This window comes from Paenibacillus sp. BK720 (genome assembly GCF_011761545.1).
GTDB lineage: Bacteria > Bacillota > Bacilli > Paenibacillales > Paenibacillaceae > Pristimantibacillus.
This window is the reverse complement of record NZ_JAASRQ010000007.1, coordinates 346,030-403,700: the sequence shown is the minus strand read 5'-3', so window position 1 is coordinate 403,700 and position 57,671 is coordinate 346,030. Positions and strand designations below refer to the sequence as shown.

51 protein-coding genes (2 of these 51 only partly in view) are annotated in these 57,671 nt (G+C 50.9%); 10 read left to right on the top strand and 41 right to left on the bottom strand.

Features of this window, described 5'->3' with window-relative positions; translation table 11 throughout:
- The 5 genes in view from FHT67_RS26225 to FHT67_RS26205 are tightly spaced (at most 32 nt apart) and all read right to left on the bottom strand, a layout consistent with a single transcriptional unit that may run on beyond the window.
- Window positions 1-1,042: the 5' portion of a polysaccharide pyruvyl transferase family protein gene (locus FHT67_RS26225; RefSeq protein WP_132309660.1), read on the bottom strand. Its footprint begins 32 nt before the window's first position; the window shows 1,042 of its 1,074 coding nt (coding positions 1-1,042); the start codon lies at window positions 1,040-1,042; its stop codon lies off the left edge, out of view.
- 23 nt (window positions 1,043-1,065) lie between these two features.
- The gene (locus FHT67_RS26220) at window positions 1,066-2,196 is read right to left on the bottom strand and encodes a glycosyltransferase (protein WP_167201819.1); all 1,131 of its coding nucleotides are present in this window, start codon (window positions 2,194-2,196) and stop codon (window positions 1,066-1,068) included.
- Window positions 2,186-2,914 carry a glycosyltransferase family 2 protein gene (locus tag FHT67_RS26215; protein WP_132309656.1) on the bottom strand — a complete coding sequence of 243 codons (729 nt, stop codon included), beginning with the start codon at window positions 2,912-2,914 and terminating at the stop codon, window positions 2,186-2,188. The genes FHT67_RS26220 and FHT67_RS26215 overlap by 11 nt, the downstream gene beginning before the upstream one ends.
- Window positions 2,915-2,946: 32 nt before the next feature.
- Complete coding sequence (locus tag FHT67_RS26210) at window positions 2,947-3,138, bottom strand: hypothetical protein (RefSeq protein WP_167201818.1); 192 nt, start codon at window positions 3,136-3,138, stop codon at window positions 2,947-2,949.
- Window positions 3,135-3,536, bottom strand: a complete 402-nt coding sequence (locus tag FHT67_RS26205) for a hypothetical protein (RefSeq protein WP_167201817.1) — start codon at window positions 3,534-3,536, stop codon at window positions 3,135-3,137. The genes FHT67_RS26210 and FHT67_RS26205 overlap by 4 nt, the downstream gene beginning before the upstream one ends.
- A 425-nt stretch (window positions 3,537-3,961) precedes the next feature.
- Between FHT67_RS26205 and FHT67_RS26200 the strand changes: the two genes are divergently transcribed.
- The 6 genes from FHT67_RS26200 to FHT67_RS26175 all read left to right on the top strand — a co-directional run bounded on the left by FHT67_RS26200 (window position 3,962) and on the right by FHT67_RS26175 (window position 10,463).
- Window positions 3,962-4,939 (top strand): ABC transporter ATP-binding protein, encoded by a 978-nt coding sequence (locus FHT67_RS26200; protein WP_132309650.1) that lies wholly within the window; start codon window positions 3,962-3,964, stop codon window positions 4,937-4,939.
- Complete coding sequence (locus FHT67_RS26195) at window positions 4,936-5,739, top strand: ABC transporter permease (RefSeq protein WP_167201816.1); 804 nt, start codon at window positions 4,936-4,938, stop codon at window positions 5,737-5,739. Before FHT67_RS26200 ends, FHT67_RS26195 begins: the two co-directional genes overlap by 4 nt.
- Before the next feature lie 5 nt (window positions 5,740-5,744).
- Window positions 5,745-6,527, top strand: a complete 783-nt coding sequence (locus tag FHT67_RS26190; RefSeq protein WP_167201815.1) for an ABC transporter permease — start codon at window positions 5,745-5,747, stop codon at window positions 6,525-6,527.
- A gap of 198 nt (window positions 6,528-6,725) precedes the next feature.
- Window positions 6,726-8,186, top strand: coding sequence for a spore germination protein (locus FHT67_RS26185; protein ID WP_167201814.1), 1,461 nt, complete (start codon window positions 6,726-6,728; stop codon window positions 8,184-8,186).
- Window positions 8,187-8,212: 26 nt separating this feature from the next.
- The gene (locus FHT67_RS26180) at window positions 8,213-9,340 is read left to right on the top strand and encodes a Ger(x)C family spore germination protein (RefSeq protein ID WP_208403553.1); all 1,128 of its coding nucleotides are present in this window, start codon (window positions 8,213-8,215) and stop codon (window positions 9,338-9,340) included.
- A 34-nt stretch (window positions 9,341-9,374) separates the two neighbouring features.
- Complete coding sequence (locus FHT67_RS26175; protein ID WP_132309640.1) at window positions 9,375-10,463, top strand: GerAB/ArcD/ProY family transporter; 1,089 nt, start codon at window positions 9,375-9,377, stop codon at window positions 10,461-10,463.
- Window positions 10,464-10,534: 71 nt separating this feature from the next.
- On the opposite strand, the gene FHT67_RS26170 is transcribed toward FHT67_RS26175, so the two are convergent.
- From FHT67_RS26170 to splB, 10 genes are all read right to left on the bottom strand, one after another.
- Entirely contained in the window at window positions 10,535-12,214 is a 1,680-nt protein-coding gene (locus FHT67_RS26170; RefSeq protein ID WP_132309849.1) for an extracellular solute-binding protein, read from the bottom strand.
- A gap of 129 nt (window positions 12,215-12,343) precedes the next feature.
- On the bottom strand, window positions 12,344-13,252 hold the full coding sequence (locus FHT67_RS26165; protein ID WP_132309638.1) for a carbohydrate ABC transporter permease: 909 nt from the start codon (window positions 13,250-13,252) through the stop codon (window positions 12,344-12,346).
- A gap of 15 nt (window positions 13,253-13,267) precedes the next feature.
- Window positions 13,268-14,191, bottom strand: a complete 924-nt coding sequence (locus FHT67_RS26160; protein ID WP_132309636.1) for an ABC transporter permease — start codon at window positions 14,189-14,191, stop codon at window positions 13,268-13,270.
- A gap of 234 nt (window positions 14,192-14,425) precedes the next feature.
- Window positions 14,426-16,075: an extracellular solute-binding protein gene (locus FHT67_RS26155; protein WP_167201812.1), complete on the bottom strand. Its 1,650-nt coding sequence runs from the start codon at window positions 16,073-16,075 to the stop codon at window positions 14,426-14,428.
- A 13-nt stretch (window positions 16,076-16,088) separates the two neighbouring features.
- Complete coding sequence (locus FHT67_RS26150; RefSeq protein WP_167201811.1) at window positions 16,089-18,386, bottom strand: helix-turn-helix domain-containing protein; 2,298 nt, start codon at window positions 18,384-18,386, stop codon at window positions 16,089-16,091.
- Between the two features lie 236 nt (window positions 18,387-18,622).
- Window positions 18,623-21,823: a fibronectin type III domain-containing protein gene (locus tag FHT67_RS30565; RefSeq protein WP_208403551.1), complete on the bottom strand. Its 3,201-nt coding sequence runs from the start codon at window positions 21,821-21,823 to the stop codon at window positions 18,623-18,625.
- A gap of 178 nt (window positions 21,824-22,001) precedes the next feature.
- On the bottom strand, window positions 22,002-24,659 hold the full coding sequence (locus FHT67_RS26130; protein WP_167201810.1) for an NPCBM/NEW2 domain-containing protein: 2,658 nt from the start codon (window positions 24,657-24,659) through the stop codon (window positions 22,002-22,004).
- Between the two features lie 298 nt (window positions 24,660-24,957).
- Window positions 24,958-26,169, bottom strand: coding sequence for a beta-N-acetylhexosaminidase (gene nagZ / locus FHT67_RS26125; RefSeq protein ID WP_167201809.1), 1,212 nt, complete (start codon window positions 26,167-26,169; stop codon window positions 24,958-24,960).
- A gap of 113 nt (window positions 26,170-26,282) precedes the next feature.
- A complete protein-coding gene (locus FHT67_RS26120) occupies window positions 26,283-26,597 on the bottom strand; it encodes a metal-sulfur cluster assembly factor (protein ID WP_132309626.1) in 315 nt (104 codons plus the stop codon).
- 20 nt (window positions 26,598-26,617) lie between these two features.
- Window positions 26,618-27,685, bottom strand: a complete 1,068-nt coding sequence (gene splB / locus FHT67_RS26115) for a spore photoproduct lyase (RefSeq protein WP_167201808.1) — start codon at window positions 27,683-27,685, stop codon at window positions 26,618-26,620.
- Between the two features lie 174 nt (window positions 27,686-27,859).
- Between splB and FHT67_RS26110 the strand changes: the two genes are divergently transcribed.
- Entirely contained in the window at window positions 27,860-28,234 is a 375-nt protein-coding gene (locus tag FHT67_RS26110; RefSeq protein ID WP_132309622.1) for a hypothetical protein, read from the top strand.
- 48 nt (window positions 28,235-28,282) lie between these two features.
- Here FHT67_RS26110 and FHT67_RS26105 read toward each other — a convergent pair whose 3' ends face one another.
- The 7 genes from FHT67_RS26105 to FHT67_RS26075 form a co-directional block, all read right to left on the bottom strand.
- Window positions 28,283-29,542 carry an erythromycin esterase family protein gene (locus FHT67_RS26105; protein WP_167201807.1) on the bottom strand — a complete coding sequence of 420 codons (1,260 nt, stop codon included), beginning with the start codon at window positions 29,540-29,542 and terminating at the stop codon, window positions 28,283-28,285.
- Window positions 29,543-29,735: 193 nt separating this feature from the next.
- Complete coding sequence (locus FHT67_RS26100) at window positions 29,736-30,140, bottom strand: cupredoxin domain-containing protein (protein WP_165930737.1); 405 nt, start codon at window positions 30,138-30,140, stop codon at window positions 29,736-29,738.
- Between the two features lie 137 nt (window positions 30,141-30,277).
- Window positions 30,278-30,931, bottom strand: coding sequence for a molybdate ABC transporter permease subunit (modB, locus tag FHT67_RS26095; RefSeq protein ID WP_167201806.1), 654 nt, complete (start codon window positions 30,929-30,931; stop codon window positions 30,278-30,280).
- Between the two features lie 217 nt (window positions 30,932-31,148).
- Window positions 31,149-31,628 carry a carboxymuconolactone decarboxylase family protein gene (locus FHT67_RS26090; RefSeq protein ID WP_167201805.1) on the bottom strand — a complete coding sequence of 160 codons (480 nt, stop codon included), beginning with the start codon at window positions 31,626-31,628 and terminating at the stop codon, window positions 31,149-31,151.
- Between the two features lie 82 nt (window positions 31,629-31,710).
- Window positions 31,711-32,457 carry an SDR family NAD(P)-dependent oxidoreductase gene (locus FHT67_RS26085; protein ID WP_167201804.1) on the bottom strand — a complete coding sequence of 249 codons (747 nt, stop codon included), beginning with the start codon at window positions 32,455-32,457 and terminating at the stop codon, window positions 31,711-31,713.
- A 106-nt stretch (window positions 32,458-32,563) separates the two neighbouring features.
- Window positions 32,564-32,884: a transcriptional regulator gene (locus FHT67_RS30720; RefSeq protein ID WP_165930736.1), complete on the bottom strand. Its 321-nt coding sequence runs from the start codon at window positions 32,882-32,884 to the stop codon at window positions 32,564-32,566.
- A gap of 255 nt (window positions 32,885-33,139) precedes the next feature.
- Complete coding sequence (locus FHT67_RS26075; RefSeq protein WP_132309602.1) at window positions 33,140-33,880, bottom strand: SDR family oxidoreductase; 741 nt, start codon at window positions 33,878-33,880, stop codon at window positions 33,140-33,142.
- A 184-nt stretch (window positions 33,881-34,064) separates the two neighbouring features.
- Here FHT67_RS26075 and FHT67_RS26070 point away from each other — a divergent pair, with 184 nt between their 5' ends.
- A complete protein-coding gene (locus FHT67_RS26070) occupies window positions 34,065-34,628 on the top strand; it encodes a TetR/AcrR family transcriptional regulator (protein ID WP_167201803.1) in 564 nt (187 codons plus the stop codon).
- A 56-nt stretch (window positions 34,629-34,684) separates the two neighbouring features.
- On the opposite strand, the gene FHT67_RS26065 is transcribed toward FHT67_RS26070, so the two are convergent.
- The 7 genes from FHT67_RS26065 to metG form a co-directional block, all read right to left on the bottom strand.
- Window positions 34,685-35,122 carry a DUF6376 family protein gene (locus FHT67_RS26065; protein ID WP_132309598.1) on the bottom strand — a complete coding sequence of 146 codons (438 nt, stop codon included), beginning with the start codon at window positions 35,120-35,122 and terminating at the stop codon, window positions 34,685-34,687.
- A 112-nt stretch (window positions 35,123-35,234) separates the two neighbouring features.
- Window positions 35,235-35,438 carry a CLC_0170 family protein gene (locus tag FHT67_RS26060; RefSeq protein WP_167201802.1) on the bottom strand — a complete coding sequence of 68 codons (204 nt, stop codon included), beginning with the start codon at window positions 35,436-35,438 and terminating at the stop codon, window positions 35,235-35,237.
- A gap of 29 nt (window positions 35,439-35,467) precedes the next feature.
- Complete coding sequence (locus FHT67_RS26055) at window positions 35,468-36,715, bottom strand: Ger(x)C family spore germination protein (protein WP_167201801.1); 1,248 nt, start codon at window positions 36,713-36,715, stop codon at window positions 35,468-35,470.
- A complete protein-coding gene (locus tag FHT67_RS26050) occupies window positions 36,681-37,802 on the bottom strand; it encodes a GerAB/ArcD/ProY family transporter (protein ID WP_167201800.1) in 1,122 nt (373 codons plus the stop codon). The genes FHT67_RS26055 and FHT67_RS26050 overlap by 35 nt, the downstream gene beginning before the upstream one ends.
- Before the next feature lie 13 nt (window positions 37,803-37,815).
- Window positions 37,816-39,435: a spore germination protein gene (locus FHT67_RS26045; RefSeq protein ID WP_167201799.1), complete on the bottom strand. Its 1,620-nt coding sequence runs from the start codon at window positions 39,433-39,435 to the stop codon at window positions 37,816-37,818.
- A 154-nt stretch (window positions 39,436-39,589) separates the two neighbouring features.
- Window positions 39,590-40,111 carry a hypothetical protein gene (locus FHT67_RS26040; protein WP_167201878.1) on the bottom strand — a complete coding sequence of 174 codons (522 nt, stop codon included), beginning with the start codon at window positions 40,109-40,111 and terminating at the stop codon, window positions 39,590-39,592.
- Window positions 40,112-40,151: 40 nt separating this feature from the next.
- Window positions 40,152-41,807, bottom strand: a complete 1,656-nt coding sequence (gene metG / locus FHT67_RS26035; RefSeq protein WP_167201798.1) for a methionine--tRNA ligase — start codon at window positions 41,805-41,807, stop codon at window positions 40,152-40,154.
- 251 nt (window positions 41,808-42,058) lie between these two features.
- Between metG and FHT67_RS26030 the strand changes: the two genes are divergently transcribed.
- Window positions 42,059-43,831, top strand: coding sequence for a glycerophosphodiester phosphodiesterase (locus tag FHT67_RS26030; protein WP_243867469.1), 1,773 nt, complete (start codon window positions 42,059-42,061; stop codon window positions 43,829-43,831).
- Window positions 43,832-44,097: 266 nt separating this feature from the next.
- Here FHT67_RS26030 and FHT67_RS26025 read toward each other — a convergent pair whose 3' ends face one another.
- From FHT67_RS26025 to FHT67_RS25990, 8 genes are all read right to left on the bottom strand, one after another.
- Complete coding sequence (locus FHT67_RS26025) at window positions 44,098-45,240, bottom strand: efflux RND transporter periplasmic adaptor subunit (RefSeq protein WP_167201796.1); 1,143 nt, start codon at window positions 45,238-45,240, stop codon at window positions 44,098-44,100.
- A 17-nt stretch (window positions 45,241-45,257) separates the two neighbouring features.
- Window positions 45,258-46,130, bottom strand: a complete 873-nt coding sequence (locus FHT67_RS26020; RefSeq protein WP_167201795.1) for a carbohydrate ABC transporter permease — start codon at window positions 46,128-46,130, stop codon at window positions 45,258-45,260.
- An 11-nt stretch (window positions 46,131-46,141) separates the two neighbouring features.
- Window positions 46,142-47,020: a carbohydrate ABC transporter permease gene (locus FHT67_RS26015; RefSeq protein ID WP_481856731.1), complete on the bottom strand. Its 879-nt coding sequence runs from the start codon at window positions 47,018-47,020 to the stop codon at window positions 46,142-46,144.
- Window positions 47,013-48,419 carry an ABC transporter substrate-binding protein gene (locus FHT67_RS26010; RefSeq protein ID WP_167201793.1) on the bottom strand — a complete coding sequence of 469 codons (1,407 nt, stop codon included), beginning with the start codon at window positions 48,417-48,419 and terminating at the stop codon, window positions 47,013-47,015. Before FHT67_RS26010 ends, FHT67_RS26015 begins: the two co-directional genes overlap by 8 nt.
- 204 nt (window positions 48,420-48,623) lie before the next feature.
- Window positions 48,624-49,799 (bottom strand): TolB-like translocation protein, encoded by a 1,176-nt coding sequence (locus tag FHT67_RS26005; RefSeq protein WP_167201792.1) that lies wholly within the window; start codon window positions 49,797-49,799, stop codon window positions 48,624-48,626.
- A complete protein-coding gene (locus FHT67_RS26000) occupies window positions 49,783-51,264 on the bottom strand; it encodes an ATP-binding protein (RefSeq protein ID WP_167201791.1) in 1,482 nt (493 codons plus the stop codon). The genes FHT67_RS26005 and FHT67_RS26000 overlap by 17 nt, the downstream gene beginning before the upstream one ends.
- A 4-nt stretch (window positions 51,265-51,268) precedes the next feature.
- Complete coding sequence (locus FHT67_RS25995; protein ID WP_167201790.1) at window positions 51,269-51,964, bottom strand: response regulator transcription factor; 696 nt, start codon at window positions 51,962-51,964, stop codon at window positions 51,269-51,271.
- 142 nt (window positions 51,965-52,106) lie between these two features.
- Window positions 52,107-53,318 (bottom strand): DNA glycosylase AlkZ-like family protein, encoded by a 1,212-nt coding sequence (locus tag FHT67_RS25990; RefSeq protein WP_167201789.1) that lies wholly within the window; start codon window positions 53,316-53,318, stop codon window positions 52,107-52,109.
- Between the two features lie 85 nt (window positions 53,319-53,403).
- On the opposite strand from FHT67_RS25990, the gene FHT67_RS25985 reads away from it, so the two are divergent.
- Window positions 53,404-54,504, top strand: a complete 1,101-nt coding sequence (locus tag FHT67_RS25985) for a GerAB/ArcD/ProY family transporter (protein ID WP_132309568.1) — start codon at window positions 53,404-53,406, stop codon at window positions 54,502-54,504.
- Here the strand turns inward: FHT67_RS25985 and FHT67_RS25980 are convergent.
- The 4 genes from FHT67_RS25980 to FHT67_RS25965 all read right to left on the bottom strand — a co-directional run.
- Window positions 54,501-54,725: a hypothetical protein gene (locus FHT67_RS25980; RefSeq protein ID WP_132309566.1), complete on the bottom strand. Its 225-nt coding sequence runs from the start codon at window positions 54,723-54,725 to the stop codon at window positions 54,501-54,503. The two genes, FHT67_RS25985 and FHT67_RS25980, sit on opposite strands and share 4 nt — an antisense overlap.
- 11 nt (window positions 54,726-54,736) lie before the next feature.
- Window positions 54,737-55,891, bottom strand: coding sequence for a Ger(x)C family spore germination protein (locus FHT67_RS25975; protein WP_167201788.1), 1,155 nt, complete (start codon window positions 55,889-55,891; stop codon window positions 54,737-54,739).
- Complete coding sequence (locus tag FHT67_RS25970; RefSeq protein WP_167201787.1) at window positions 55,888-57,414, bottom strand: spore germination protein; 1,527 nt, start codon at window positions 57,412-57,414, stop codon at window positions 55,888-55,890. Before FHT67_RS25970 ends, FHT67_RS25975 begins: the two co-directional genes overlap by 4 nt.
- Window positions 57,415-57,558: 144 nt before the next feature.
- Window positions 57,559-57,671, bottom strand: partial view of a YbfB/YjiJ family MFS transporter gene (locus FHT67_RS25965; RefSeq protein WP_167201786.1) — the 3' portion only. 1,069 nt of this gene lie beyond the right edge of the window; only the last 113 of its 1,182 coding nucleotides appear in the window; the start codon falls outside the window, past its right edge; the stop codon is at window positions 57,559-57,561.

The following is a 57,671-nucleotide window of genomic DNA, read 5'->3' as shown; positions in this document are numbered from 1 at the left end:
GTGACTGATAAGCCGCTTGGCGCCCCTTTTCCAGCTTGCTGGCATACCCTTCCCGCCAAGCCATGGCGGCTTGAGCCTTCTGCGTCAGCTTGGAGGCCAATTGCGGGTCATCCGAGGCAACGATCCAATCGGACAAATCTAGGCCATTCATCAGATCGAAGCTTTTGAAGCGGTAACCGATGCACACGAAAGGGACGTTCGCTGCCGCAGATAACAAATTGGCATGCAGCTTGAGATTGATCGTCGCTTCGAACCCCGACAGCAGCCGCACATAATCCGCAGCCGAATAGACTTTGGAATCAAACGTAATGCGTTCGTCTTGGCCAAGCTTTCGGTACAGGCTTGCGAGCGCCTTTTCGTCCGGTCCCCATACCGAGTACAAATGAAGCTTGTATCCCAGCGCAAGAAGTGAACGGCCCGTTTCCGCTAGCTGATCCTCTGCCTTTCCCTCGTTGCCTCCGTATATCCGGTTATATGAGGTTCCCCAGTTGATGCCTATCGTGCGAATGTCCCCTCGCGGTCCTTCGGATAGTCGCTTATCGGTTAGGGGCTTCAGCGCATTCATCAACATGGCGGAATCGCCGCTGATTTCCAGATGCTTCGGCCGAGCGCCAAGCGATTCAATATAATCCCGAGTCCAGGGTCCCCGAACGCCGCAATAGACGCTATGCTCCAGGATTTCTTTGAGCTTTTGGCGATACGTCTCGCTTTCCATGGCTGCCTCCGGCTTCGGCCTCTCGTCCAACGTCGGGATCCATTTATGAAGACGATCATGGCCGCTCCCCCAGATGACAATCGTTTTGCCGAGCTCGAACGCCTCATGCACCAATTCGACATAACCGGGTACAAGGAGCGAGCCTCCGCCGAGAACGATCGTATCGTATTGGCTTACCTTCTTCCATTCCACGGCCGGAAGCGAAGGGATAACTTGATACTCCTCCTCCTTCAGATGGGTGTCCGCCAATGTCTTAAACATCTCCCACATCCACTCATCCCCAAGATTATTAAAGCCAATCCATCCTAAATATAATACCTTGCGCATTTGTGGCTATCACTCCATTCCTATCAGGTACTTGCCAGCAAGGAGCCGTACAGCTGTTTCATCTGAAGCGCTTTGCTTTGAATGTCAAAATTCGCCCTCGCCCACTCTTGCCCCTGGCGGCCTATACTCACCAGATTGCCGTCTGATGCGAGCGCTCCGCGGATGGCCTCCGCGATCAACTGCTCGGTTGGCCGTTCCTTGGAGTTATGGTCACCGAAATAATACTGCCATGCCTCGTCGTAAACTGGCCGATCCACAAGGCCAAAATATCCGTGATTGCCAATAGCAAGAACGGGTTTGCCGCATGCCATTGCTTCAAGAGCAACCCGGCCCGTTCCGACAACCAGATCGCCGAGATTATAATAATCGCCGATCTGCATCTGATTTCCCACCGGATGGACGAACGGCGCATGGCATTCCTGGTTTACGGCCTCCGCCAGCTCGGCGATAGCAGCAGCCTGATTCCCCGTACCCGCGATAACCAATTGCAGAGGCAGCTTCCCGTGAAGGCGAAGGGTACGCGCCGCTCGCACAAGCATGGCGCAAACCGCCGCCTTGTCCCATGCCAGGCGGGAAGCATACACGACGATCTTGTCGCCGTCCGGTATGCGAAGACTGGCGCGCAAGGCCGCAGACGAAGCGGGACGATAACGCTCGAAGTCAATGCCATTGGCAATCAAATAGGACGGAATTCCCAGATAATCCAAATAACCGCGCACGGGTGGACTAACGCTGATGAAGGTGCAGGCAGCATCCTTCAATAATTGTAGCTGTTCGGGCGGATAATAAGAGCCATGCACGGTGAATACGACCGGAATTCCCAGCTTTCGCGCCGCTTTCGCTGCGTGCAAGCCGGATGGCAGCTGGTGAATATGCACGAGATTAATCTTGCGGCTTCTCATAATCTGCGTAAGCGCGGCTTCCGCCTGCAGCTGGTGTTCCGGGTCCATCAGCTGCTCTGCCGCCAGGTCCACGCGGTGAATCGGACAGCCTGCGCGGGCAAAGGCTTCGTACATCACGCCTGTCCCCCCTGCATAGACAGGCATGACGCCAAGCGCGGGAAATGCTTTCACAAGACTCAGCACGTAAGTTTCCGTTCCGCCGACAGCCAGGCTATCCATCACCATCAGCAGCCGAATCCGATTACGTGTCATATCCCTGCTCCTTGTGCGATTTGCCGAAATAGGCGCGTGAACGCTGCTTCTGATGCTTGCGGTAGTAATACAGCACATCGCGCAAATTATCCACGTTCCTGGCTCCCGGCTTGATAATCTTCGCTATAAATTCGTAATCCTCTGCTCCCTCGATACGCCTTGTATGTCCGCCGATGCGGTCGAACACCGCTCCTCGGAACATAGCCGTCCCGTGGCAAATGCAATGACCGCCTTTCGCATACACTTTGCCGATCTGCTCTCCGTATTTAAGCCAATACACGGGCGTTCGGCTGTCCGGTTGGCCATCTTCGAATACCTCGTAATTCGTGCCAAGCAGATCAATATGGGGATTTTCGTTCAAATAACGGACCTGCTTGGCCAGCCTCTCCGGATGGGATAGATCATCCGCATCCTGAATGGCGATATACTCGCCTTTGGCCAAGTACATCCCGGCCGTTATGGCGCCGGCGTAACCGGCATTGCGCGGCAGCCGAAGCGTATATATCCCTTTTCCGTCCTGCAATAATGGCTCGTTGTCGTTAAGCCATGTTACGGCATATTCGTATGACCCGTCCGTGGACAAATCATCGATAAGAATAAGCTCCCAGTTCGTGTAGGTCTGATTGAGCAAGCTTGTCAAGCAATCCGACAGATAGGGAAGCTTGTTGTAGACGGTGACAACAATGCTGACTAGTCCAGGCACTCGCAGAAACGACAAAATGCCTCACCTCCCTTTTTTATTCGCAATCGTCATAACAGCCGGATATAAGAAATGAAGCGTAATTGAATAATGGAATAGCTGCCGTTCTCGTATCCGAATACCTCCGAGGTGCGGACCGTTAGCGCCGTGCCGTCTACCGACACGAGCGTTCCGCAAATCGTTTCCAGGGCACTTGCAATCTGCACCTCTTTGTTCACGAAAGACAATAATTCTTCAATCATCGTTCCACCTTCTTTCCTGTCAATTGAAAGGAGACCAGCTGTTCCAGCGCAACCATGACCATAGTCCCTCCAGGCTCGCGCACGATTAGAAAATCGGAACCTACCTTAGTGATTGTCCCTTCGACCGTACCCGCTGCAGTTAATAACTCGGCTGGCTTGCTTGTGTAAGGCTCGAAAACCTGCTTGAGCTTATTCAAGCCGGACATGCGGGCATCGCGCTGCCCCTCCAATCCAAACGAAGCCAATTCCTCCCGAATCGTTTGACGTAGCTCCGCCAGGAGTGCCGTCGCGTCAAGCGAATCCGAGCGTTGCGGCTGTGCCGCATTCAAACTCGGCAGCAGACGGGCAAGCCCGTCAAAATATTCCTTCAGCTCCTTCTCGTTTACGATAATTTTCATCGCTCCATCCTCCTTTTCCCACTCTCGGAAACTACCAATCTCCATACTTACTAGCGTATACAGGCGGCGGGAAGAAGGATTGAGTCAAATCACTAGTTAAATTGAAAATTTTTTCATAGAAAGGCAAAAAAAGGACACCTTCCACGTTTAAGAAGGTGTCCTTTTATGTAGTAAACGCAATAAAAAAGCCCGCAAATGCACGAGGCAATATGCAAAGACTTAAGTGCGGTCTATGTAATTAAATTAAGAAACAAAACAATTTTCGTCCTTAAAAAAATAAAAATCAACATTTTCCAAATCAGAGATATCCTCGATCTCTATAATAGTATTATAACCTGGATTTTATTATAAGTCTATACTTTATTAGAAAATCCCGGTATATTTCTTTTCTGGACTAAAAACCACTTATAAGGAGGCTTCAATCCATGATTGCGCTGCAAGGTATTAATAAGTCATTTAAGGTTGCGCGGAGAACAGCCGGCGTCCGGCAAGCCGTTAAAGCCCTATTCGCCCGGGAGCATACAATTGTCGAGGCGCTCCACAATATCTCGTTTCATATCTCCCCCGGTGAAATCGTGGGTTATATCGGCCCAAACGGAGCCGGTAAGTCAACCACCATTAAGGTCATGAGCGGTATTCTCGTGCCGGACAATGGAACATGCAAAATTCTAGGCTACACGCCTTGGCAAGACCGCGCGGCGTATGTCAAGAATATCGGCGTTGTCTTCGGCCAGCGAACCCAGCTGTGGTGGGATGTCCCCGTCATTGATTCCTTTGGGCTCCTTCGCGATATTTACAAGATTCCCGGCGATGTCTACCGTACCAACCTTGCGATGCTGACCGAATCGCTTGCGCTAACGGATATTCTGCAGACGCCTGTCAGACAGCTTAGTCTTGGTCAGCGCATGCGATGCGAAATCGCCGCTTCCCTTCTCCACGATCCTAAGATTTTATTCCTCGACGAACCGACAATCGGTCTTGACGCCGCCAGCAAAATCGCAGTCCGCCAGTTCATCAAACGAATCAATAAGGAACGCGGCGTGACGGTCATCTTGACCACGCATGACATGAACGATATTGAAGCGTTGGCGGACAGGATCCTGATGATCGGCAAAGGCACCCTGCTCTATGACGGCACGCTGAACGATCTGCGCGGCCGGTTCGGATCGAAGCGAACGGTTACGGTCGATTACCGCGAACATAATGAGCCGGTGCATATCGACGGTGTTCGTTGTCAATCGTGGACGCCGGAGCGTGCCGTTTACAGCATGGATATCGAAGTCACGCCGGTTGCCAGCGTTATTGCCAGGCTGTCCGAGCAGGTTGAGATCGTTGACCTCGAGGTTGGCACAACGCCTGTTGAGGAGCTTGTGCTGGAGCTCTATAAGGAGCACCGGATATGAATACGTACCTGTCCGTCTGGAAGCTGCGATTTGTCAGCGGGCTGCAATATCGGACAGCCGCCATCGCCGGCATGGCTACCCAGTTGTTTTTCGGCTTTATTTTTATCATGGTGTATGTCGCTTTCTATGCCCACAGCACGGCGGAGCCCTCGATGTCGCTCGAGCAGTTGGCTTCGTATATATGGCTGCAGCAAATTTTCCTTGCCTTTGTGATGCTCTGGTTCAGGGACAACGAAATCTTTACCCTCATCACAAGCGGCAATATCGCTTATGAATTATGCAGACCATGCGGGATTTACTCCTTCTGGTACGCCAAACTGCTTGCCCAGCGTTTATCAAGCGCAATCCTGCGGTGCATACCCATTCTTCTGGTCGCGCTCCTGCTGCCGAAACCCTATAACTTATCCTTTCCGCCTTCGGGCACAACCTTTGCGCTGTTTGCGGTGACGTTGCTGCTAGGACTTGCCGTTAATATCGCCATCTCCATGTTTATCTACATTTCCGTCTTTTGGACGATGTCCCCCGTCGGCTCTACCCTGGTGATCGCGGTGCTCGGAGAGTTTCTGGCCGGCATGATTATTCCGGTTCCCTTGATGCCGAATTGGATGCAGGCCGTTACTTATGCGCTTCCATTCCGCTGGACCGCCGATTTTCCGTTTCGCGTCTATTCCGGGCAAATTCCGCAATCCGAGGCGGTCTGGGGAATCCTGATTCAATTCATATGGCTGGCTGCGTTGATCCTGCTTGGCCGGTGGTGCTTAAAGCGGGCGCTTCGCCAGATTGTTATACAAGGAGGTTGACCCGCATGTATCTGTATCTGAAATATATATCCATCCTGTTCAAATCGCAGGCGCAGTATCGTCTCTCCTTCTGGCTGCTGACTGTGGGGCAAGCCCTTACTCCGCTAACCGTTCTCGCCGGTTTATATTTTATGTTCGCGCAGTTTGGGCAGGTAAAAGGCTGGACTTTCTACGAAGCGGCCTTATGTTACGCGATTATCGGACTTAGCTATGCTCTTAGCGAGACGTTCGCCCGCGGTTTCGATATGTTCTCAAGCCTGGTTGGCAGCGGAGATTTCGACCGCCTGCTTGTCCGGCCGAGAAGCACCGTTCTGCAGGTGCTTGGTTCCAAATTCGAATTCGCAAGGCTAGGCCGCATGCTGCAGAGCTTGATCGTATTGGTCTGGTCGCTGAGTAAACTGCCGGTTGAGCTTACGCTCCCGAAGCTTGGCACGCTTATGCTGATGATTGTTTGCGGCATGCTGATCTTCTCGGGGTTATTCATCGCCACCGCCTCGCTTAGCTTCTGGACCATTCAAGGTCTTGAGGTAGCCAACGTCTTTACTGACGGCGGCCGGGAAATGGCGAAATACCCACTTTCGATTTACGAGAAATGGGTAACGAATTTCTTCACCTTCGTCATCCCGCTAGGCTGCGTCAACTATTTGCCGCTTCTCTACGTGCTTGGCCGAACGGATGGACATCAAATTCTCTATATGCTGTCTCCGCTCGCGGGCGTAATTTTTATCCTCCCTTGCCTGATGCTGTGGCATATCGGGGTCCGGCATTACCGCTCGACGGGGTCGTAACCTCGGGAGCTCTCCTCCACTCTCCACCTGGATGAACGGCCTCCGCGCAACATACGACGGAGGCTGTTTGTCGATCTTTTCCGAACGTGAATATACCCGCAGGAAGAAACAAGTTTGAGATAAAGTGTAGTGAGCAGATGGTTTGGGTATAGTATCTAGATACACAAAACTTTTCCAGTGGCAGGTGCATGAACTCCAATGTCTTCAAACGAACGCACCATTTCACAAATGAGCATGGCCATGACTGTTCATTCTTCCCTTTCCGATAATGAGCGAGCATTCCGGTCCATATTCGCGAACTGTTCCGATGTGGTCTTCCGCCGCCTAACCTTGCAAGGCAATACCATCCTTCTATTGGTGTACGTCGACGGCATGATCGATAAGGATCTTGTTCAGAACGCAATCCTTAAACCTTTGCTGTATGAAGGAGTTCCCCAGGGGCTCGGGACACTCGGAAGCCTGGCCCAAATGCTGGATATGGAGCTTATTGCGGCTTTGCAGACCCAGAGGGTAACCCGATTCGAAGAAGCCTCAGACCTTATTTTAAAAGGAAATGTAGCGTTCCTAGCAGATGGCGATCCATTCGTTCTTCTTGCGGATGTTTCCCAATTCGAAACGCGGTCGATTGAAGAGCCTTCCACCGAAGCGGCCCTGCGCGGAACCCGTGAAAGCTTCACGGAGCTGCTTCGAACGAATACAACGCTGCTCAGGCGGATTATCGTGACGCCGGATCTAAAGATGGAAGCATTTCAAATCGGCAAATTGACGAAAACCGAGGTCGTTCTTGCCTATATCGAAGGTCTTTCCTCCCCTGCTTTGGTCAATGAAGTAAGGACTAGAATCGACGCGATCGATATTCAGAGCGTTCTGGAATCCGGCTATATCGAAGAATATATCGAAGACACCGGCTATTCACCGTTTCCGCAAATGCAAAGCACCGAGCGTGCCGATGTCGTGTCCGCTGGTCTGCTGGAAGGGAGAATAGCCGTCTTCGTAAATGGTTCTCCGATCGTTCTGGTCGTTCCGATGACGTTCTGGGACGGTCTACAGGCACCGGACGATTATTACGAACGTTTCTTGTATGTAACCATGAACCGGTGGATCCGCTATTCGTTCGCTCTTTTTTCGCTCCTCTTCCCGTCTATTTATATCGCGTTGACTACGTATCATCCCGAGATGATGCCTCCAAAGCTGATGCTCAGCATTACGGGGCTTAGAGAACAATCCCCTTTTCCAACGGTGATCGAGGTGTTTCTGATGGAATTTATGTTTGAAGGATTAAGGGAAGCCGGAATTCGATTGCCGCAGCAAATCGGTCCGCTGGTCAGTATCGTGGGAGCGTTGGTCATCGGCCAAGCCGCTGTGCAAGCGGGAATTATTTCGGCTCCCATTGTCATCGTCGTATCGGCAGCCGGTATCTCGTCCTTTGTTATTCCGCGTTACCGGTTCGGTTATCCCTTTAGAATGCTGAGATTCCCGCTGCTGGTTCTGTCCGGATTATTTGGTCTGTTTGGCGTGGCGCTTGGATTGATCATGATTCTATCCCATCTGATTCAACTAAGTCCGCTTGGCACGCCGTATCTTGAACCGATCGCACCGGCCAGCAAAAGCAAGCTGAAAAATGTTTTTTTGAGAAGGCCCAGAAAGCGTATGAGTTAAGGCGGGATCCATTGTTGAAAAAATCGATGACAACCATTTGCATCTTACTGATTCTGTCGACTGTAACGGCCGGCTGCTGGAATCTTAAGGAGCCCAACCAGCTGGCGATTGTTATTGGCGGTGGGCTGGATATGAATGCGGACGGCAGGCTGGAGGTCAGCTCCCAGATTGCCGTTCCGGCTGGTCTAGGCGGTCCGGATACCGGACCTAGCAAGAAAAGAAGCTTTGTAGTGGTCAGCGCCTCCGGCAAGGACTTTATGGATGCGGGTCAAAATCTTCAGACGCAGCTCTCCCGTACCTTGTTCTATGCGCATCGCCAGACGATTCTGATTGGCCAGCGTATGGCCGAGCAAGGAATGGACAAATATTTGGATATGGTCGTGCGCAACCCGAAATCGGAAATGAGATCCGTCATTTTTGTGGTGAAAGACGGTACGGCCAAGGAGATTCTAGCCACGGAGCCGGTCTTTGATCCGTTGATCAGCACAGCCTTGGGCAGCGTTCAGTCAGCACTGGGGATGAAGCCTTATTACTATCGGGAATTTCTGTGCGAATCGCGGCCAAAAGGCGGGACCGTCTTGTTGCCGGCCGTTAGCTACCATTCGACCACAAAAAGGTTCATCTACTCGGGAGCAGCGATTCTGAATAAGGAAAATTCGCATAAGCTGACCGGATTTTTGAAGCCCGACGAATCGTATTACGCGAATTGGATTAAGGGAAGACAAAGATCGCTTACCGTCTCAACCTCGGGAAGCCAATCGAGCGGCAGTATCAGCTTAAGGGCGCAAGCTCTCAAGAGTCGAATCCGCGTGGCCAAAGACTCGAACGGAATGCGCGTGCATATTCATTTAAGCGGTAAAGGCAGCCTTGTGGAAAACAATTCCATGAGGGATCCTTCCCAAGAAAAGCAACTCCGCAAAATCGAGGAAATCCTAAGCCGGGAAGTTGAACGGGCCGTGAACAAGCTTGTCTTCAAAGCCCAAAAGCAATATAAAGCGGATATTTTCGGAATCGGCAGGCATGTTCACAACAAATACCCCGGTGAATGGAAACAGTTGCAAAATAACTGGAACGAGACGTTCAGCAGAATTCCGGTTACCGTAGAGGTACAGCTTCGGTACGAGGATCCGGGACAAACCAATTCTTCGATATGATGGTTCTGCAGCCGGGCAGGAAAGGACGAAGGCAATGAAAATTACGGGGTGGCAATTATTCTGGATTATGGCGACTGTGGAAGTAGTGATGGCGGTCTGGCTTCGCATCTCGCCTGCCGTGGAGATGGCCGGGCAAGACGCCTGGATGTCCATGCTGCTTGCTTGTCTGCTAGGCGGGGCAATCACGTTGCTGGTCGTCAAAGTTGGCATGCTGCATCCCGGCCAAAGTCTGGCCCAATTCAGCAGAGAGCTCTTTGGCCCATGGCTGGGCAAAATCGTCACCCTTCCCTATTTTGCGGCCTGGTTTATTTTATCAGGTGATGTGCTGCGTTCCTTCGCGGATTTCCTTCATCTCATCCTGCTGGACAAAACGCCGGTATGGGTGCTGATGGCGATGATTCTGACGGCTGCCATTTATTTGACGGGTACAAGCGGGATTACGGGAATCGGCCGCTTTTGCGGAATCGCGGGACCTCTGACGATTCTGACGCTGCTGGTGAGTTTTTTGCTGAATGCAACCAACGCGAGATGGGTTAATTTGCTGCCGGTCTTGGGTGATTCTAGCCTGACGGAAATCGTACGCGCCTCCTTCGCACCGGCTTCGTTTCTGGCCGAATCCTTTATGGCGCTTGTCCTGTTGTCGTTTGTTTCCAATCCCAAGCATATTTTGAAGAAGTCCTTGGCGAGCGTGTGGTTGACGGGCGTAATGCTTGTCCTGTCCACGCTGATGGTTCTGATGGTGTTTGGTCCGACGGTGGCTCAGGAGCTTCGATTCCCCTATTTCATGCTGGTGCGGTCGATCAACATTTTGAATTTCATTCAGAACATGGATATTCTAGTCATCTTTATTTGGATATTCGGAGTGTTTGCGAAAATATCGCTGTACCTGTTCATTACCAGCTATGAAATAGCCCAGTGCTTCCGGATCAAGTCCTGGAAACGCCCTTTCTGGCTCACTGCTCCACTAATCTATCTTATCGCGATGATAATCCCAAATGAATCGGCCATCATGATGCTCCAAAGATTATGGGAGATGATTGTTATTCCCGTCTGCGCGATTGGCATTCCGATAGGCCTATGGATCATGACATCCGTTAGAAGAAGGTTGGTTAAAACGGAGTGATAAGCCCGCGAAGCTATTCCGATTAATAATAGCGGCTCCCCGTAAAATCACGTGGAGCCGCTATTTCATGATTATTTTTTGAACGTGGAGGCGTCATAGGCTTTTTGCAAAATTTCCAGGTAACGGTCGAGCTTCAAGTCTTTAAGTCCCTTCAAGTAGCTGTCCCAGTCCTTGTCGAGACTCTTGTGACCGGTAATGAATTGCAGCTCGTTCTCGTCAATGTACGTTTTGATGTTGGTTTGAAGCATGGTTGCTTCGTCCACTTCGGCTGGATCGAGCCAAATCGCCCAAAGCGGGAACAATTCTTTTGGCTCATGGCCTTGGTAGAGCAGCGTTGCTTGATACAGACGGCGTTCATAGTTCGCGGAATCGTAAATGTCTGTGCCTTGTACCCAGCTGTCGCGGTATTCTTTCGGCATATAGAAGTGAGCCATGCCGCTCCAGCCGGCGTTGCGCGGTGCTTCGCCTTCCGTCGTAGGAATCGGCGCTACCATAGGCTTCACGTTCTCTCCAAGCGCAAGATCGCCTTCCTTCGGATCCGTCCAGTCAATGCCTTTCATACCGGACGCGCCGTTGGTTTGGCCTTCCGGAGTAAACATGTAGTCAACCAATTTAATGAGAGCGATTTGCTTTTCTTCGCTTGCTTTGCTTGTGATCGCAAACTTGGCTCCAGGAGATACGCCGCCGCCGTCATGCGTTGCGAGAGATACGCCTCCGGGGCCTGTAAGCGGCGGAAGCGGATTGTAATCCTTCGAGTTTTTGTTACCATGGTCAATGTTAAGGAAAATGGCAGGGTGCATGCCGGCGCCGGCGCCAAGAATTTGCGCATCGCCGTTTTCGCCGATTTTTTTGAACGCTTCGGCATTTTGCGTAAACGCGCCCGGATCAATCAAGCCTTCGTCATACAACGATTTAATGTACGCCAGGCCTTGCTTCCATTCGTCCGTAACCGCGGCGGAGCCTACCTTGCCGTCTTGCAGCATCAGATGGTTGCGGTCGTCGTCGTAGACGAAAGCATTCATCAGGTAAGGAACAACGTGTACGCCGAACTCTTCCGTCGAACCGCTCAGCGGTACCTCGTCTTTCTTGCCGTTTCCGTTTGGATCTTGGTTTTTAAACGCTTCAAGCACCTTTTTGAAGTCTTCGGTTGTTTTTGGCATTTCCAGGTTCAGCTTTTCCAGCCAGCTCGTATTCAGCCACAACTTGTTCGGATACGAACAGTGGAAGCATTGCGAGTATGCAGGAAGACCGTAGATGTTGCCGTCCGGCGCAACGCTGAACGCTTTGAAGTCCGCATTGCTCTCAAGCGCTTGCTTGATGTTCGGCGCGTATTTATCGATCAGATCGTTCAGCGGAATAAGCACGCCTTGCTTGCCGTATTTGATCAAGTCAGCTTGCGAGAATTGATCGATATAGGCCGTTAGCATGTAGGCATCCGGGAAATCGCCGCTCGCCAGGGAAATTTGGCGTTTCTCCTTGGCACCGTCAGAAGGGATGGCTTCGAAATTGAATTTGATGTTGAATTTCTCTTCCACGAATTTCGTGAACTTGTTGGTTGCCAGGTCGATATTAGGCTCTTGCACCGCGAACAGCTTTATATCTACCGGTGCGGACGGTTTTTCGGTTTCGGTGTTTGTTGAAGCGCTGTTAGCGGGTTTGTTGCTGGCCGGCGCATTGTTGCCTGCGTTGTTTTTCGAGCAAGCCGACATGACCAGGGTGACCATTAAGACTGTCACGAGCAGAATAACCATTCTCTGTTTTAACACGTGCAATCGCTCCCTTTTAATGAATTCCGTTAGGTGTTGCTAATTTTGTATTGAGTTCGTGCTTCTCGCTGCGCTTTTGAACGGCATTCCCCCTTTCACCTTATCTCCGCCGGATTAGCCCTTGACGGAGCCGACAAGCATCCCCTGCACGAAATAACGCTGCACAAACGGATAGATAATGAGCACGGGAAGCGTTGCCACCACAATCAGCGAATATTTGAGAAGCTCCGCCAGCTGCTGGCGTTCAACCTGCTTCAAGGCGTCCATGTTGGCGCTGCCGCTGTTGTTTTGGATGATGATGCTTCGCAAAATGAGCTGCAGCGGATACTTGCTGTCCGATTTCAAATAAATCAAGGCATCGAAGTAGGCGTTCCACTGCCCTACCGCATACATGATGATCAGTACCGCGATTATCGGCTTGGATAACGACAGCACGACGCTGCGCATGAAGCGCAAATCGCTGCAGCCGTCGATTTCGCTTGCCTCGACAAGCTCGGACGGAATCGATTGCTGGAAGAACGACCTTGCGATAATAACCTGCCATACCCAGACCGCGTTCGGAATAATGAGCGCCCATCTGGTATCAATAAGGCCGAGGCTCTTCACAACCATGTAGGTTGGAATCAAACCGCCGCTGAACAGCATCGTAAACGTGATAATCATCATGATGACGTTGCGTCCAAAGAAGGTGGAACGCGACAGCGGATACGCCAGCATGATAGTCAATGTGACGCTGACGAGCGTTCCCGATACCGTATACAGCAGCGAATTGCCGTAACCGGTCAGCACCTGCGAGTTTTTGAATAGCGCTTCATAACCCTTAAGCGAGACATCCACCGGCCACAACCAGACCTTGCCTGCAGAGACGGCGGACGGACTGCTGAACGAGCTGCTTAAGATATAAATCAGCGGATAGAGTACGGCGACAAGCACAAGCCCAAGAATGATGTATACGGTGATTAGAAATGCCTTATCGCCCGATGATTCTCTGATTTTGTTCCTTACCTTTGCCACATTAGCCATGCAAACACCTCTTCGTTACCAGATGCTGGATTTCAAAAACCGACGTGCCAGTGCGTTAACCGTAAACAGCAGAACAAGATTGATAACCGAGTTGAACAAGCCGACAGCCGTCGCGAAGCTGTAGTTCGCGTTCAGCAAGCCGATCTTGTACACGTATGTTGCGATGATCTCGGAGTTGGCGATATTCAGCTTGTTCTGGAGCAAGTACACTTTCTCGAAGCCAATCGCCATGACGTTCCCGACATTCAGAATAAGAATGATGGAGATCGTTGGCAGAATGCCCGGCAGATCGACGTTCCAAATCTTCTGAAAGCGCGATGCGCCGTCCACCCTTGCGGCTTCATACAGGGTTGGGTCAATTCCCGATAACGCGGCTAGATAGATCACGGCAGAATAGCCGGCCGTTTGCCAAATGTCTGACCAGACATAGATCGATGAGAACATGCCGGGACTGCCTAGAAAATTAACCGATTCCATGCCCAGGTGATTCATTAGCACATTCACGAAACCAAGCCTTGGCGCCAGGAACAGCATGATAATCGATACCATGACTACCGTAGAGATAAAGTACGGCGCGAAGGTCACGAGCTGCACGAAGCGTTTGAATTTCTGAGCCCGTACCTCGTTCAGCATCAAAGCCAGCAGAATCGGAATCGGGAATCCGGCAAGCAGCAAATAGAAGCTGAGCATAAGCGTGTTTTTCACAAGCGAGCCGAATATCGGATTCTCAAAGAACAATCTGAAGTTGTGGAACCCAACCCAAGGGCTTCCCCATATGCCTTTCGTGACGTAATAGTCTTTGAAGGCCAGCACCGCGTTCAGCATCGGATAGTATTTGAAAACGATAAAGAACAACAGCGGCGGTGCAACGATAAGATACAATTGCCAGTGTCTAGCGAAGCTCTTTCTTGCGCTGAGACGTTTGCCGGCGGCTTCCAAACGAATCCCCCCTAATTAATTGAGTAAACCGCGTCTTGATGGATGACAGCGCTTTCTACAGGTTCGATCATAGGTGATTTTTAGGGTCCCGGAATAGGTACAATTGCGTCATTCAGCGTACAAATCTCCCGAAAATATAGGGACATTTCCGCATAGTGCGGCCATTTTGCTCCTGCGATACCGTACATCTCAAGCAAAAAGGCCGGCCGCGTATGCCGCGGCCGGCCTAAAGCATTATTTTGTGTTTTTCTCCTGCAGCCATCTATCGTACGCTTGCTGCATAATCTCGACGTAACGGTCCGAACCGAGAGATTCCAGTCTGGTTACATAGGACGTCCAGTCCTTGTCCGGATCCATTTGGCCGGTGATAAACTCCATCGCGCTCTCATCGATCTCGTTCTTGAGGTTGGATTGCAAGAGACTTGCTTCGTCCGCGCTGTCAGGGTTGATCCAGACGGACCACATCGGGAAATATTCCTTGGGCTCATGCCCTTCGTATAATTCGGTAGCTTGAAACAGCCTTCTCTCGTATCCGCCCGGAGCGTAAATATCCATATCCTGAACCCAGCTGTTCCGATAGGACTTGGGCATATAGAAATGCCCCATTCCACTCCACCTCGTATTGTGCGGAGGATCCCCCTCTTTGGGCGCAATGCTGGCGAACGCAGCCGGGATATCCGGATCCAGCGCCTGCTCCCCTTGCACGGGTTTTCTCCAATCCACGCCTTCCTTGCCGATTTCCGCATTGGCCTGACCTTCCGGCGTGAAGAGATAATCAGCGATTCGGATGAGCGCAATCCGCGCTTCAGGGCTTGCTTTGTCCGTAATCACGAATTTGGCGCCAGGCATGATACCGGACGGATAATATACAGCATAAGAGGCATGCGGTCCCTCAAGAGGCGGAACCGGCACGTAATCGCTCCCCCTCTTGTTGCCTGGCCCGGTATTTACAAAGATTGCAGGATGCATGGCCGTGCCCGCTCCCAAAATCTGCGCATCGGCATTCTCTCCCAGCTTGTAGAAGGCGTCGGAGTTTTGCGTAAAGGCGCCTATATCGATAAGCCCTTGATCATACAAGGACCTCACGTACTTCAATCCTTCCCGCCATTCGGGCTTGACTGCGGCCAGGCTGACTTTACCCTCCGCCACATTCAAGTAGGTCCGGTCGTCATCGTACACGAATCCGTTCATCAAATACGGAAGCACGCGTACGCCGAACTCCTCGGTCGAACCGCTGAGCGGAATTTCATCCGGCAAGCCGTTGCCATTCGGATCTCCATCCTTGAATGCCTGAAGCACCTCGCGTAATTGCTCCGTTGTTTTTGGCATCTGGAGTCCAAGCTTCTTCAGCCATTTATCGTTTAACCATAGCTTATACGGATACGAACAATGGAAGCAATCGCTATAGGCGCCAAGACCGTATATATTACCGTCCGGAGCCGTATTCAACGCCCGAAGTCCAGGCTCTTGTTCGAAAGCTGCCTTTATATGAGGCGCATACTGTTCAATGAGATCGTTCAGCGGATAAAGGATCCCCTGCTTGCCATAGCGGATGACGTCTGCTTGCGAGAACTGGTCAATATAGCTTGTCAGAATATAAGCATCGGGATAATGGCCGTTCGCGAGCGAAATTTGGCGTTTCTCCTTGGCCCCTTCGTACGGAATGGTCTGCCAGTTAAAGCTTACCTTAAATTTCTGTTCCAGCAGCCGGGAGAAATCGTTAGTCTTCAGGTTCTGGCCAGCGTCCTGCTGGGCGAAAACGCTGATCCGTAGCGGTTTATCCGCTTCGGATCCAGTTTGCTCCGCCGAACTGCATGAGGAGAGTCCCAGAAGGACGGAGCAGACGGAGAGAACGGTGCAGGCCAGACGAATAAGCTTGTTCAAACCATCTCCCCCTTCACCCTTCCACCGTTTGCCTGTACGAGCTTGGCGAGACGCCAGTGACCCGCTTAAATGCTCTTCGGAACGAATGGGAGCTGTTGTAGCCGACACGGGATGATATTTCGTCAACCGTGTACCGGTTTTCGCGCAGCAGCGCGATGGCGTTCTCCATCCGTACCTGCTCCAGATAATCGGACAGATTCGAGCCCGTCACTTCCTTGAATAACTGGGAAATATATTTCTCGGGTCTCTCCACGGCCTCGGCAACCCGGTACAGGGTCAAGTCGGAGTCCGAGAAACGACTAGCTATATAAGCTTTAATCGCCTCGATAATTCTTGTATGCCCGTCGTTCTTGCGGCTTACGACGATCGAGCACATCACGCCGGTGATATCTTCGATTTCGGCTTGGAAGGACCGCTTGTCGGAAGCGTGCAGCGCAATGATCCGGTCTTTAAGCTGCTCGAACATGCCGGATTCCATAAAGGATTTCTGATCGAGCAGCTTAAGCAGGGTTCCTTTCATTTCTCCGGCCAGCTGCTGCCACATTTCCACGGACAGCTCCCGCTGCTCGGTATTAAGAGACATTACTGTGCGGACGATTTTACTTGTTTCCTCCGACTCCCCTGCCCGGATCGTGCCGATCAGACGCAGCTCCATCTCAAGCGGATAATAATAAGTCGCGCTCTCGAGTCGGGTTTCCTCAAACCAGACGATTCCTTTCCGTTCGGCATGAAGCGCTTGATCCATTGTCTGCTTCGCCTGCTCATAGGAGACGCTGACTTCGGTTTCCGAAGCAAATGCTTCGCCAAGCGCGGCAATAAACGTAATGCGGTATTGGTCGAACGCATGCTTGGACAGCTGCTCGAGCAGGCTGGCAATCTCGCCTTGTCCAATCGCGTTGCCGGTCTCGGCTTCCATGGACGCGAACACGATCACTATCCGGTCGGAGCCCCAATCGGTGGTCAACGTAAAGCCGGCAATGTCGAGGAGCGCTTGCTTCAGCAGCAGCCTTGCGGCATGAAGCTCATTCAGAACCTCCACGCTGTCCATTCCCGTATAGCCTTGCACCTGTAAAATGCAGACGTATCCGGAATGCCCGTAAATGCCCGTATTCGCTTGGGAAGCGGCCGCGAATATTTCTTCCCGCGTCTGCAGTTCCCCGGATAAGAGCCGCTTCAGGAAAGCATCGCGAATGAGCGGTAGCTGTCTCCTCAATTCGGATTCCAGCTGATTGCTGCTGCGGATCATCTCCGCAATGTTCCCGTGCAGGAAGTCGTATTCGTTCCTTTCCGTCGTGTCGTCTTTTCCGAACTGCTCCTTTACCACGGAAACCAGCTTATGGATCGGCATGCTGTTGCGGTAGGCCAGCATTAATCCAACGAACAAACCAACGGCGATGGCAATGCCTGTAATCGTCCAAGTGATGAACTTGATCTGATTCGCATACTCGAGCAAGGCATGTCTCGGAATACCGGAGCGGTAAACCCAGCCGTTTGTATTCGAATGTATGGTAATCACGAGATCGTCTTTGTAGAATTGGCTGGTTTTGTCCGCGTCAAAGCTTGCATCCTTGGCTAACGCCTGCATGTCGGGCACGCCGGTACCCAGCGAAGCGATGGTTCGGCCGCTGGCATCGCTGATATGCGTCCAGCCGCCGTATTTGTCCGTGATGCCCGTCAATAGATTGGTAATCGTCTTCTCGTCGATCGTAACCACCACAACAGCCGGAGAAGAACCGCTGAAGCTGTCCAGCGGGAAAGACTGCATGTAAGTGACGACCGATGTTATCGTTCCCCTATTATTGTAAGGGCGAAGCGGGATAATCTCGCTCCTATGCGTCTGCCCGAGAATGGACTGTCTCCATTCGGCTAACGATTGGTCCTCATACCGGAAGCTTTCGTAGAAATGCTCGGGTCTTACGTATGCGGAGCCTGGCGTCAGAATAACGTTGTAATTGCCCAGATAAATATAGAACTGCTGAAGAAAATCATTGGTCTGCCCAAACGTTAACACGCTGCGCAGGATCCGCCAGATGCCGTATACATTCGTCTGCTCCCCGCTGCTCTTCTCGTTCATCAGCATGTTCAAATCCGGATTGATCGCAAGCTGTCTCGTAAATCCTTCAACCTCTGCCATTCTGCGCTCCAGCAGCTCTTTGCTCTTCTGCAGCTGCATGACGCTGTTCTCGATGGACAGCTTCTCCGTCACCGATATGGAAGTATGATAGGATAGGAAGCCGGCAATGCTTGGAATGATCAGGATAACGATGTACGATACGAGGAATCTCCTAAAAACGCTGTTAAACTTCTTCATCCGCCACCCCCTCCCTTATAGTCTGGCAGCGCTTACACGCCTCTTTCTCTATTATCCTATAAAATACGTTTTCCCGCACTTTATTTTCCCGACATACGCAGCCCTTTCATTTATCGTACCACTGAAGAATTCATACGTATTTGCATAAGCGTCCATTAATTTGACGATTACTCCGGTTGAAAAAAGAAGAACCGCAGGCAGCGCCAAGGCTGCTTGCGGTTCATTCTATGATTGATTTACTGAATTGGGGCAAGGTTGACCCCGTCGATTACGGAATAAGAAGAGCTGCCCGGCGTCTTCCAGCCTACCGCGACATGATCGTCTCCTCCTTCTTCCTTATGCAAAACTTCAACATAGTAACGCTGACCGGCCGTCAGCGAGATTTGCCCGGACTGCTGGCTTGCGTATTGCGTGAAGTTCAGCGGATACACCCAGTCGACAACTTCTCCGATCTGAGCCTTATTGGCAGGATTCGCATCCGTACTGAGGTACATTACGCTATTATTATCTCCCGCGATAGAGAATTGGTAGATCCCCGTTACGGAAGGCACTATATAGCCCCGGATCCGCGTGCCGTAATTATCGCCCCAGTTGGATGGCGCCTGGAAGCTGGTTAACGTGCTGGTTCCGGATGGTGCCGTGCCGGTAGGAATGCTGGCAATCGTGCTGCCCGTAATATTCGTCCAGTACTCGCGCGTAATAGTGCCCGCAGGCGTCTGGCCGCCGGATGCGTTAGTCGTAACGTTAAGCGCAGCGCTGGCTGCCGACACGTTGCCGGCCCCATCTTTCGCCTTCACGGTAAAACTGTAAGCGGTGCTTGGAGACAAGCCGGTTACATTAAGCGATGTCGCTCCCGCTGTTGTGCCTGCAAGCGTTGCTCCGTTATATACTTCATATCCGGTCACGCCTACATTGTCCGTCGATGCCGACCAAGACAGGCTTACGCTTGTGGACGTCTTCGATGGCGAGGTTAGCCCTGTCGGCGTCGTTGGAGCTTGCGTATCGCCTGCCGCGGCATTTGTGGTTACGCTCAGCGCGGTGCTTGCGGCAGACAAATTGCCGGCGGCATCCTTCGCCTTCACCGTGAAGGTGTAGGTTGTGCTTGGAGAAAGCGCGGTTACGTTAAAGGAAGTGGCGCCCGTGGTCGAGCCGGCCAGCGTGCTTCCGTTATAAATGTCATAACCGGTTACTCCTACATTGTCCGTCGATGCGGACCAAGTCAGATTCACGCTGCTCGACGTCTTCGAAGGAGAGGACAATCCGGTTGGAGCCGTAGGCGCCTGCGTATCGCTTCCGCCACCGCCAACAGCCATGTTGACGTCGCAGGTTTTGTATTGACCCGGAGCAGGATCGCCGAATACGTTGTTGGCGCACATGACGCCGTTTGTATAGGTACCGTAATTGTAAAGACCTGCTGCGCCGTAGCGGACTTCCTTCGTTCCCGTAAAGCTGCACATATTGTTTTCGCCCGCGCACGCGACCCATACAGGCGTAGGAATCGAGCTGGTCGTGACGCTGATTGCGCTGCTAAGCGAGGAAGTATTGCCGGAGGCGTCCTTCGCTCTGACGGCAAAGCTGTAAGCCGTGTTGGAGGTCAATCCGTTTACCGTAAAGGAGGTTGTAGCCGGGCCTACCGTCGAACCCGCCAGTACGCCGTCTTTATAGATGTCGTACCCGGCAATTCCGATATTGTCCGTTGATGCAGTCCAAGTCAGCGTAACGCTTGCGTCGGTCTTCGACGGAGACGTCAAATTGGTTGGCGTTGTTGGAGCCGTTGTATCCGGCGGTCCCGCTATAACGGTAACGGTCTGCTCCTTCACGCTGGCGCGTCCGCCGTTATCCCAAACGCCAAGAATTACTTGATAAGTACCGGGCTTCTGATAAGTATACGTTGGGCTGGCGGTCGTAACCGGCAGTCCTTCGCCGAGATCCCACAGATTCTCCACAATGGTACCGTTGTCGGTTGATGTATTCGTGAAGGTCACGGATTGGCCAAGCTGCACGGTCAGCGGAGCTGTGAAGTTCGCTACCGGCTTCGGATCGCTGAAGCCCCTGCTTGCGAGCTGCGTGTTATTGCCGTTGCCGCTTACCGTATTGTTGCTCCACTCGAGATCCGCTGCCGAGGATGGATATTGGTCAATCGAAGGACCGGCGTTGTTCGTAATAATGTTATTAATGAAGCTCAGGCGGTCGGTACCGCCCGCGGTTGTAATTTCGATCGCTTTGCGCCCGTTATTCGTAATCGTATTGCTGTCGAACGTCACGTTTTTCGTATTGCCATGAATGCGGACCGCGTTGCCGTCGTAACCCGGATAAGCGGCTTTCGGATTGCCGGCGGCTCCGTCTTTGAACGTGTTTTTGTAAAAATATTGGTACTGCTCCGTTTGTCCCGTGCCTTCTCCTTGCAGCTGCATGCCCCACATTACCATGTTTTGCACCGTGTTGTAGTTCCAAAGCTGGTAGCCGGTGCCCGGGGACTGCTGAATGCCGACCTGCTGGCCGCCGTCAACCATGTTGCCGGAAGTGACGCCGTGGTCAACCATCACCTCAAGCCCCATGTTGCCTACCGTTGTGCTGGAGCCGACATAGTTGTTGCGGACCGCGATATAGGCGGAACGGACCGTGCTGATCCAGTGATCGACGGTATTGTTCTCAACCAGGGAATAGTTTACGTTGGTATGAAGCTCGATGCCCAGCCCTTCCATTTTCTTGCCGGTGCCGGTAACCGTATTTCCCCGAACGATCGCGTAAGGGCTGTCGTCGTTAATAAAGATGCCGCCGCGTCCGGTTTCCGCAACATAGTTATTCTCGACGAGGGCATGATCCGAGCCCCAGCCTACGCGCACGCCGCCGCCCCAGTCCGAATTAACCCCGATATTGGTTACCACGCTGTCCGCGATTGTCAGATTATCCGTGTTGACGCCGTACAATGCAAACGGACCGAATCCGGACGACATGCCGAAATCCTTAACCTTCAGATTCAGCATTTTATTGCCGCTGCCGTTTTCCGATACAACCGCGGATTGGGGTACAGTGCTGTTGCTGGCATCGAGCGTCATCGAAGACACTTCGGCGCCTGAGAGATTATAGAGCGAGAAGAAGGTATTGGCCGAAGTCGAATTGTATTTGATAATCGTATTATCCCGGCTTTGACCCGTAATTTTGACGCCCGATTTCCCGCTGACCGCGGTTCCGAGATAATACGTGCCGTCGGGAATAAATACCGTATCCCCGCTGGCTGCAGCGTTAACGGCCGCTTGAATAGCCGCACTGTCGTCGCCCGTGTCCGTGCCGTTCGCGCCATATGAAGTGACATTCAAGGTTGCGGCGTAAGCAGGCATCGCGGGGATGACGGGAAGCAATAAGGCTGTCGCGCATAAGAGGCTTGCAATTTTTTTGTTCGTCTTGGAGACCCGCAGTGACTTGGCTAATCTCATAAGTTCACTCTCTCTTTCGTTACTGGGATAATGGCATACAGATGCTTCCGGCTTCTTCTCCCCTGTTATGATCCCAAGAAGTTCCTCTCTCTGTAGCTAACTGCCCTGAACCGGGCTTCACCTCCCTTCGTGAAAGTGCAACAGCGGCAAGGGCCGACGGCCTTTTTTTCGTGCATTGCTAGCCGTTACTCGTACTGCCGTATACGATAACTGCATTTCCCCAGTCCGCATGATCCCAGTCGTTTCCGTTGCCGCCGTTTGTGACGACCAGCTTTAGCGCTTGCGCGCCGCTGATGTCCAGATCGATCAAAGCGGTCTCCGATTCCGCGGTCAATACGCCGCTGTCGTAGGCCAGCTCTCCGTCGAGCCACACTTGGAAGCTGACCGCGCCATTGCCGTACGTCTCGTCATCCACGCCAACCTCAGCAAGGAAACGGTTGTACGCACCGCCTACCGCGTAGATGATTTCCGAATCCGCATGCGTGCCGAGACCTTTGGCGTACTCGGTTCCGTTTAGCGTAATTACCCGGCCGTCGGAAGATTTATCGCGCATAACGCTGCCCCAGCCCGCCGTTCCGATGTCCCACCCATAATCACTCAAATACACGTCGCCTATTGGAGCAGGCTGAACGGCTGTTGCTGGATCGCTGGCTTCCGAAGCATTGCCCGCCGCATCCTTCGCCTTTACCGTAAAACGATTCGAAGTACCCGGCAGCAATCCGGTTGCTTCATAGTGAGTCGTCGCCCCGTTTGTCGTGCCGATCAGGATACCTCCCCGGTATACCTCATACCCCGTAACCTCCTTATTGTCCGATGACGCTGTCCAGTTGAGACTAACATTCGTCTCGCCGATTGCCGCTGCGGTCAGGCCGTTAGGCTTTGTTGGAGGCGTGGCATCGGGAGCTTCCGTCGTAACCGAAAGCGTTGCGCTTGGCGAGGATACGTTACCGGCAGCATCTCTTGCACGAAGCACGATTAGATACGCCGTTGACGGAGACAACCCCGTTGCGAGATAAGTCGTTTCTCCCGGGGCAGTTGATCCGGCCAATGTTTCGTTGACATACACGTCGTAACTTACGACGCCAACGTTATCCGATGCCGGACTCCAGCTGAGAGCAACGGTTTCATCGGTCTGCAGCGGCGAGACGAGATCGCCCGGAGCCGCAGGGGACTGTGTATCCGGTTTGCCCGGGCGCACGACTACGGTTCGTTCCTTAAGGCTGGCGCGTCCTTCGTTATCCCAGACAACCAAGGTTACCCGATAAGCGCCAAGCCGGTCGTATACAAAAGTCGGCTGCACGCTTGAACTTGGAAGACCCTCGCCAAAATCCCAGAGCTGATGCGAGATCGAGCCATCATCCTTTGATTTGTTCACGAACGCGACAGGCTCGCCGACGCGCACGATCATTGGCGCATCAAAGTCTGCCGTTGGTTTTGCATTCTCGAAGCCGCGCGAAGCAGGCTGCGCATTGCTGCCATTGCGGAGCACGGTATTCCCTTGCCATTCCAAATGGCCGGCAGCGGCAGGATACGGATCGACTGCAGCAGCCTTGTTTCCCGTTATTAGATTATTGGTAAAGCTCAGCCGGTCAACGCCTGCCGCCCCCGTAAACTCGATCCCTTTTCGTCCGTTGCCCGAGATGAGGTTGCTGTCGAACGTCAGATTCTGCGAGCTGCCGTGAATGCGTACGCCGTTCCCGTCGTAGCCCGGATACGCCGCGGCAGGGTTGCCTTCCTGCGTATCCATGAAGCTGTTTCTGTAAAAATACTGGAACTGCTCCGTTTGCCCCGTGCCTTCGCCCTGGAGCTGCATTCCCCACATCACCATGTTTTTCACTACGTTGTAGCCCCACAACTGATACCCCGTGCCGGGCGATTGCTGTATGCCAACCTGCTGGCCTCCGTCCACGATATTGTCCGTTGTGACGGCGTTATCCGCCATGACCTCGAGGCCAATGCTGCCTACTCTTCCGTCTTTGGGTTTCACGATGTTACGTCGTACCGCAATCGTATCGGAGCGAACCGCGCTGATCCAGAAGTCGACCTCATTGTCTTCAATGACGGAATGATTCACGTTCGTGTGCAATTCAATGGACAATCCATGCTCCTTCAGACCGGATCCGGTTATTTTGTTGGAGCGTATGACGGCTCCAGGACTATCGTCATTGATCAGAATGCCGCCGCGTCCCGTATTTGAAATTTCGTTATTCTCGACCAGCACGTTGGAAGAACCCCAGCCCGCGCGGATGCCAGCGCCCCATATGGAAGCGGTTCCGATATTGGATATCCTATTGTTGGTAATACTGGCGTCGGTGGAGCCTATCACATAGAGAGCATGCGGGCCAAAGCCTTCGGCTGCTTCAAAGTTTTGAACCCTGAGATTGTTCATTCTGTTATGGCTGCCGCCTTCGGATACAACGGCGGACATCGCGATTTGGCTTCCGCCGGCGTCTAGCGTGAGGTCCGATACCGATGCATTCGTAACGTTGTGCAAATAGAACATATATGTATCCGAACCCGATGTGAATTGAATGATCGTCTTATCCCTTTTCTCGCCCCTGATCGTTACGCCGGATTTGCCCGATAAGGTGCCGGACAGCTGGTAAGTACCCTTCGGAATCATTACGGTATCGCCCGCATTTGCCGCATCTATGGCGGCTTGAATGGCTGCCCGGTCATCCAGTCCATCCTGGCCGTTTGCGCCATAATCCGCAGCCGAAATGATGATGTTCCTATGGGCTGGTGATGCCCCGGCGGCTGCACCAGGCAGCGGGAATGCCGTGACCAACAGGGCCAGCGACAGGAACAAGCCGGTCACCAATCGTTTGGATTTCATTAAGGTCATCTCTCCTTCGCGCTTGGTATAAGGCGGAACCGGATCTCCCTTCTCCGCTCCTCCATCGTGCCCGATCCCGGGTCATATGGAAACTGTTCAATTCTCGAATAACAGCACTATCAGGCTGTATTTCGGGTTAAATACTGTATTAAACGCTTCGCATAAAACTGTACAAAAACAAAAAGCCCGCAGGTTTCCCGCGGGCCAGCTCCATTTTCGATATTAATGAGCTTCATATACATAGCGAAAACCATCAGATGGATGATATATCCCATCGATGGTATTCGCGTACAGCATCTTATTTTTCCAGTGCGGCTTGAATGTGTTTGTTCAGCGTTGTTACATCGATAGGCGAAGTCGGCTTGTCCGATAATTGGAAGCTTTGCTTTAGCTTGATTATACGGTAAACGCTCGCATCCAGAACAGACGGAGGGATTTCGCCGCTTTGCGCAGCTGCCGTCAGGGCGTCAATCACGGTTTGCTGCTGCACCGGGTCATGACCGACCAGGATAATATCCGCTCCTGCTAATACCGATTGCACCGATGCTGGCCCGACGGCCTTCACCTTCCCCACAGCCCCCATTGTCATATCGTCCGTAATAACAACTCCTCCGAACTTAAGCTCCCCTCTCAAATAATCCTGGATGACTTTCTTTGACATGGAAGCCGGCGTATCCGGATCAAGCTTCGTCATCAAGATATGCGCGACCATCACCATAGGCGCTCCTTGCTTAATTGCGGAGCCGAAGGGGACAAATTCGATGGAGCGCAGCCGCTCGAGATCATGATCGACCACCGGCAGCCCCAGGTGGGAATCGACGGAGGTATCGCCGTGCCCGGGAAAATGCTTGACTACCGGAATGACTCCCTGCGATTGGATGCCAAGCATCTCCTGCACGCCCATGCTGCTGACCAACTCTGCCGTGGTACCAAAAGCACGGTTTCCGATGACCGGGTTTTTGGGGTTTGTATTGACATCGAGAACGGGTGCGAAATCGGTATTCATTCCAATCGCTTTCACCGCTTCGCCCAATGCCGCGCCTACCCGATTGGCATATTGGGGATCATTGGTCTTCCCTACCGTCCTGCTGGCCGGAAATGCCTGGATTGGCTTGGGCAATCGGGAGACCCGGCCCCCCTCCTGGTCCGTGCTCAAGAGAAGCGGAAGCTTCGCGCCATTGTTTCGGTTGATTTGCTTGAGATCGTTAACCAGCTTAATTGTCTGCGACGGAGACTCGATATTATTGCTATAGAGAATAATCCCGCCAATGTGGTTGTCTTTGATAAGCTTGCTTATTTCAGGCTGTATTTCCGTGCCGTCCATTCCCACCAATACCATTTGACCTATCTTCTCGGTTAAGCTCATGGATGCTGCAAGCTCGGCTATCGGATCGGCAGGCGTTGGCGTCTCGCTGTTCACGGGTTGCTCCGGCTCAGCCGTTCCGCAACCGGTCAGAATAAGGAGTGCAAGAATGATCGCGTACAAAGAACAGATTCGAAGATATCGCATAGGACCCTCCTTATGTAATTCTTAAACGGATGTCTTGAAAACCATCAAATATGTACGGTACAGCCCGGAAGAAAAGCTAAGTTGACCGATACCCGCAACTTAGCTTAACCCGATTATAACATAGCCGATTGCCGGGCACGAATCTGTTCTCTGGCCTCATCGTTCATCCTGGCCGGCGTCCATTTCGGTTCAAAGACGAGCTGGACTTCGGCTTGCTTTACGCCGTCAACCGATCCGGCTGCTTTTTTTACATCCGCAATAATGCGATCCGCCAAAGGGCATTCGGGAATAGTCAAGGTCATTTCGATAACTGCCTTCCCGTTTTCTTCTTCCTTAATACCGTATACAAGTCCGAGATCCACGATATTTACGCCTACTTCGGGATCCATCACGTTTTCGAGCGCCTCCATAATCCGATCTTCATTCATCGCTGCACCTCCCTCGCATACTAAGTAAAATATTCGATCTTGGCTTCGGGAAAATGATCGTGAATCTGTTTATAAATAAATTCCTTCAGTGCGTTAGCCTGCTCGTCAGGGTAAACGTATTTTCCTTGGCCCCAACGCCCCCATTTGTATTTCCGGCTTTCTTCGTCCATCTCCAGCTTGGATTTGGGGTAGCGCTGCTGGATCACATTTTTCGCCGTTTTTGTGAAACGATGCTGGATCAGCTCGAAAGTCAGGTCGGTGCATGCTTCGGGCGGAAGCGCAGTTTTTAATAGACTGATGAGTTCGGCATAACCGTCTTCCCAGCCTTGATGCCAAATGATTGGAGCAATAATAAATCCTAGCGGATATCCTGCGTGGGCAACCTTTCCGGCCGCTGTAATTCGTTCGTAAAATTTCGAAGTGCCCGGCTCGAAATGTTTAATGACATAATCGGCGTTCACGCTAAAACGAAACCGGGTATGCTTGTTATGCTTGGCATCGAGGAGCGGCTCGACATGGTGATACTTCGTGACGAAGCGGAGCCGTCCAAGAGGCTGCTGCCCCATAAATTCGATGTATTCCTTGAGTGAGCCGGAAATATGCTCAAGGCCAACCGGATCGGAGGTACAGGCTGCCTCGAAGCGGGTAATCTCCGGCGCGCGCTCGTCGATATATTTTTTAGCCTGAGCAAGGATATCGTCGGTGTTGACGTAGACGCGGATATACGGCTTAGCTCCAAGCGTGGTCTGCAAATAGCAATAATGGCAATGCCCCATGCAACCCGTGGCAATGGGAATGGCGTATTCAGCCGAAGGCTTTGACTGGTCGAATTTTAACGTTTTCCGAATGCCTACGACAAGCGTTCGTTTGGCAATCCGGTATTTCTCCAAATCGCTTTCCCCGGGTAAATTGGTGATCCGGTTATGCGAAGTGGTCATTTGAATCGGTAGTCCTTGCTTCTTGGCCCATTCATGGATTCGTTGGCCTTTCGGATAGTTCAGCGCATCGGGCTCGAAATACACAAGCTCCGGAACGAATACCTGCGTATCGCGTGCCGGCGGAGTCAATAACCCGCTTGAATTTGACACATCGGCTCACCTCACTGTTACATTCGTTTCGCAATCAACCTTAGGGTGGACGAAATTATCGATTTCATACGAAACAGCTCTTAACGGTTAATCGCAGTGCATAGTTTCCAGACGATACGCGCAACATACACCATGAATCCTGAATAATGACGATCGTAGAACCGGGGGATGGCCATGGCGGAAAAAAATATTCTCGCTTATTTCAAAAGTCCCGAGCAAGCGGAGAAAGCACTCGAGCAATTAATGCCGTTAAAGGTTATAGACAGCTCCATTAACCGGTTTGACGGGTATCCGGGCGACGGATCGGATCGGATTCGCAATCCGATTACGGGCGATTTCCCGGGACTTGGCTACCTAACCCTGGGCGGAGATTTCTCGGACCGGGATGCCGCCATCCTGGCGGCGGCACACGTTAGCGCGAGCGGTATGAGCAGTGGTGGACAAGATGATGAAACGGCCGGGCGAGACATTCTTCTGACCGTTATTGTTGAAGAAGAGGATTATGAACAAGCGGTAGCCATCGTGGAGAAAGCCGGCGCGCTTGTCTAAGGAATAAGAAAGGGATGTTCCCATTTGGGAATATCCCTTTCTTCCTGTTTATATGTGCAATACTTCCTGTTTAAGCGGTGACAGCGCATGCGATTCATCGATGTGAATAAACGCGTCGTATCTTTGCGGCAAAATTGTTGGAACGTAGTTCCCTCTCTCTCGACGGGGGTTATAAACGACGCCAATCGCCCGATGGCCAATCGGTTCGGTAAAATCTTGCCGGTCGAGCATCAGGATCTTATCGAAAGCCCCGGCGCGATGCACGAGATCTTCCCAGCTGTCTTTCAAGGCTTCCGGCACGGTCATTGTTTTTATCTCGCCGCCCCATTGATCCGAAGCAATAACGGTGCCCCTATGCGTTCCGAAACCAACGGCATATACCCGGTCTTCCCCATACTTCTCCCGCACCAGCTGGCCGACGTTTACCATTCCGTCCTCAAGCATATCCGTTGCCCGGGCGTCCCCGATATGCGTGTTATGCTCCCACACAATAGCCTTGGCCCCTTGACCGTAAAAGGTCTTGATTCGGTCCAGCGCTTCAACCATGTGTTGATCCCGTATATTCCAGGATTCGGGTCCTCCGCGCACCATCGATTGATAGTACCGTTCTGCGTTTACGGCCACGAGGGCGTTCAGCTCATCGCTGAGGAGCGCTTCATCGCGGTTATCGCCTTGCTGTCTTTTGCTTTGAAGCTCTTTCAATAACCGTACAACCTCTTGTTCGCAGCTTTCGGATAGAAAAGCAGCCGAGACCCCGTAGTTTTGCGCTTCGCGGTTATAGGGATCGAAGCAGGCAAACGCCTTGCGAGCGATGTCCAGCTCCGGAGAACCCGTCTTCTCCAGATGCTTCAAAATCTCATCCATGGATTCCCACAAGCTGTAAACGTCAAGGCCGTAAAATCCGATCCTCGTATCCGGCATTTGAGATCGATTGTAGTCATATAGCCATCCCGCAAATTGCAAAATTTCTTCATTCGCCCACATCCAGGTTGGCCACCGGTTATAGTCGCGCAGCGCTTCTCTCGAATTGGGAGCAGCGCCGTTATACTGTTTTACATAGCGATTCAGGGTATAACAGGATGGCCAATCCCCTTCGACCGCAATAAAAGAGAAGCCTTTGTCGGCAATCAGCCTTTTGGATAACTCCGCTCTCCAAGTGTAAAACTCGGACGTGCCGTGGGAGGCTTCGCCCAATAATACGATATCCGCATCCCCAATGGCATGAATTAACGGGTCAAGATCTGCCGGGCTTTTTAATGGGAACGCGCAATCTTTTATTTTTTCCACTATGCTTTCCCTGTTGGTCATGTTTATTCTCCTACCCCTAGATGTCGCGATGCCGTGCCATCGTGCCATCTTATAGCGTTACCCGAAATAAAGCCATTATGTAATCCCGGATGCAGGCTGCTAATCAAACCAAGCTGCTAAGCTTGCTTATCCGAAAATTGATGTAACGCAAAAAGCCGCAGATCGTGAATCTGCAGCCATTCGAATCGGTCAATCAAGCAACTACCGTAATGGTGCCGTGGTACATGTACATTCCGCAATCAAATGGATACGACCCGGGCTTTAAATGGTCCAAAGTCGTCACATTCTCCCCTTTTTTCAAATAAAGATCAAATCCGAGCTCATCCGAATCGACGCTTGTAATGCAGGTAAAAGAAGTATTCTTGACAAAATTCAGCTTTACGGGAACTCCTGCCTTAATTTCAATATCGGAAGGGTAAAAACCGTCTTTCTTGGCTTGGATCGTCACCACCTGATAGCCGTCCTGCATCGTCACGGCGGGCGTTTCCGCAGCGGTCTTCGAGTTGGATGAGGAGAAGAAAACAAAAAATAATGTGCATATAACAACGATAGCTAGAATAAGCCACATGGCCGGGGATTTGAATAGGCTGGTTTTCATCGCATACACTCCTTTCCTAGGTCGATTATACATCTTCGACTCGGATGAATATGGCCGGCCATGTGGCCGTTCCTTGAAGGAATAGTGAATATTTCAGTACAAAAAAACAGCTGCCGAATCTCGGAAGCTGCTTTGCGTTAACGCCGGCTTAGGAAAAGCAAAATAAATGAGATCACGATGATAGAGCCTGTCCATGCCCAAGCCAGCGTTGTATGGCCGGAATCAACGGCTACATAGATGGCGGTGGGCAACGTTTGAGTCTTGCCCGGAATGTTTCCCGCTATCATCAGCGTGGCGCCGAATTCTCCTAGACCTCGTGCAAAGCCAAGAATATAAGCCGAAATAAGCGATCGGAATGCCAGCGGCAGCGTAATGTGCCAGAATACCTGCCGTTCGTTCGCTCCGATTGACCGCCCCGCCTCTTCTAATCTTTTATCAACGGATTGAAAGCCAACCTTCATCGTCTGATACACCAGCGGAAAAGAAACGACGACTGCAGCTATAACGGCAGCCCACCAGGTAAAGATAACGGGAGCCGAGAACAGCCATTCGATAGCCCGCCCCAGCCAGCTTCTCCTTCCCAATAAGACAAGCAATAAAAAACCGACGACAGTCGGCGGAAGGACTAGCGGCAGCATAAATACGGTTTCGATAAAAATCTTGCTTTTTAGTTTAGTGCGGGAGATCCACCACGCTGCAGCTATTCCAAGAAACAGCACAAAAAAGCTTGAACACAGGGCTACCAATAAGGATAACCGTATAGGAAGCCAAAAATCATGAGCGCTAATCAACTTCTCCCCCACTTCTTTTATGTCTAATTATAACGAAATGCATTTAAATAGAACATTCACCTAATATAAACGGTACCACCGTAGATATCAACAAAACAGTGTGATGAGAAGAACACTAAGCATTACCGGCAAAATTGGAGCAAGTAAAAAAGAAAGGAGACCCGCTGCCGGGTCTCCTGCCTCCTATGATGATTTCAATTCCGTTATTAAGCCCGAATTAGTTCAGACCGGCTTTTGACAAGCCAAAAGCTGCATCCGCGGAGCCAGGCTCGGTTCTAAAAGCAACGTTTGCGCGGTTCCAAGCATTGATCGCCATGATCGAGTAGGTCAGGTCGGAGATTTCCTTCTCCGTGAATTGTTCACGGACAAGGTTGTAGATTTCGTCGGAAACGCCATGCTCCGGCAGTTTAGTCAAAACCTCAGTCCAAGCGAGCGCTGCTCTTTCCCGGGCGTCGAACAAGGTGGATTCTCTCCAGACCGCGAGATGGTAAAGACGCAGTTCTCTCTCTCCGTGAATCTTAGCTTCCTTCACATGCATATCCAGACAGAACCCGCAGCCGTTCATTTGGGAAGCCCGGATGTGAACGAGATGAATAATCTTCGTATCAATGGAACTGGATTTCTCCGCATAGCTCAGCTCCATCATTTTTTTCGTAAACTCAGGCGATTGCTGCATATAATTTACACGTTGTGTCATTTCGTATTCCTCCTCAAATTTGTTGTGACGTTATTAAGACAATTGACGATTTCGTCTTGTGACAGCCTTAGCGAAAAAGTTTTTAAGTGACGTTCAGGCCGCCGTCTATCGCGATAACCTGACCCGTTATCCAATCCATACCCGGTTCGGCGAGAGTCACAATCCATGCGGCAACGTCTTTAGGCTCTCCGCGGCGGCCAAGAGGTATGCTATTGCGTTCATGCTCCTTCACCGCTTCAGCCTGTTCCGGAGTAAGCCCCATCCGTTCCTGAAGGAATGAAGTCTCGACAGGTCCGGACGCTATGGCATTTACGCGAATGCCCTTCGGAGCGAGCTCAAGCGCCCAGCTTCGCGTCATGTACTCCATTGCAGCTTTGCTCGAACCGTATAGCGACAAATTGGCTCCCGCTTTACTGCCATAAGTGCTCGACATATTGAGGATTAGTCCGTTTGTTTTCTCCAGATAAGGAATAGCAGCAGCTGCAAGCAGCGTTGGACCTACGACATTTACCGCGAAGATGTCTGTTATGGCTTGGGCATTCACATGCTCTAGCGGCATAATACCGCCTGCTCCCGCATTATTCACAATGATATCCAACCGTCCCCATAGCCCTATTGCTGCCGCAACCGTACCGGCAGCCGAATCGGGATCGCTTGAATCAGCAACAAAACCTCTGATATTCGGATGCTTTGCCGTAATTTCTTCCAATACTTCCGCCCGACGTCCTGTAATGAGCACCTTGGCTCCCTTGGCCGCAAACATTTGTGCGGCGGCAAATCCGATACCGGATCCTCCTCCGGTTATAATAACAACCTTATTGTCTAACATAAGCTCGGTCTCCTTTTAAACTATCACGGATTTATATTAAACTGCTAATAATTAATTAATTAACTATTGGACGAAAGCCGTCCTTTTCCAGGACGGAAATCGTGATTTAGAATAAAATGCTCAATAATTCTTTCAGCCTAGACTGATTTTCCATCGATAGCTTTCCAATATGCTCTTTGATGGTATCCTCGTAGACGGGCCACACCGTTTCAATCAGAGCCTCGCCTTGCGATGTTAATCGCACAAGGACTCGTCTTCGGTTAGAGGGATCAAAATCTCTTTGAATCCTTCCCGCCTTTTCCAACGTGTTCAGCAAGTTGCTGATATTCGCCCTTGTCACGGCGAGATCATCGCTTAATTCGGACGGAAGCATCGGCTTTCCGCCTCTTTTCAAGGCGACGAGCAAGCACCAGCGGCCAAGCGTCAAATCAAACTTCCCAAGATGCTCTTCCAGCTTCTGTACCAGATGATGACTGGTTTTATAAATCGTTAGAAAAACATCGATTTGGAGAAGAGGCTTCTCAAACGGGTCCCATTTCTCTATACGGTTAGCCTCCTTTATAATTAATCAATTAACTATTTGCAAGTTAACAATACAGCGAATTTATTCGCGTGTCAAGTCAATGCTCCATGCAAAGACTGCCGATAGGTTATTATCGGCAGTCCCCTATACCGGTATGCCTTAAGCTAATGCGGTTGGTCTTACCATAATTTCGCTAATGAGAGCGTCGTCAGGTTCACTGATTGCATAAGCGATAGCTTTCGCGATTCGGGACGGAGCAATTCCCATATCGCGTATCTGGCTGGCGACGGCTTGCACCTCGGGACTTGTGATGCTGCCGAAGAGCTCCGTACTTGTCAAGCCTGGAGCTACGACGGTGGATCGAATACCCGATGAAGCGGATTCCTCCAGGCGCAGCCCTTCCGAGATCGCCCTTACGGCAAATTTGGTAGCCGCGTATATGGCGGAAGTGGCGGATACGTGATAGCCCGAGGTGGAAGACAAATTAATGACATGACCGGACTTTTGCTCGCGCATAATCGGTAACACCGCTGCGATTGCGTACAACACGCCTTTGATATTCACATCAATCATTTGCTCCCACTCTTCCACCCGCAGCTCGTTCATTCTGGAGCTTGGCATAATGCCGGCGTTGTTTACCAAGACATCGATACGGCCATACTTATCCAATGCGAATTGTGCCAGGCTCTTCATATCATCGGCAGACACGACATTTGCTTTAACGGATACCGCTTCTCCTCCGTTTTGCTTAATGTCATTAACGATTGCGTGAAGACGATCCTCTCTCCTCGCTGCCAGCACAACCTTCGCTCCGTTTTCAGCTAGCAGCCTTGCCGTTGCCTCCCCTATTCCACTTGATGCTCCCGTAATAATAACGACTTTACCTTTTATATTTTCCATGGCGGTTATCTCCTTTGTTTGCTGAATTTGTGTCGGATATATAACGCGAGTTGAATATTTAACGGCCGTTGATTTACATTATAGACAGATATCGCAACCTCTCAATGGTTGATTGCAGCGCTTTTGTTTTATATCCGACACTCACTTCGCAATTGTTGATTAACTTAAGGAGGAATCCTTTGGCATGGAAAATGTGGCAAAGACGGATCGCCGTATTCTTAGGACGAAACAGGCGATCAAGAAGTCATTTCTTGAGCTTTTTACGGAAAAAGAGTTTGAACAGATTACGATTAACGAGATCGCGGACCGGGCCAATGTAAACCGCGGAACCGTTTATTTGCATTACAGCGACAAATACGATCTTCTGGACAAATGTATCGAAGAGCATATCAACGAAATCATCTCTTTATGTAAAGATCGCGGGTCGGGTCAAGGCAATCCCCAGCAGGTGTTTGATTATTTTCGCGAGCATTTCCCTTTTTTCTCGGCTATGTTTTCCAATGAACGAGTTTTTCTATTCCGGGATCAATTGCTTCATTTTTTCTCCGTCAATATGATGATGAAAATGGAACAGGCGAACGACAGGCCAATTATCGATCAGGAGATTAAGGCCCAATTTATGGCTTCCGCCTTTATCGGCATCCTGGAATGGTGGATTCGCAACCGGATGCCGCATTCCACTCTGTTTATGGCGGATCAGGTGCGGAATTTATTCGAAAATAACCAGGTCTACCCGATGTTTCGGTAAAACGAAAAACCATCCGATCCCGGAGTTTATGCTCCTAATCAGATGGTTTTTGACTTTTACAAACCTAAATTTTCAATGCGGTTAAGCAAGCTGGTTATATCTGAAATCGTTTGGATGATCGGCGAGTTTTGTATACGGTCCAAAGCGAGATGGCCGTTCGCCAAGGCGTCATTAATCTCCTGAAGCAAGACTTGATTTTTCTCGATCAATTGTTGATGCAGATCCTGTGCAATCGCGGGGGCTTCCAGCAGGTTAAACTGCATAATGTCTTCTTTTAACGCAACTAACCGGTCCTCCAGCTGCTGCTTGGTTTCGGGGTCGGTCGCGGCGTCCCGAATCATTTGCGGTGCCTGCTCCGCAAAATCGGACAATCTATTCATATGCTCCTGTGCTTGATCCGCGTATTTCACGGTTTGATTGGCGCTCTCGAACAATGAACACGCGCTTAACATCATCGCGGAAACGACGAGCAAGAGAATCATAAGTTTCCTCATTCCGCACCTCTTCCTTCCTTAGGGGCTAATTTTTACTTTTTACGCATTCGGAGGAAAAGGGTTTCATGAAACAGCCTCAAGGTGCGGCTTGAGGCTGTTTCTCTGCGTTTGATTAATCTACAATCATGTCGCCAACCCACAAAAGGATGCCGGTGGCGATATTGAACCAACCGATAAATTTGGAAATTTTCCATTCCTTTTTCTTCTTTTTATCCTTGCCCAGATCTCTCACGTCAATGTAAATGATAAGCAGCCCGCTTACGATATACAATGTAATTGCGTAATACAGATAGCCTATGGTGTAACCGCCAAGCATCCGTAATCCCTTCCTCGCCAAACAGGATATTAAACGCCTTTCATTCCGATTCTTCGTACCTTCATCGCGACTTTGACTTCAAAAGTGCATTGCTTGTACATTTTGCTCCATTCCTCTGCCGTTTTGATCCGCTTGTTCCAATATTGCGACTTTCTGGCCCGTACGATTTCGCCAAATCCGAAATAATCCGAGCCCTTTTCTTGCGATTGCTTAATGATGTCGGAATAAAATTTAACGGCATCTTCTCCTTGCTTCTCCTCGATTAATTTCAAGATATCCGGATTATTAATCTGAATATCGTTGCTCACCTTTCCTTCCACGTTTAGCTCAATTCCGATATCTATCGTGAAATGCGGAACACCGTCCTTGATTTGGACTTTGATTTTGGAGCGGCGGTGGGTCGCGGTCGTCATGACGCTTTGTTCTGGACTGCCGAGCTGAACGAACACCCTGTAACCCGCGGGATTGATCCCTTTAACCGCCAAATACCCCGCTATTTCTAACGGCTTGGTCACTCCAACCATATGGTCGCCTACAAAGTAAGCCAGACCTTTGATCTCCACATTCTGTTCTTTCTTAATCTCAACAAATGGCAAAAAGCCTTCCTGTCCTTTTTTAGAGACATTGCTCCAGAATATGCCGATATAGTCTTTCGGAAATTTCCCCATTCGAATGCCTTCATCCAGCGTTGACATCAAATAAAGGGTAGGAACCCGTTCGAGAGGCGGAGACGCTTCCATAAATTTGCGTGCCTTGCCTTTGGCGACCATCATCCAGGCCATTCGCCGGACTTCGGAGTTTCGGCGAAAATAATCGTTTATGTTTTCGAGACCTTTTCTGGCCACGTCTTCGGAAATCACTATGACGCGCAAATGACCGAAAAAAAGCTTGCTGGATACCTGCTGCTGCAGATTCATAAAGGCGTCGTTTAAGCTATGGCCGACAACCTCGATAACCCATACCGTTTTTCCGACGGAGCCTCCTCCTCCTCCTCCGGTTTCGCCTGGCCCCAACGGTATTCTTCCGGGGAGAGCTATTTGCACGGCAACTCGGATCATTCCTTTACTCGGTGCGGGAATCGTTCCATGCAAATGGGAGATTTCGTCTTCTTGCTCTTCCGCTTTTTCCGTATTTGCCACCGTATCAATAGATACACCGAGTACAACTGCCCGTTCCTCGATCTCGAGCCTGTCCCAGCATCCGGAGAGAAATGACGCGGCAATCGTAAGCATGCAAAGTACTCTAACGATTTTGATCCACATTCTTGTTGTCTGCAACAGGGTTCCCTCTCTTCTTGCGAAGAATCGAAACGATAAGCAATAAGCCTGGATAGGCAATGGTAATGATAAGTCCGACGCGGCCCACGTTTTCAATAATTTCGTACATTTGAATAATGTTTTTAGGCAGCATGGCCATTACAAAAACAAAAGGCAAAATGAAATAGGAAAACAGCTTATGCTCTTTCAACCGGAAAAAATGACTCATCGAATAAATCGTAAAGAAGTAACTGGAGAACAGCGTTGTAAACACGGCCGTCACCCATACGGCAAGAAAAGCCGCATCCAGCCGCTCTAAAATGTTAGCGGGCAATGACGTTGCCTTGGCAAGCTCCAAGGTCGGCCATAGCAGCTTTTTTATCTCCTCCGAACCAAATACGCTGACGGTAGCCGCAACGATAGTCACATAGAGGCCTCCGGCAATGATTATGCCCCAAAAACTAGCCTTCATCGCCTTTCGGGGATGCTTCATACTCGGGATAACGGCCGTCATCACGAATGCCCCCTGGAATAGGGCTGCTATCGTTAGAGTACCCTTCAGCATTCCGCCCGGCTCATTGCCCCAAATGGGCAGCAGATTAATCGCTTCCGCATTTTTTAAAGATAACGCGGCAATGACAAGAACGGGAACCAACAAAAACGGAAAGTAAAACGTATGAATATGAGCGAAGGTGGTAATTCCGTGCCGTGTGGAAATAGCAGCGAGAAGCAGCATGACGATAACCGTGACTTCAACCGGAGTTGATTTTAATACCGATGTAACAACAACTTCGCCGAACTCTCGCGCGGTTAACGACGTAAGTACCGCAAAGAAGAGAATGATAAACAAGCTCCCCATCCATGCAAGCCATTTGCCTATTATCTTCTCGCTGTAGTCAATAATCGTTTCGTCCGGAAACCGCATGCCGAGCCGGGTAATCAGAATTAAACCGACAAAAGCAAGCAGCATAGCCAAAAAGGTTACCAGAGGCCCGCCAGAATCGGCAGCGCGTACCGCGAACAGCGGCAGAGCCAGCACGCCTACGCCAATGATCGTGCTGACAAGAACTGCGGCTGCCTGTATGACTGTAATCTGGCGGGTCTCCATCTAACGATTCCTCCTATTCACTCTTATCATTTAAAGGATCCAACACATTCTTCGATGTTTTTTTGAGCTCGTCAAACTGCGATTCCGATACTCTTGTTTCTTCGACAGGATCAAGAAACGCGGGTCTTTTGTTCATCAGCCATAATGGTCCTCTGACCAGCAGATCCTTCAAGCCTTGAAAGTCAACCGGAATAAGCGGGCTGAGGTAAGGAACGCCAAAAGACTTGAGGGACAGCAGATGATTCGCTATCAGGATTAAACCGATCATTACCCCGTAAAGCCCAAAGGTTCCGGCTAATATAATGAGCGGAAAACGAAGCAGCCTTAGCGCCAGCGCAGCATTGTATGCCGGTGTAGCGAAGGACCCAATCGTCGTTAAAGCGATAATAACAACCGTGATAGGACTAGCGAATCCGGCCGCTACGGCGGCTTGACCCACGACTAACACGCCTACGATCGAAAGAGCACCGCCGACTTGCTGCGGCAATCGGATTGTGGCTTCCCTGAGCACCTCCATCGAAATCTCGATGATGAAGACCTCGATAACGGCCGGGAAGGGTACGCCTGCCCTTCCTCCCGCTACGGCTACCGCGAAATCGGTTGGAATGAGCTCCGGATTGTAAGAGATAATCGAGACGTACAAGGACGGAAAAACCAACGAGAAGACGAGAGCAATCAACCTGGCGAAACGGATCGAGCTCATCAGAAGGAATCGTTCCGTATAGTCCTCTACGGTTTGATAGAACTGGTTAAAGACCGTAGGCACAACCAAAGCCAATGGCGAGCCGTCCACGAGTATGGACACCCTTCCTTCAGCCAGGTTGGCCACCACTTTGTCCGGCCGCTCGGTATATTGAACTTGAGGAAACGGCGAATAATGATTATCTTCAATAAACTGCTCCAAGTAACCGGAATCCAGCACCGTATCGATATCGATTTTGGAAAGACGTTTATGAACCTCTTCCACCAATGCCGGATTGGTAATGCCGTCTATTGAGCAAATGGCCACCTTGGATTTCGTTCTGCGGCCGATCTCCATAGTCTGAATACGAAGATCAGGGGACTGAAGCCGATAGCGGATTAGCGAGATATTTGTGCCAAGCGGCTCGATGAAGCCTTCGCGCGGACCCCTGATGACTTGCTCCGTTGCAGGCTGCTCGATCGAGCGTTTTTCAACGGATCGCGTCGTAATGACGATGGATTCCTTCATCCCCTCTACGGCAATGACCGTGTCTCCCCGCAAAATACAATCCACGAGCCCCGTTAATTCGCCCTGTAGGCTGCTCTTGCTGTGATAAAGAGAGTCGTTCATGATAACGTCGGATAACTGGCTAGTCTCAATTGATCTTCCAATCAGATGCGGCGGCGTATACATCAGCGCCTTCATGATATCCGAATTGACGCTGTCTTGATTGACCATGCAAGAAAAGAACATAATGGCGGCTGGAAATTGGCCGAATACGTTGAATTTGCGGACTGTAAAATCCTCGTTCATGCCAAGTATTCCGTCTAAAAAAGCTATGGTGTCTCCCAAGCTGGAGGTGACTTTCTGTCCATTGTATTTATCCATCGTTTTGCTTGGGCTTGGCATAAGCAGCTTAGCATCTAATCTTCTGACTTTTCTTGTTGGCATTCCATCACCTGCTACTCACCATAATCTGACTTTTTGCTTTCTCAGGTTTTACCAATACGGCGGAAATTATGCGTGTCCTCATTCCGGGAGCCCTTATGCAAAACAAAAGCAGCCGCCATAGAATTGGCAGCTGCTTCCACGAGATCGAACTCTTCTAGCCTGTATCCCAACGATGCCTAAACTTCGTCAGATTCGGATGCGCGTCCGGAGGCGCTTCGGTAATGATCAGCCGTATTTTTCCGATCCATTCCTCGAATGAATGATACGAAGCAAACGCGTTAGCCGTCTCCGGCGAGACGTACAGGAATAGCGGCGGCGGATATGCCTCCATCAGATGACGAATAGCCGCTTCGATTGGCGTATATTTCTTGCGCTTTCCTTCCCAATTCTCAACCGCTATCATAACGTCGTCCCCGTGCTCTCTTCTCCAGTCGAACAAGAAATCCTCCCGCTTATAATACGGCTCGATCGGACGTTTCCACATGCGTCTCGCCGTTTCTTCATGGAGCGGATAAAGCACAAGCTTGACGAATGATCTTGCCTTTGCAATCGCAGCCGCTTGCTCCAGCTGCCGGTCCGTCACGTCCTGGAACGTGTCATAATACACCATGGTTCCTTTTCTGGTGTCCGGCTCTTCTACGTGACCAAATGGCACCGTCCGGTTGCCCCGATCCATCGACATCCCCCCTAGTCATCCTTCGTAACATAGTATTGGTCTATTGATTCTTTTTCATTTCCTGCCGATTCGCCAACAGATTTGATTCTTCCTCTATACGGCTGACGTCAATCCGTTCGAACAAGATTTTCAGCTCCTTGATTTTGCGGTTCGCGGGAACGGAAATAATTGCCCATTCCGGCTGATCCAGTGTCAGGAACTTTCTTATTTCTTCGCAGGCGAACGGAATAAACGGGTTTAATAATTGAGCCAGGTTGGCAATGATCTGAACGGATGCATGAAGCGTATTCCCGCATGCCGCTTTATCTTCTTTGATCTGAAGCCACGGCTTCTGCTCGTCAAAGTACTTATTGGCGCGGCGTACGGAAGCGAATATTAGCTCAATGGCTTCTTTCATATGCCCCCCTTCTATCAATGCCCCGCTTCTAGCGTAGCAGTCTCCTATCGTCTGCTGCCAATCCTCGCTTAGAATCCCTTCAGGGATAAGTCCTTCAAACGATTTTTCAATAAAAGACAACGTCCGATTGACGAGATTTCCGAAGGCGCCAAGCAATTCGCCATTATGGCTATGAATGAATTCCCGCCATGAGAAGTCGGTATCCCGATTCTCGGGACCGTTGGCAATCAGAAAGTAGCGGATGGAATCCGGCTGATAGCGGCTTAGAATGTCCGGTACCCATACCGCCCAGTTGTTGCTCGTGGAGAACTTCTTTCCTTCCAAGGTCATATACTCGCAGGAAATAATCCGGTCGGGCAAATGCAGTCCGCCGGCTCCTATCAGCAATGCCGGCCATATGACCGTATGAAAAGGAACATTGTCTTTGCCGTGTACATAATAGGCCGTTATGGGATCATTGCCTTCTTGCCAAAATAGTTCCCAGCTGCCTCCAGTCTCCGCGGCCCACTGCTTGCTTGCCGACAGATAACCGCTGACGGCTTCAATCCAGACGTATATTTTTTTCTCCTCGAAGCCTTGAATCGGCACATCCACTCCCCAGGTTAAATCTCTCGTAACCGCGCGGTCTCGAAGTCCCTCTCTCACATATCTTCTCGTTATTTGAACCGCATTGTCTTTCCAGCCGCGCGAATGCTCAACATACTCCGACAGGACATCCTGGAAGCGGGAAAGCGAAATATAATAATGCTCGGTAGGACGTTCAACGGGCGGATTGCCGCAAATCTTGCAGGTCTTATCCGATAGGTCGGCGGGATCCAGCAAAGTAGAGCAATAATCGCATTGATCTCCCCTAGCCCGATTGCCGCAAACCGGGCAAGTCCCTTCGACATAACGGTCAGGCAAAAATCGCTGATCCGTCTCGCAATAGGTCTGCTGGATCGTTTTCTTGTACAAATATCCGTTCTCCAATAAGCTTAGAAAGAGCTTTTTTACGACCTCATGGTGAAACTCCTGGTCCGTGCGCGTGTACAGGTCGTACGTAAACCCCAGCTTCCGAAAGCAATCCGTAAACTCCCGGTGAAAACGGTCTGCGATATCCCCCGGCGATACGCCTTCGTTGAGCGCCTGTACAGCAACCGGCGTGCCATGACAGTCACTGCCCGAAACATACAGTACCGGATTGCCTTTCGCGCGAAAATAACGGGCGAGCACATCACCCGGCAGCAAGCTCGCGAGCCGTCCCAAATGCAGCGATCCATTCGCGTAAGGCCAAGCGCCTCCGATAAAAATAGGGTTCATGATGTTCCCTCCTTCATGTAATCCTGCAAAATAAAAACAAAAAAACTCCCATCCCGAAGGGACGAGAGTTATCCTCGCGCGGTTATCTGAATATTCAAGTTATTCGAATTATATTGGATAAATTTACCTCTGTCAATCATTCCCCTTAAGCTCGACTGGTATTGTCACTATAGTTCCGGTATGGTAAGTTAATACAGCTACCTGAGACCCTCAGCTCAGCTATGCCGATCCGCCAAGAAAGGATGAATCCCATGTTCAAGCTGCTCAGTAGAAGCATTCGCGACTTCCGCGCAGCGTACCCGCAGCTATTATTGTTTGAATATTTATTTATGCTGGTTACCAGCGTTATCATTATCCCCATCATTACTTTAATCTTTAGCCGTATCCTGACCGTTGTTGGATCAGGCTCGCTTATGAACGATGATATCGTTCAGCTCGGATTAAGCTGGCAGAGCATGGTTGGCCTTACCGCTATTGCGCTTGTCGCTTCCTTCGCAATATTTATCGAGCTGTGCGTTCTAATTATTCTGGTTCAGCAGCGTTATTTCGGCAATCGGATCGCGATCATGGACGCCCTCTTTACCGCCCTCCGCCAAACGCCAAGTCTGTTAGGCTTCGGTACCGTGCAGCTGCTTGTCTTGCTGCTCGTGCTGATCCCGTTCGTCGACTCGCCGATGTCGGAATCGTTCTATGCGCTGTTTAACCTCCCTATTGTACTGGAGCGCAGCGTCATGAACTTGTCCGTCATGATGTCCATTGTCTACTTGCTTATCCTGCTTGCAGCCGTATATTTGGTGCTTCGATGGATTTTCGTCCTGCATTACATCGTCCTCGAAGGGCGTACCGTCGGCCGCGCAATCCGGAGCAGCCTCGAGCTGACGAGAGGCAAGCATTTCAGGGTGCTGACCTCCTTATTTTTAATAAACGCGCTTGTGATCGGTACAGGCTTCGCAACGCTTTCGTCGGTCTCTCTCTTGCCTCATTGGCTTAATCATAATGTGCTGAAGGCGTTCTCCGATCATTATTCCTTGACGCTGTCCACCATTCTAACGTACATGCTGACGCTGGCGATCATGCCTCTCAACATCATCGTGCTGACCCGGTTATTCTACGTACTCAAACGGGAAAAAGGACAGCATCTGCAGGATAACCTGAAGTTGTACCGCAGTACTCTTGGACGATTCGAAGATTCGCTGTCCGGCATGATAAGGCGTTTCGCTCATAAACGGGCATTGTTTGCCGTATTAGCCGTTGTTTATATAAGCCTTGCCTTATTCGTTGGTCTAAAAGCGAGCAGTCATCTGGTCTACGCCAAGTGGAGCGTCCTGATCTCCGCGCATCGCGGCGACACGGAGAACGCTCCCGAAAATTCGCTGCCGGGCATTCAAAGCGCCATTAATAAGGGCATCCAATCGGTTGAAATCGATATTCAGCTGTCCAAAGACAATGTCGCCGTCTTGAATCACGACGCTACTCTTAACCGGATGACCGGTGTGAACAAATCGGTGAATCAGCTGACCTACGACGAAATAAGCAAGTTGTCCATCGGACACGACGCCGAAGGTGATCCTATCCCTGTCGCTACGCTGGAGCAGGTATTGCAGGAGGCAAAAGGACGGATTAAGCTGCTGCTCGATTTGAAACCCCACGGCGCAAGCGAACCGCTTGTGAGGGAGGTTATCCGGCTGATTCATGAGAACGAAATGGAAAACGAAGTGTATATCCAATCGTTTGACAGCACCATGCTGAGGCAAATTCGCGTGCTTTCCCCCGATATCCGCATTGGTCAGATCATGTATTTCGCCGTCGGCAATCTTTCCTCGTTAGACGTTGACTTCTACACGGTCGAACAGGTTATGGTAACGAAGCAGCTCGTCGACCGGGCGCATGCCTCCGGACGGGAGGTGTGGGTATGGACGGTGAACGGTCGTCACGACTTGAAGGAAATGCTGAAATTTCAGGTGGACGGTCTGATAACCGATACCCCAGCTCTTGCGCAATCCATGATTGGTGTTGATTTATAACTTGAAGAAGCTGAACCGTCTTAAGTGGTAAATTAAAAAGTAAGCCTCCTAAAAAATAGCGCTGCAGAGAGCTATCCCTGCAGCGCTATTTTTCGATTTTGTTCCTTTGCAGCTTTCTTGAGCAAAATTGCGGGCAAGCGAATGCTGCCGGACTTCTAGGCTAGAATTTGGCAAGCCTCAAAGCAAGAACCGGAGGAATCCTCTGCTATTTTTCACTTCTATTCGAACACATAGCCCCTCGTCATTTTACAACTTATAGGACCTTCCTACTTTCTAACGCGCACCCCGTCTATGAGGTACCCCGTACTGCTCACGATGACCTCCTGCTCCTCGAACAGCCCTTCCGTAACAGCCGTGACATAGGCATTGGAGTCAGTGACCTTAACTCGGGTCTTCGCGGCATAATAGGCATTTCCTAGAGGCCCTTCCTTGCTTTCCAGCGTAAATACATAAGCTCCTTGATCATCCTGATGCACGGCTTCGTTCGGCAGCGTAAGGTTGGCCTCGCTGTTGCTCTTCGCAAGCTTTACCTGCACACGCTCGCCGCCAATCAGCTTGTTGTCCTTAAGCAGAACCGTTACTAGGCCGGGAATGGAAATAGAATCGTTTGATGGCGGTTTGCCGCTGTCTGGCGTATCCCCGACTGCACCGTTTACAACATTATCGATAGACGTTATCGTACCAGTAAGCTGTTCCGTGTCTTTGCCGGTTATCTTCATCTGATCCAACTTTTCTCCGATCTCCAGGAGTCGGGCTATATCGCCGGGTACCTGCAGCTGGATCTTAAAGCCTTCGGATGCATTGGCGATTATCACATCCGGCCCTCCGCCGGGACCCGAACCAGCAAGCGCATGAACCTCGGTTACAATGCCCGCAAAAGGCGCGGAAACCGATTGGCTTTCGGCAATGCTCTTTTGCAGGCTATGTATGTGATTCTCCTGCGAGGCCATGTCAAGCTTGGCGGAATCCAGCGCAACCTTGGCCGCAGAGAGTGCGGTCCCGTCTCCTTCGGTGACCGCCGCAATATAATCCGTTTGCAGCTGATTCATGGACAATTGCATTTTCTCGAGACTTGTCTTCATGTCATCGAGCTGAAGCATCGCTTCGCTGCCGTCATACTCGATTAATTTCTGGCCTTTCGTTACTTTATCGCCTTGTTTGACTAGCAACTTCTTCACTTTCCAGCCTGCCGGATTCATAAGGGCTTGCGTCAGCTCCGGTTGAACAGTCGCAATGCCTTCGAATTCGTGCGTGACCGATCCTTTGGATGCGGTTTGCGTATAGACCTTCTGCAAAGACAGGTTCCTTATCGTATTTCCCGCAAGGGTGCATGCCGCGAGCAGGATCAGGAACAGACCGGCAAGCAGCCGCAGCTTCCGTTTGCCGGAGCCGGACTTTCTATCATCCATTGCATTCACTCCTGAGATTATCCTTTTATGCCCGAATGTTGAATGCCTGCCACGAAATAAGACTCCGCGTACAGGAACAAGAGCACCATCGGGGCCATATACAATGCGGAAGCGGCAAACCCTGCCCCCCGTTCCGATTGGTTGATTTGCGCCAAATAGAGCGACAACGGCTGTCTGGCAGCGTCCTGCAAGAAAATAAGCGGCTGCTCGATCATGTTCCAATAATCGACGAACAGCAAAACCGCCAGCGCGGCGAGACCCGGCTGGGCCAGCGGAAGAATAACCCGCAAAAAAATAGTAAAAGGATCTGCTCCATCGACTTTGGCGGCTTCCGAAAGCGCGTAAGGAATATGAGCCATAAATTGCCGCAGCATAAACACGCCAAACGCGCCGAATATGCCGGGCAATATAATGGCTGAAGGCTGGTTCATAAGCCCCAGCTTATCGATTACAAGATAATTCGGGACTAACGTAACCTGGAAAGGCATAAGCATCGTCATCAGATAGACAAGAAACAGCTTTTCCCTTCCCGGAAACCGCAGCATGGCGAAAGCGTAAGCCGCCAGTGAACCAACGAAAATCTGGCCTATGACGATCGGCGCCGCAAGCCCGGCAGAGTTCCAGAACATGTGAAGGAACTTCGGACTCAGTAACAATACCTTCGCGTATTGTTCGAATGACAACCAGTCCGGCAGCAGCTTCAGATTAACGAAAGCATCCTTCCCGCCGCCGGCCGCATCCACCATCTGTCCGATTAAATGATAATTTTGGCTAAGCTCGGCTTCCGTCATCAAGGAGCTTACAAGCGTAAGTCCAATCGGAAACAGCATAACAGCTGCAAATACGGCAAGAATCACCGATAATGCCAGTCCGGACACTCTAATTTTCATTGATCCGCCCCCTACTCCGTTTGTTCCCTGAATCGGCGTTCAGCGCGGAGCAGTCCCGAGGTCAGGAGCACGATGCAGGCCACCATCATAGTCGCGGCGGCCGTCAGCTTTTGAACATCCAGCTCGAAAAACATGTTATTCATGTAATGCTGCAGCATATACAACCGGTCATACGGATAATTTCCGGCCAGCAAATACGTCTCCCGAAACACCTTGAACGAGTTAATGATCGAGATCAACAGCACGAAAAATAAGGTTGGCGTCAAATAAACTAGCGTAATATGGCGGAATTGACGGAAACGGCCGGCGCCTTCAAGCGAGGCCGTCTCGTAATAATCCTTCGGAATCGATTGCAGCCCCGCCAGCAGCAGGATCATATCGTAGCCGATATTTTTCCATACATACATCGCGATAACAATACTCATGGACCAATTCGATTGCATCCAATCGATTCTTGCCATTCCCAAGGCGTGCAGCCATGCGTTCAAGGTCCCGTTCCAGTCGAAAAAGATTTGCCAGACCGTCACGACGGATGCTACAGGCACAACGAGCGGGAGCATAAACGATGTCCGCAGCGCACTGCGCAGGAAGATCCGCCTGTTTAGTAGGAGGGCAAGGGTCAAGGACAAAATGATTAATAGCGGAACGCCAACGGATGTAAACAGCATCGTATTGCCGGCCGCTTTACGGAACGAAGCGCTATGGAGAAGCTCGGAATAATTGCTAAAGCCTACGAATTGCCCGCCAAGCGCGCCGTCAGTGAAGGACTCATAGATGCCGAGCAGAAACGGGATGAGATAAAACAAGGAAAATCCAATCAAGCTCGGAGCAAGGAACAGCAGCGCCGTCATTCCGTCCCCTCTCCAACCTCGCAGTCCTCCTCTATTCATTGAGAACCGTCATCGCTTTATTTTGAATCAGCTTCGCTACGTCTTCCGCCGATTTCTGGCCGGCGAAGAAAACTGACGTATTGGCGAATACGATATCCAGCACCTTGCCGGATGCATTCTTCTTGCGGGTAGCGGCATTCGCAAATGCTTCAAGCCGGTCGAGCTGCGTTTCGTCCACCTTGAAGGCTTTGCCGGGCTGCGAGCCAACGGTTGGTGGCGTAATCGTTCCCCGCTTCTTCAGGGCTTGTACAGCGTCATCGAAACGCTCCTTGTTGATGGGAAGGCCAATCGTTGTGTGGTCCATCATGTATTTCAGGAAATCCCAGGCTGCGTCCTTCACTTTGGAATTTGCGTTTATTCCAATATCCGAACTCGTTTCAAAGGAAGTACCCGCCGGCTCGCTGTCCGCATGAGGTTTAATATAAAATTCCGTATCCTTGCCAAATAGATTTAATGTCGTTAAGTAATCTTCCGGTGACAAGATGGATACGTTCGTAAAATATCCCTGCCCCGACGTGCTGACGATGCCATCGTCAACCATGCTTTTTATTTGTTCAAGCAAGCCGGTGAATTCCGGCGAATCAAAGCTTGCCTTACGGTTAGTCTCGTCTACAAACCTGCTATAGTTATCCGCGACAATGCTCCGTACGAAATAATCGGTACCGCCAACTTGAAGACCCTCTCCGCTGGCAATAGCCGCCTTATATTTTCCGTTTGCGTTCACCAGTTCCTTGCCCGCTGACATGAAATCATCCCATGTCCATGAATGATCGTCGATCCTTACTCCAGTGGCGGCAATTGCGCTGCGGTCTCCGACCATGCCGCTTAAGCTGAAGGATAACGGCAGGCTGTACAGTCTCTTTTCACCTTGTTCGCTGCCTAATACATTTGTGAAGTAGTCCGTCTTGCGAAACGTATGGTCTTCGTCCATTCTTGCGGTTAAATCCTCAAGCAAATGATGCCTTTCGTAATCGTCCGCGGCCAAATACCGGAGATCAACCAGGTCAGGTCCTTTTCCGGCCAGCATCGCCGTGTTTGTGGTTGTCGTAAACTTATCGATGTCGGCATCCGTTTGCTCTCCCCCCCCTTCGTCGCTGTACGGTTCGCTTAACCCGTATTGCAGCTTGATCTTGATATTCGGATGTGCTGCTTCGTAGGATTTTACCGCTTGTTCGTATTGCTCCTCTGGCCAGAAAACGGAGAATACGACTGTTTTCTGACCGCCGCCGGATGCGTCTCCATCCGGTTCCGCGTTTGATGCAGCATCGGAAGGAACAGCTGACTTGCCCGGCTCGTGACTAGCCTTATCGCCTGCCTCCATGCCTTTGTTCGTACTGCAAGCCGCCGTGACCAGCACGATTAGCGAGACGGCAAGTATGATTAGTCCCCTATTCTTCATTCCATTCATTCCCTTTTCGCGTATTGTAACTCTGGAAATACATTAGCCTCCTCTAACCCGAATGCTTGACCCAAGTATAACTAAGCGATGTCTCAAAGCTTTCATCATTTTGTGTACAACATGTCTCCGACTTTCAAAAAAAATACGGCAGGACGGACCTGTTTCGTCCAACCTGCCGCGCTCTCGGCAACTAAATATCCGATTTTACTTGTCCTGGAAATCAATAATGAAACCATGCATGGCAATCGTGCCCTCAAGTTCGGACACAGGTGCGGGAACAATCTCCGTTCTGTTGAACGGTTTGCTGCCTGCGACCAAGAGCTCGCCATTGCCGATACTCCATTTCATAAGGGAAGGGACAAAGCCTTGGTAGACGGCCGTTTGGGACAACAGGTTGTTGCCTTGCAGCTTGCCCGCATAGATAATGTCCCCGTCGTTTTGCGTATAAGCGATCATCTTTCGATCCGGTGACAGGCTAAAGCTGACGATCTTCTCCAGCAATACGGTAAGCTCTCCGTTTCGACTGTCGTATTGGAACAAGGTGCCGTCGGCACCCAGGAATATAAACCGGTTCGCATCTACCCAGAAGCAACCGTTCTGCGTGGACGCATGGTCGTATCTCACTACAAAGCGGCCGTCATCGTTTAATTCGGCCAGCGAGACCAGCCTGCCGTTATCGATTAATAGACGATTTCCGTCCTCTGACAATACGGCAGAAGCGCTGTTCTTCATATCTGGCATGCCCTGCAGCGCCAGCCGCTTAGACGATCCCTGCCGCACGTTATAGACAACAAGGTTCAGCTGATCGCGGCGGTCTCCCAGCACTAGATACGACAGATATCGGCTATCGTTCGACCACCGCAGGTTACGGGAAAACAATCGCTGCGGCTGCTTTGGCACCGGCTCGTCTATGGAATAGTTTTGTCTTCCGTCCACGGATTGCAATTCCAGCGAGTAGCCATTCTTGGAATCCGACAGACTGGCGATCAGCCTGCCGTCCGGCGATAGGCTGAGAAGATCCTTTCCTGCATTTAAGCTTGCAGTAAGCTGTTTCGGTTGGTCAAAGGGCGGTGCGAGAAGCTGCAAGCCGTCATAAGGAGAACCGGAGGGAACGTTAGCCGAAGCATAACCAACGATCTCTTCTTCGTTTGTCCAACCCAAAACCTCAAACTTGGCAAACCACTTCTCCAAGGGATAGATCATCTTCACTTGAAACAGCTTGCCAACGTTTGCTCCAACCGCCGGCTGATCGGCTTCAGACTCCGGGATTACGATCGTCTCTGAGCGGGGATTTCCCATGCAGCCGGAAGCCGTAAGGAGCAGCGCCATCACAACCCAGTAAAGAAGAAGACGGGTGATCCGATTAATCATGCTGTGCATTATTCCCCCCTCCCTTACTGCCGGCCGCGGGAAGCTCAACGCATACGCTTGTGCGTCCTTCTTCGCTCTCCATTCGAATGGTTCCGCCGTGGTCGTCGACAATGGATTTTACGATACTGAGACCTAGGCCTACGCTTCCTTCTTCCTTAAATGTCCTGTCGCCGGAATAAAAGGGCTCAAACACGCTGGCTATTTGCTCTGCCGACAACGTCTCGCCCGGATTGCTGAACGTGAATCGGAGAGTCTCCCCCTTCGGGTGCTTCTCTCCCGTGACCAGAATTTCCGCCTGCGGCGTGCTATATTTGATCGCATTATCTAGCAAATTGATAAACAATTGCCGCAGCCTGTCCGCTTCTCCCCATACAACAAGCCCGTCTTCCGCCCTCAAGACGATGCTCTTCTTATAACGTTTGGCGCGTATCGCCATGGCATCGCATAAATCGCGAAGCAGCACGCCGGTATCGACAAGCGCTGCTTCTTCCCTGACGGCGTCTCGCTTCGACACTTCAAGCAGGTTCAGCACCATGCCGTGCAGCCGCCGGCTTTCCTCCACGATATGGGTCATTCCCTTTTGGAAAAACGCAGAGTCGCTCTCTCCACTCTCCCGGATGATCTCCGCGTAGCCAAGAATGGACGTGAGCGGCGTCTTGAGCTCATGCGTGACGTTATCGAAAAAGCGCTTCTCCTGCTCGATAAGCGACTGCAGCCTGTCGCGGTCCCGGCCAATCGTTGCAATCTGGCTGTCAATCCGTTCAATCATGTCGTTGAAGTTGTCCGCCAGCCGCCCAATCTCGTCCTTGCGCCGGAATTTCAGACGGACGTTCCGGTTTCCCCGTATAACCTCGGTGGATGCGTTAGTCAGCTTGATGAGCGGAATGGTGATATGCCGGGACAGCAAGTAAGAGAAACCAAACGCAGCCAGGAAGATTGCAAGAGCGAGATAGAAGATGATGTTAAGAACTCGCCCGGTCTGCTCATACAGCGAAGAGAAGTCTTTGGCAAACCGCAGGATCCCGACCTTTACCCCATCGATTACGACGGGATAGGAATACAGCACGGAGCCGGCACTGCCTATATACGAAATGGTATATGCCGTCTTGCCTTGCAATGCAAGCTTCAGGTCCTCGGTGGAACGTCCCGCGAATTTATCGGCGTCCGTGGAATACAGCAGCATGCCATCTACCGTATAGGCGCTCACATCGCTTGAAGTGGCGCGGCGAAGATCGCGAGCCATCTCTTCGGCCATTTGACCGAAATAAAGGTCGTTGTTTGCGAAATGATTAATGAGGAAGGCTTGAGTGACGTAAATATTGCCGTTGTTCTTGAGATCGATGAGATCCGATGTGACAATACTCTTGTTGCTGTTACGGATATATTCCTTTAATGTGACGTTCAGCAAAAGGAAGGATAAGCAAAAAATCAGGAAAAAACCGATGACGAACTTGGCCCGCAGGGTTTGCAGCATACGGTCAGTCCGTCCTTTTCTCGAATTTGTAGCCGATGCCGAACACGGTTGTAATCAGATCAGCGGCGTCAAGCTTCTTGCGCAGCCGCTGAATATGGGTATCAACCGTCCGCATGTCTCCGGGAAAATCATACCCCCACACGGACTCCAGCAGCTCGGCGCGCGTAAAGATTTTGCCCCGGACACCTAATAGCGCCAGCAGCAGATCAAACTCCTTAGGCGTTAGATCAATGAGCTCGCCTTGCTTCGTTACGAGACGTTCGGATGGAGAGATAACGATGTCCCGGAACCCGATTTCCGTCGGCAGCGCCGGCTTCGCCGGGGTTTGGGCTTGCGCAAGCCTGCGGAGGATGGTTCGGATCCGGACAATAACCTCCCGAAGATCAAACGGCTTCGTAACGTAATCGTCCGCTCCCACTTCGAGTCCGAGAATTTTGTCCGTGATATCCGATCTGGCCGTAAGCATTAGAATCGGAATGTTATATTGCGCGGTCACCAATTTGCAAATATCAAGCCCGCTTTTGTCCGGCAGCATCCAATCCAGCACCAGCAGGTCGGGCCTGAACCATTCGAGCTCCCTTAGCCCGTCCGTGCCGGTGCCGGCTATACGCGTCTCGAAGCCTTCGCGTCCCAGACCGTAAGCAAGCAGATCCGCGATTGCCTCCTCGTCCTCGATGATGAGTATTCTTGTTTTGTCCATTATGAAGCTCCAATCCGTTTACGTTTGTACCCTTTAGAATAACTGTCATTTGTTGCGGGATTGTCTAGAAGTTGCGTCTAACTTGTCTTGAAGATGTCAACGAAATGTGTCCGAATGGATGAATGCCCATATTAAAATGTCATTAATTATAAATAACGTTAATTACGCCGTTAGCCTTTGCAAACGCCTTGACTGCTTTCTTTACATTTTTGCGCAGCTGAGCAGATACGTGAATGTCCGGCTCAAAATGCAGCAGCTCTACCTTAAGAATATTTTCTTTCCGGTCGAGCCGGGGATCCATTCTGCCAATTAACCTGTCCCCTGCAAGGATCGGCATCGCGTAATAGCCATATTTTCGCTTATCCGCAGGCGTATAAATCTCCCATCGGTATTCGAAATGAAATAAATCCTCCAGCCGCTTTCGGCTCCACAGCAAATTATCGAGCGGCGGTAAGAACGTAATTTCCGCGGCTTCCGCCTCCAGCGGCTGGGCCGGCTCCACGGCAGCCGCATCATGGTGCGCCAGCACCCGTTCCGCATCGGATGCCAGCACATAATACGGCTGCTTAAGACCCTCCACCTCAACCTCCGTAACGATGCCGGATTGGATAAATTGCCGGATTGCATCGCGGCGCTGGGCGGCGCTGTATCTCAGCCAGCCAAATCGGGAATCGGAAGGCTCGAATACGCGATAAGCCCGGAAATATTTCAGCAGCATGAGCCGTTCCGCTTCTTCTCTCCCCAGTTCGCCTGCAGCTTTAAGAAGCTCTGCCGGAACGCTGCGGCTCGTCAAATCAAATAGTCTCTGATTGCCTTCCCTGCCGACAATCCGGATAAGCGCCGAATCGGTTAATAGATTGATGGCATGCGAGGTTGCTTTTGTTTTGGCTGCCGCATTTGTATTTTCCCAATAACCGTGCACCTTCTTATCCGATTCGAACGCTCTGGCAGGCAGAGGCCCCTCATCGCGAAGCTTGTCCATGACCTGCTCCGGCACAGGCTGCAAGGCTTCAACCGCGGAAGCCGCATGCTCGCGGATTCTTGCCCGGGTAGGTTCGAATATGGGATAATCCTCCATCGGAATGATGCAGGCAGCATTGGCGAAATATTCGAATACCTTATGATCGCTTAATAAGTCATTAAGAAGAGTTGGCTCATAGCCCGCCAATCGGGCTGACATGACCAAATGCTGATTCGCCCGGACGGCAGCTACCGGATCGATCTGCAAGCATTCCAACTCGCGTATGATACCCAGCACCTGATCATGATCGGCAGCCTTGTTGCTCCGCGGTGCGAGAAGCTGCTGTTTTTCCAATAGAAATCGCCTAAGCGCCCGTTTGGTGGTTTTTATCATCCGTTTGTTCCTTTCTATTCTCCGTATTATCGATGCGTTCATGGGAATACTTGGTTGTAGCCAAGGCTAAGGAAGGAGTCAATGAATGGAGTCCGCAGAAAAAATCTCAGGAACGCAATTATGCCTATTAATGTTTTCTTTTATTGCCCCTACCGTCATTCTCGTTATTCCGGGCCTTATGTCAAGTCTGGCCAAGCAGGATGCGTGGATAACGATTCTCCCCACGTTTTTGTTCGGCGCATTAAATATAGGAGTCATGCTCGTTTTGTCGAAGCGTTATCCCGGGATGACCATCATCCAATACAGCGCATGCATTATCGGCAAATGGCCGGCGAAGGTTCTAAGCTGTTATTTGATTTATGTCTGGTTTAATTTCGATTTCATCATTCTGAATCAGCATATCCAATTTATTAATACGGTTTTTCTTATGCGAACTCCTTCTGTCGTCATCAGTCTGACGCTGGCGATTTTCTGCTGCATTGCAGTCTATATGGGGATAGAAGCGATCGGAAGATGCAACGAATATCTGGCCTTGCTCAATTTTCTGCTTCTGATTCCCCTCCTTTTCCTGATGCTAGCGGAGTCCGATCCGGAGAGGCTTCGCCCCGTAATGGGGAGCGGAATCGTTCCCATTCTTCAAGCAAGCGTCTTCCCTATCGCGTACATCACTCAATTTTTCACGTTAGGCTGGCTTCTGCCTTACTTGAATCAACCGAAGAAAGCTGCCAAGGCTTCCTTTCTTTCCTTGAGCATTATCACGGGACTTTTATGCATTACGCTCCTTCCACTTATCATGGTGTTTGGGCCGTTAACGGAAAAGCTGACCTTCCCGGTATTAAGCGTTATCCAATATATCGGGATAAAAGGAAGCTTTGAGAGATTGGAAGCCTTGGCGGTAGCGATCTGGGTGATGAGCTGCTTCATTAAAATCGCCGTTACGATATTCGTGATCTGCCTCAGCATCAGCCAAACGTTCAACACGAAAAACTACAGGGACATCGTCATTCCCGTCATGATATTGTCTGTGCTGGGCTCGTTAACCGTATTTAAAAATTATGCGACGGAGCTCACCAGCTATCTGAACTTTACCTATCCCAGCTACGCGATGTTTACTCACTTTGTTGTGCCCCTTCTGCTTCTCGCCATAGATACAATCAGGAAAGGCTTTCGGCATACTGCAGCTTAATAAGGCCGCGCAATGATTTTTCCGATTGGCTCGAACAGGCCCCTAATAGGGGTTGTCGAGCTTGGAAGCGGAATATGGGCAATCCACAAGCAGCCCGCCACCACGACTATCGTCATTAAACTCGCAAATAAAACAGCCGCTCCCGGCTGTTTTATTTGCAGAACCCGGTACCAGGACCAGCCAACCGCAGCCAGTGCAAAAACAATCAATTGCAAGATCATCGCATGTTCTCCTATTCGTGTTGGAGCGTGGAATGAACCATTCCGGCGCCATTGACCGTCAGATTGACGTCAACCGTTATGCGTGCGTTCTGGAACTGGGTATCCCACTCCTTTTTTATCGTCTTCCACTTGCCCGGATTACTCTTGTAAACTTCTTGCCCGAATCCTACGCTATCCGCTTTATATTTCTTTTGCAGTTTAACCAGCAGCTGCTCCGCTTGCATTCTCATGGAGTTTTCCATCGCTTGTTTGATCATCGTCATTTGGGCGGAATTGCTGACGTCGAGCGTGGAATTGTTCTCCTCGACCGTCCCCGTCCCTTCCAGCGTGACGTTGAATCGGATTTCGTTATTATCCGTATGCGTCACGATTTTGCTAGTCGTATGGTTAAGCATAACCCCGATCTCCCCATAGTCCTCGGGTAATTGTGCCGATATGCGGCCGAATTTCAGTTTATTCGTTAACCACATTAAGGAAAGCGTCTCTTTCTCGTCCAATAGACCGATTAGCTTGAGATCCTTCAGGATTCCCGTACCTTCGGCCTTGAAGATCTGCTCCTTTTTATCGGTAAGGTGATCTCCAAGCTCCAGAACTCCGACAACGGGCTGTATTCCTTCGCTTTGACTCGCAATAAAGAAATCGCGCAGGGTGACGGCCACTTCGTCTCCCGTTCTTTGCATTTCGTTAACGACTTCAAGCGGCACCTGCTTCAATGGATAGTTCAATTCAAGAATCTGCCTCGCATCTCCGCCTTTGACGATCATGATATAGGTTTTCAGGCGATTTCTCGGATCATGGGTAAAAACGTCAAGCAAGGCCTTATTAATGCCTTGTCTGGCTAAACGCTCGCTAATAAACACCACGCTGCGATGGGAGTAAAATAATTGACGAGAGCTTTTTTTCTGCAGGGCACGATGAATTTCATTGCCGCTGTTACCGGTTGCCGATACGAGATAGAAGGAGCCCGAATCACCTTTCCCCCCTCCTCCCGTACCCTCTTTGGAGCCGGGAATGGCGATTTGCAGAGTGCAAAACAAGCTGCCGTCCTCCTGCACGTCCATGGCCGTTCCCGTTACAAAAGCCAGATCATTGATCTCCATGCGGTCCCAGCAGCCGCCAAGGGTAAAAACGACAAGAAGAAGCCATGCGGCTTTCAGAGCTCTCATCTACTCCCACCCTCTTTATTCGTTTTCCACCGATATTTAAGCCGAATCGGGATCCGGACGAAAACATCCTTAAAGGCAGCCAGTCCAATCGGAGTGACCGGGGCAAAATAAAGCTTGCCGAAGGAGCGGAGCGAGGTTACATGCAGCATGATGCCGAGAAACCCGAGGACGATGCCGTACAACCCCAGCGTACCCGCCATAAACAGCATCGGAAACCGGAGCAGCCGAATCCCGTTGCGCAAGCTGAACCGAGGAGTGGTAAAGGCGGAGATTCCCGTAAGCGATACGATGATGACAACCGGGGCGGAGATTAAACCGGCCTGCACCGCGGCTTGCCCAATAACAAGACCGCCTACGATGCCGATTGTCGGTCCGATTTGCTTCGGCATTCTTACGCCGGCTTCAAGCAACGCCTCGAATACAATCTCCATCATTAAAGCTTCTATCATCGCGGGAAAAGGAACCGCCTCCCTCGAACCGGCAATGCTCAAAACCAGATTAGTGGGAATCATTTCCTGATGAAAGGTCGTAATCGCTACGTAAAGGGCGGGAGCAAAGACGGCAAAATGAATAAACAAAAAGCGGATCCAACGGATAAACGTAGCGATCGGCCAACGGATATAGTAATCCTCGCTGGCTTGAAGTCCCGTCCAGAACGTCATCGGGACAATCAGGACATAAGGGCTTGTATCCACAAGAATGGCTACCTTTCCTTCGAGCAGCTCGGCGGCAACCACATCCGGCCGTTCCGTGCTGTGGACCTGCGGAAACGGAGAATAAGGCTGATCCTCGATAAATTCCTCGATGTAGCCGGAGTCAAGAACGCCGTCTATTTGTATCGAGCGCAACCGGCTCCTCACCTGTTCGAGTACTTTATCTTCCGCAATTCCCTCAAGGTACGTCATGACGATCTGCGTCTGCGACAGCTCTCCGAGCGTAATGCTTTCCGTCTTCAGCTTTGAAGTTTTGAGTCTGGACCGTACCAGACCCAGGTTCGTTGAGAGCTGCTCGATAAAGCCTTCCTTGGAGCCGCGGATAACGGGCTCGGAGGAAGGCTCTTCAAGGCTTCGTTTCGCGACTCCGGGGACGGCAACCGTGATGACGCTGCTGCTGCCTGCCGTTAGAATAGCCGCATGGCCTTGCAGGAGGTTGCGGACGACTTCGGATATTTGGCTGGAGATGATGGTTGTTCCAACGGATATCCATTGATCGGCCAGCTCTTCCGCATCAGATGGAATGTCCTCTTCCGCGGAGCGGGCAAGCAGCGGTTTTAATACATGCTCTTCAAGCAGGGGCTTATCAATCAAGCTGTTTATGTAAACAATAATCCATTGCGGCTTTTGTTGAACTTTAATCCTTCTGTATTCCAGGTCATAGCAATTCCGAAACGTTTCTTTGATACAACTCTCGTTCAGCTCTATGTCGGAAACAAACCGTTTATCGTCATCTTCCTGGAGGATGCTCCTCTTGGATTTAAGAATGTTGAAATAGCTGCCGGATGATCGGATTCTTAATCTCCTCATAGAAAGCACCTCCTAGGCGGTCTCATAACCTTGATGAATTCCCATTCCCATAGTATGGATGCGGCGATTCAAAATATTCAGACGGGAATGCGCAAAGAAAAAGCCTGGAGCGCGGTTAGGCCCCAGACTTTTATGAATTCCTGCTTATCGGGGCAGCTCGGGGATAATCGGTTTGGCAAGACGGTCGGCCCGGCCGATCCCTAGCGGCAAGCTTAACGCTCCCGCAAGAACGACAAGAGCCGCTCCGATTAAAGCCG

What these genes read in the sequence shown, in the direction of transcription:
- FHT67_RS26220 (WP_167201819.1), bottom strand. Translation starts at nt 2,196, where the DNA reads ATGACACGTAATCGGATTCGGCTGCTGATGGTGATGGATAGCCTGGCT.
- FHT67_RS26210 (WP_167201818.1), bottom strand. Translation starts at nt 3,138, where the DNA reads ATGATTGAAGAATTATTGTCTTTCGTGAACAAAGAGGTGCAGATTGCA.
- FHT67_RS26205 (WP_167201817.1), bottom strand. Translation starts at nt 3,536, where the DNA reads ATGAAAATTATCGTAAACGAGAAGGAGCTGAAGGAATATTTTGACGGG.
- FHT67_RS26200 (WP_132309650.1), top strand. Translation starts at nt 3,962, where the DNA reads ATGATTGCGCTGCAAGGTATTAATAAGTCATTTAAGGTTGCGCGGAGA.
- FHT67_RS26195 (WP_167201816.1), top strand. Translation starts at nt 4,936, where the DNA reads ATGAATACGTACCTGTCCGTCTGGAAGCTGCGATTTGTCAGCGGGCTG.
- FHT67_RS26190 (WP_167201815.1), top strand. Translation starts at nt 5,745, where the DNA reads ATGTATCTGTATCTGAAATATATATCCATCCTGTTCAAATCGCAGGCG.
- FHT67_RS26185 (WP_167201814.1), top strand. Translation starts at nt 6,726, where the DNA reads ATGTCTTCAAACGAACGCACCATTTCACAAATGAGCATGGCCATGACT.
- FHT67_RS26180 (WP_208403553.1), top strand. Translation starts at nt 8,213, where the DNA reads ATGACAACCATTTGCATCTTACTGATTCTGTCGACTGTAACGGCCGGC.
- FHT67_RS26175 (WP_132309640.1), top strand. Translation starts at nt 9,375, where the DNA reads ATGAAAATTACGGGGTGGCAATTATTCTGGATTATGGCGACTGTGGAA.
- FHT67_RS26170 (WP_132309849.1), bottom strand. Translation starts at nt 12,214, where the DNA reads ATGGTTATTCTGCTCGTGACAGTCTTAATGGTCACCCTGGTCATGTCG.
- FHT67_RS26165 (WP_132309638.1), bottom strand. Translation starts at nt 13,252, where the DNA reads ATGGCTAATGTGGCAAAGGTAAGGAACAAAATCAGAGAATCATCGGGC.
- FHT67_RS26150 (WP_167201811.1), bottom strand. Translation starts at nt 18,386, where the DNA reads ATGAAGAAGTTTAACAGCGTTTTTAGGAGATTCCTCGTATCGTACATC.
- FHT67_RS30565 (WP_208403551.1), bottom strand. Translation starts at nt 21,823, where the DNA reads ATGAGATTAGCCAAGTCACTGCGGGTCTCCAAGACGAACAAAAAAATT.
- FHT67_RS26130 (WP_167201810.1), bottom strand. Translation starts at nt 24,659, where the DNA reads ATGAAATCCAAACGATTGGTGACCGGCTTGTTCCTGTCGCTGGCCCTG.
- nagZ (WP_167201809.1), bottom strand. Translation starts at nt 26,169, where the DNA reads ATGCGATATCTTCGAATCTGTTCTTTGTACGCGATCATTCTTGCACTC.
- FHT67_RS26120 (WP_132309626.1), bottom strand. Translation starts at nt 26,597, where the DNA reads ATGAATGAAGATCGGATTATGGAGGCGCTCGAAAACGTGATGGATCCC.
- FHT67_RS26110 (WP_132309622.1), top strand. Translation starts at nt 27,860, where the DNA reads ATGGCGGAAAAAAATATTCTCGCTTATTTCAAAAGTCCCGAGCAAGCG.
- FHT67_RS26105 (WP_167201807.1), bottom strand. Translation starts at nt 29,542, where the DNA reads ATGACCAACAGGGAAAGCATAGTGGAAAAAATAAAAGATTGCGCGTTC.
- FHT67_RS26100 (WP_165930737.1), bottom strand. Translation starts at nt 30,140, where the DNA reads ATGAAAACCAGCCTATTCAAATCCCCGGCCATGTGGCTTATTCTAGCT.
- FHT67_RS26090 (WP_167201805.1), bottom strand. Translation starts at nt 31,628, where the DNA reads ATGACACAACGTGTAAATTATATGCAGCAATCGCCTGAGTTTACGAAA.
- FHT67_RS26085 (WP_167201804.1), bottom strand. Translation starts at nt 32,457, where the DNA reads ATGTTAGACAATAAGGTTGTTATTATAACCGGAGGAGGATCCGGTATC.
- FHT67_RS26075 (WP_132309602.1), bottom strand. Translation starts at nt 33,880, where the DNA reads ATGGAAAATATAAAAGGTAAAGTCGTTATTATTACGGGAGCATCAAGT.
- FHT67_RS26070 (WP_167201803.1), top strand. Translation starts at nt 34,065, where the DNA reads ATGGAAAATGTGGCAAAGACGGATCGCCGTATTCTTAGGACGAAACAG.
- FHT67_RS26065 (WP_132309598.1), bottom strand. Translation starts at nt 35,122, where the DNA reads ATGAGGAAACTTATGATTCTCTTGCTCGTCGTTTCCGCGATGATGTTA.
- FHT67_RS26060 (WP_167201802.1), bottom strand. Translation starts at nt 35,438, where the DNA reads ATGCTTGGCGGTTACACCATAGGCTATCTGTATTACGCAATTACATTG.
- FHT67_RS26050 (WP_167201800.1), bottom strand. Translation starts at nt 37,802, where the DNA reads ATGGAGACCCGCCAGATTACAGTCATACAGGCAGCCGCAGTTCTTGTC.
- FHT67_RS26045 (WP_167201799.1), bottom strand. Translation starts at nt 39,435, where the DNA reads ATGCCAACAAGAAAAGTCAGAAGATTAGATGCTAAGCTGCTTATGCCA.
- FHT67_RS26040 (WP_167201878.1), bottom strand. Translation starts at nt 40,111, where the DNA reads ATGGATCGGGGCAACCGGACGGTGCCATTTGGTCACGTAGAAGAGCCG.
- metG (WP_167201798.1), bottom strand. Translation starts at nt 41,807, where the DNA reads ATGAACCCTATTTTTATCGGAGGCGCTTGGCCTTACGCGAATGGATCG.
- FHT67_RS26030 (WP_243867469.1), top strand. Translation starts at nt 42,059, where the DNA reads ATGTTCAAGCTGCTCAGTAGAAGCATTCGCGACTTCCGCGCAGCGTAC.
- FHT67_RS26025 (WP_167201796.1), bottom strand. Translation starts at nt 45,240, where the DNA reads ATGGATGATAGAAAGTCCGGCTCCGGCAAACGGAAGCTGCGGCTGCTT.
- FHT67_RS26020 (WP_167201795.1), bottom strand. Translation starts at nt 46,130, where the DNA reads ATGAAAATTAGAGTGTCCGGACTGGCATTATCGGTGATTCTTGCCGTA.
- FHT67_RS26015 (WP_481856731.1), bottom strand. Translation starts at nt 47,020, where the DNA reads ATGAATAGAGGAGGACTGCGAGGTTGGAGAGGGGACGGAATGACGGCG.
- FHT67_RS26010 (WP_167201793.1), bottom strand. Translation starts at nt 48,419, where the DNA reads ATGAAGAATAGGGGACTAATCATACTTGCCGTCTCGCTAATCGTGCTG.
- FHT67_RS26005 (WP_167201792.1), bottom strand. Translation starts at nt 49,799, where the DNA reads ATGCACAGCATGATTAATCGGATCACCCGTCTTCTTCTTTACTGGGTT.
- FHT67_RS26000 (WP_167201791.1), bottom strand. Translation starts at nt 51,264, where the DNA reads ATGCTGCAAACCCTGCGGGCCAAGTTCGTCATCGGTTTTTTCCTGATT.
- FHT67_RS25995 (WP_167201790.1), bottom strand. Translation starts at nt 51,964, where the DNA reads ATGGACAAAACAAGAATACTCATCATCGAGGACGAGGAGGCAATCGCG.
- FHT67_RS25990 (WP_167201789.1), bottom strand. Translation starts at nt 53,318, where the DNA reads ATGATAAAAACCACCAAACGGGCGCTTAGGCGATTTCTATTGGAAAAA.
- FHT67_RS25985 (WP_132309568.1), top strand. Translation starts at nt 53,404, where the DNA reads ATGGAGTCCGCAGAAAAAATCTCAGGAACGCAATTATGCCTATTAATG.
- FHT67_RS25980 (WP_132309566.1), bottom strand. Translation starts at nt 54,725, where the DNA reads ATGATCTTGCAATTGATTGTTTTTGCACTGGCTGCGGTTGGCTGGTCC.
- FHT67_RS25975 (WP_167201788.1), bottom strand. Translation starts at nt 55,891, where the DNA reads ATGAGAGCTCTGAAAGCCGCATGGCTTCTTCTTGTCGTTTTTACCCTT.
- FHT67_RS25970 (WP_167201787.1), bottom strand. Translation starts at nt 57,414, where the DNA reads ATGAGGAGATTAAGAATCCGATCATCCGGCAGCTATTTCAACATTCTT.